General features: G+C 45.7%; 54 protein-coding genes and 1 tRNA gene. 26 read left to right on the top strand and 29 right to left on the bottom strand.

Annotated elements, in window-relative coordinates:
* Window positions 1-247 precede the first annotated feature (247 nt).
* The gene (locus K7R10_RS11265) at window positions 248-838 is read right to left on the bottom strand and encodes a carboxymuconolactone decarboxylase family protein (RefSeq protein ID WP_224484820.1); all 591 of its coding nucleotides are present in this window, start codon (window positions 836-838) and stop codon (window positions 248-250) included.
* 118 nt (window positions 839-956) lie between these two features.
* Here K7R10_RS11265 and K7R10_RS11270 point away from each other — a divergent pair, with 118 nt between their 5' ends.
* Genes K7R10_RS11270 through K7R10_RS11280 form a run of 3 tightly spaced genes read left to right on the top strand, consistent with a single transcriptional unit; the run spans window position 957 to window position 5,216 of the window.
* Window positions 957-1,379, top strand: a complete 423-nt coding sequence (locus K7R10_RS11270) for an OsmC family protein (protein ID WP_224485273.1) — start codon at window positions 957-959, stop codon at window positions 1,377-1,379.
* Between the two features lie 11 nt (window positions 1,380-1,390).
* The gene (gene recJ / locus K7R10_RS11275; RefSeq protein WP_224484821.1) at window positions 1,391-3,082 is read left to right on the top strand and encodes a single-stranded-DNA-specific exonuclease RecJ; all 1,692 of its coding nucleotides are present in this window, start codon (window positions 1,391-1,393) and stop codon (window positions 3,080-3,082) included.
* A 7-nt stretch (window positions 3,083-3,089) separates the two neighbouring features.
* Window positions 3,090-5,216 carry a glycoside hydrolase family 97 protein gene (locus K7R10_RS11280; RefSeq protein ID WP_224484822.1) on the top strand — a complete coding sequence of 709 codons (2,127 nt, stop codon included), beginning with the start codon at window positions 3,090-3,092 and terminating at the stop codon, window positions 5,214-5,216.
* An 11-nt stretch (window positions 5,217-5,227) separates the two neighbouring features.
* Here K7R10_RS11280 and K7R10_RS11285 read toward each other — a convergent pair whose 3' ends face one another.
* Genes K7R10_RS11285 through K7R10_RS11295 form a run of 3 tightly spaced genes read right to left on the bottom strand, consistent with a single transcriptional unit; the run spans window position 5,228 to window position 7,311 of the window.
* On the bottom strand, window positions 5,228-6,004 hold the full coding sequence (locus K7R10_RS11285; RefSeq protein WP_224484823.1) for an alpha/beta fold hydrolase: 777 nt from the start codon (window positions 6,002-6,004) through the stop codon (window positions 5,228-5,230).
* A gap of 47 nt (window positions 6,005-6,051) precedes the next feature.
* Window positions 6,052-6,819, bottom strand: a complete 768-nt coding sequence (locus tag K7R10_RS11290) for a UDP-2,3-diacylglucosamine diphosphatase (RefSeq protein ID WP_224484824.1) — start codon at window positions 6,817-6,819, stop codon at window positions 6,052-6,054.
* A gap of 39 nt (window positions 6,820-6,858) precedes the next feature.
* Entirely contained in the window at window positions 6,859-7,311 is a 453-nt protein-coding gene (locus K7R10_RS11295; protein ID WP_224484825.1) for a 6-pyruvoyl trahydropterin synthase family protein, read from the bottom strand.
* A gap of 108 nt (window positions 7,312-7,419) precedes the next feature.
* Between K7R10_RS11295 and K7R10_RS11300 the strand changes: the two genes are divergently transcribed.
* On the top strand, window positions 7,420-8,067 hold the full coding sequence (locus K7R10_RS11300) for a 2OG-Fe(II) oxygenase (RefSeq protein WP_224484826.1): 648 nt from the start codon (window positions 7,420-7,422) through the stop codon (window positions 8,065-8,067).
* On the opposite strand, the gene K7R10_RS11305 is transcribed toward K7R10_RS11300, so the two are convergent.
* From K7R10_RS11305 to K7R10_RS11315, 3 genes are read right to left on the bottom strand one after another with little or no spacing between them, the layout of a single operon-like run.
* Window positions 8,064-8,834, bottom strand: a complete 771-nt coding sequence (locus tag K7R10_RS11305; RefSeq protein WP_224484827.1) for an enoyl-CoA hydratase/isomerase family protein — start codon at window positions 8,832-8,834, stop codon at window positions 8,064-8,066. The genes K7R10_RS11300 and K7R10_RS11305 overlap by 4 nt on opposite strands.
* A 28-nt stretch (window positions 8,835-8,862) precedes the next feature.
* Window positions 8,863-10,224, bottom strand: coding sequence for an MATE family efflux transporter (locus K7R10_RS11310; RefSeq protein ID WP_224484828.1), 1,362 nt, complete (start codon window positions 10,222-10,224; stop codon window positions 8,863-8,865).
* Complete coding sequence (locus tag K7R10_RS11315; RefSeq protein ID WP_224484829.1) at window positions 10,221-10,655, bottom strand: GNAT family N-acetyltransferase; 435 nt, start codon at window positions 10,653-10,655, stop codon at window positions 10,221-10,223. Before K7R10_RS11315 ends, K7R10_RS11310 begins: the two co-directional genes overlap by 4 nt.
* Before the next feature lie 126 nt (window positions 10,656-10,781).
* On the opposite strand from K7R10_RS11315, the gene K7R10_RS11320 reads away from it, so the two are divergent.
* The 3 genes from K7R10_RS11320 to K7R10_RS11330 all read left to right on the top strand — a co-directional run bounded on the left by K7R10_RS11320 (window position 10,782) and on the right by K7R10_RS11330 (window position 13,649).
* Window positions 10,782-11,576, top strand: coding sequence for a universal stress protein (locus K7R10_RS11320; RefSeq protein WP_224484830.1), 795 nt, complete (start codon window positions 10,782-10,784; stop codon window positions 11,574-11,576).
* 19 nt (window positions 11,577-11,595) lie between these two features.
* Window positions 11,596-11,672, top strand: a tRNA-Ala gene (locus K7R10_RS11325).
* Between the two features lie 483 nt (window positions 11,673-12,155).
* Window positions 12,156-13,649, top strand: coding sequence for a carboxypeptidase-like regulatory domain-containing protein (locus K7R10_RS11330; protein WP_224484831.1), 1,494 nt, complete (start codon window positions 12,156-12,158; stop codon window positions 13,647-13,649).
* A 199-nt stretch (window positions 13,650-13,848) separates the two neighbouring features.
* On the opposite strand, the gene K7R10_RS11335 is transcribed toward K7R10_RS11330, so the two are convergent.
* Together K7R10_RS11335 and K7R10_RS11340 are read right to left on the bottom strand one after the other, a co-directional pair.
* Window positions 13,849-15,102 (bottom strand): M56 family metallopeptidase, encoded by a 1,254-nt coding sequence (locus K7R10_RS11335; protein WP_224484832.1) that lies wholly within the window; start codon window positions 15,100-15,102, stop codon window positions 13,849-13,851.
* Between the two features lies 1 nt (window position 15,103).
* Window positions 15,104-15,484, bottom strand: coding sequence for a BlaI/MecI/CopY family transcriptional regulator (locus K7R10_RS11340; protein ID WP_224484833.1), 381 nt, complete (start codon window positions 15,482-15,484; stop codon window positions 15,104-15,106).
* Between the two features lie 176 nt (window positions 15,485-15,660).
* On the opposite strand from K7R10_RS11340, the gene K7R10_RS11345 reads away from it, so the two are divergent.
* Window positions 15,661-16,683, top strand: a complete 1,023-nt coding sequence (locus K7R10_RS11345; protein WP_224484834.1) for a methyltransferase — start codon at window positions 15,661-15,663, stop codon at window positions 16,681-16,683.
* Window positions 16,684-17,099: 416 nt separating this feature from the next.
* Window positions 17,100-18,104 carry a hypothetical protein gene (locus K7R10_RS11350; RefSeq protein WP_224484835.1) on the top strand — a complete coding sequence of 335 codons (1,005 nt, stop codon included), beginning with the start codon at window positions 17,100-17,102 and terminating at the stop codon, window positions 18,102-18,104.
* Between the two features lie 167 nt (window positions 18,105-18,271).
* Here the strand turns inward: K7R10_RS11350 and K7R10_RS11355 are convergent, their stop codons facing one another.
* Together K7R10_RS11355 and K7R10_RS11360 are read right to left on the bottom strand one after the other, a co-directional pair.
* Complete coding sequence (locus K7R10_RS11355; RefSeq protein ID WP_224484836.1) at window positions 18,272-18,940, bottom strand: fasciclin domain-containing protein; 669 nt, start codon at window positions 18,938-18,940, stop codon at window positions 18,272-18,274.
* 205 nt (window positions 18,941-19,145) lie between these two features.
* Window positions 19,146-19,886 carry a sulfite exporter TauE/SafE family protein gene (locus K7R10_RS11360; protein ID WP_224484837.1) on the bottom strand — a complete coding sequence of 247 codons (741 nt, stop codon included), beginning with the start codon at window positions 19,884-19,886 and terminating at the stop codon, window positions 19,146-19,148.
* Window positions 19,887-19,980: 94 nt separating this feature from the next.
* On the opposite strand from K7R10_RS11360, the gene K7R10_RS11365 reads away from it, so the two are divergent.
* Window positions 19,981-21,069 carry a serine hydrolase domain-containing protein gene (locus K7R10_RS11365; RefSeq protein WP_224484838.1) on the top strand — a complete coding sequence of 363 codons (1,089 nt, stop codon included), beginning with the start codon at window positions 19,981-19,983 and terminating at the stop codon, window positions 21,067-21,069.
* Window positions 21,070-21,086: 17 nt separating this feature from the next.
* Here the strand turns inward: K7R10_RS11365 and K7R10_RS11370 are convergent, their stop codons facing one another.
* Window positions 21,087-21,287 (bottom strand): hypothetical protein, encoded by a 201-nt coding sequence (locus tag K7R10_RS11370; RefSeq protein ID WP_224484839.1) that lies wholly within the window; start codon window positions 21,285-21,287, stop codon window positions 21,087-21,089.
* Window positions 21,288-21,505: 218 nt separating this feature from the next.
* Between K7R10_RS11370 and K7R10_RS11375 the strand changes: the two genes are divergently transcribed.
* Genes K7R10_RS11375 through K7R10_RS11390 form a run of 4 tightly spaced genes read left to right on the top strand, consistent with a single transcriptional unit; the run spans window position 21,506 to window position 23,520 of the window.
* On the top strand, window positions 21,506-21,847 hold the full coding sequence (locus K7R10_RS11375) for a TM2 domain-containing protein (protein WP_224484840.1): 342 nt from the start codon (window positions 21,506-21,508) through the stop codon (window positions 21,845-21,847).
* Window positions 21,847-22,260 carry a DUF2752 domain-containing protein gene (locus tag K7R10_RS15355; RefSeq protein ID WP_224484841.1) on the top strand — a complete coding sequence of 138 codons (414 nt, stop codon included), beginning with the start codon at window positions 21,847-21,849 and terminating at the stop codon, window positions 22,258-22,260. Before K7R10_RS11375 ends, K7R10_RS15355 begins: the two co-directional genes overlap by 1 nt.
* The gene (locus K7R10_RS11385; protein WP_224484842.1) at window positions 22,257-22,688 is read left to right on the top strand and encodes a magnetosome magnetite crystal formation protein family; all 432 of its coding nucleotides are present in this window, start codon (window positions 22,257-22,259) and stop codon (window positions 22,686-22,688) included. The genes K7R10_RS15355 and K7R10_RS11385 overlap by 4 nt, the downstream gene beginning before the upstream one ends.
* A 1-nt stretch (window position 22,689) precedes the next feature.
* The gene (locus K7R10_RS11390; RefSeq protein ID WP_224484843.1) at window positions 22,690-23,520 is read left to right on the top strand and encodes a M48 family metallopeptidase; all 831 of its coding nucleotides are present in this window, start codon (window positions 22,690-22,692) and stop codon (window positions 23,518-23,520) included.
* A gap of 12 nt (window positions 23,521-23,532) precedes the next feature.
* Here the strand turns inward: K7R10_RS11390 and K7R10_RS11395 are convergent, their stop codons facing one another.
* Complete coding sequence (locus tag K7R10_RS11395; RefSeq protein WP_224484844.1) at window positions 23,533-23,859, bottom strand: hypothetical protein; 327 nt, start codon at window positions 23,857-23,859, stop codon at window positions 23,533-23,535.
* Between the two features lie 219 nt (window positions 23,860-24,078).
* Here K7R10_RS11395 and K7R10_RS11400 point away from each other — a divergent pair, with 219 nt between their 5' ends.
* Entirely contained in the window at window positions 24,079-24,792 is a 714-nt protein-coding gene (locus K7R10_RS11400; RefSeq protein ID WP_224484845.1) for an SDR family oxidoreductase, read from the top strand.
* Window positions 24,793-24,804: 12 nt separating this feature from the next.
* Here the strand turns inward: K7R10_RS11400 and K7R10_RS11405 are convergent, their stop codons facing one another.
* The 5 genes from K7R10_RS11405 to K7R10_RS11425 all read right to left on the bottom strand — a co-directional run bounded on the left by K7R10_RS11405 (window position 24,805) and on the right by K7R10_RS11425 (window position 34,325).
* The gene (locus tag K7R10_RS11405) at window positions 24,805-25,644 is read right to left on the bottom strand and encodes an alpha/beta hydrolase family protein (protein ID WP_224484846.1); all 840 of its coding nucleotides are present in this window, start codon (window positions 25,642-25,644) and stop codon (window positions 24,805-24,807) included.
* Window positions 25,645-25,646: 2 nt separating this feature from the next.
* Complete coding sequence (locus K7R10_RS11410; protein WP_224484847.1) at window positions 25,647-28,421, bottom strand: PD-(D/E)XK nuclease family protein; 2,775 nt, start codon at window positions 28,419-28,421, stop codon at window positions 25,647-25,649.
* A gap of 80 nt (window positions 28,422-28,501) precedes the next feature.
* Window positions 28,502-29,857: an OmpA family protein gene (locus K7R10_RS11415; RefSeq protein WP_224484848.1), complete on the bottom strand. Its 1,356-nt coding sequence runs from the start codon at window positions 29,855-29,857 to the stop codon at window positions 28,502-28,504.
* 109 nt (window positions 29,858-29,966) lie between these two features.
* The gene (gene kbl / locus K7R10_RS11420) at window positions 29,967-31,160 is read right to left on the bottom strand and encodes a glycine C-acetyltransferase (RefSeq protein ID WP_224484849.1); all 1,194 of its coding nucleotides are present in this window, start codon (window positions 31,158-31,160) and stop codon (window positions 29,967-29,969) included.
* 36 nt (window positions 31,161-31,196) lie between these two features.
* A complete protein-coding gene (locus K7R10_RS11425) occupies window positions 31,197-34,325 on the bottom strand; it encodes a UvrD-helicase domain-containing protein (protein ID WP_224484850.1) in 3,129 nt (1,042 codons plus the stop codon).
* Window positions 34,326-34,446: 121 nt separating this feature from the next.
* Between K7R10_RS11425 and K7R10_RS11430 the strand changes: the two genes are divergently transcribed.
* Window positions 34,447-35,055, top strand: coding sequence for a superoxide dismutase (locus tag K7R10_RS11430; protein WP_224484851.1), 609 nt, complete (start codon window positions 34,447-34,449; stop codon window positions 35,053-35,055).
* Window positions 35,056-35,156: 101 nt separating this feature from the next.
* Complete coding sequence (locus K7R10_RS11435) at window positions 35,157-36,584, top strand: amidohydrolase (RefSeq protein ID WP_224484852.1); 1,428 nt, start codon at window positions 35,157-35,159, stop codon at window positions 36,582-36,584.
* 16 nt (window positions 36,585-36,600) lie between these two features.
* On the opposite strand, the gene K7R10_RS11440 is transcribed toward K7R10_RS11435, so the two are convergent.
* The 8 genes from K7R10_RS11440 to K7R10_RS11475 form a co-directional block, all read right to left on the bottom strand.
* Window positions 36,601-37,182 (bottom strand): YceI family protein, encoded by a 582-nt coding sequence (locus tag K7R10_RS11440; protein WP_224484853.1) that lies wholly within the window; start codon window positions 37,180-37,182, stop codon window positions 36,601-36,603.
* A gap of 110 nt (window positions 37,183-37,292) precedes the next feature.
* On the bottom strand, window positions 37,293-38,567 hold the full coding sequence (locus tag K7R10_RS11445) for a hypothetical protein (protein ID WP_224484854.1): 1,275 nt from the start codon (window positions 38,565-38,567) through the stop codon (window positions 37,293-37,295).
* A 48-nt stretch (window positions 38,568-38,615) separates the two neighbouring features.
* Window positions 38,616-39,203, bottom strand: coding sequence for a YceI family protein (locus K7R10_RS11450; protein ID WP_224484855.1), 588 nt, complete (start codon window positions 39,201-39,203; stop codon window positions 38,616-38,618).
* Window positions 39,204-39,455: 252 nt separating this feature from the next.
* Entirely contained in the window at window positions 39,456-40,352 is an 897-nt protein-coding gene (locus K7R10_RS11455) for a bestrophin family protein (protein WP_224484856.1), read from the bottom strand.
* Between the two features lie 104 nt (window positions 40,353-40,456).
* Window positions 40,457-41,398, bottom strand: a complete 942-nt coding sequence (locus K7R10_RS11460) for a hypothetical protein (protein ID WP_224484857.1) — start codon at window positions 41,396-41,398, stop codon at window positions 40,457-40,459.
* Window positions 41,399-41,527: 129 nt separating this feature from the next.
* Window positions 41,528-42,817, bottom strand: a complete 1,290-nt coding sequence (locus K7R10_RS11465) for a serine hydrolase domain-containing protein (protein WP_224484858.1) — start codon at window positions 42,815-42,817, stop codon at window positions 41,528-41,530.
* A 66-nt stretch (window positions 42,818-42,883) separates the two neighbouring features.
* The gene (locus tag K7R10_RS11470) at window positions 42,884-43,420 is read right to left on the bottom strand and encodes a GNAT family N-acetyltransferase (protein ID WP_224484859.1); all 537 of its coding nucleotides are present in this window, start codon (window positions 43,418-43,420) and stop codon (window positions 42,884-42,886) included.
* A 13-nt stretch (window positions 43,421-43,433) separates the two neighbouring features.
* Window positions 43,434-44,120, bottom strand: a complete 687-nt coding sequence (locus K7R10_RS11475; RefSeq protein ID WP_224484860.1) for a Crp/Fnr family transcriptional regulator — start codon at window positions 44,118-44,120, stop codon at window positions 43,434-43,436.
* Between the two features lie 105 nt (window positions 44,121-44,225).
* Between K7R10_RS11475 and K7R10_RS11480 the strand changes: the two genes are divergently transcribed.
* The 8 genes from K7R10_RS11480 to K7R10_RS11515 all read left to right on the top strand — a co-directional run bounded on the left by K7R10_RS11480 (window position 44,226) and on the right by K7R10_RS11515 (window position 53,086).
* Window positions 44,226-46,598 carry a heavy metal translocating P-type ATPase gene (locus K7R10_RS11480; protein ID WP_224484861.1) on the top strand — a complete coding sequence of 791 codons (2,373 nt, stop codon included), beginning with the start codon at window positions 44,226-44,228 and terminating at the stop codon, window positions 46,596-46,598.
* A 71-nt stretch (window positions 46,599-46,669) separates the two neighbouring features.
* On the top strand, window positions 46,670-46,858 hold the full coding sequence (gene ccoS, locus K7R10_RS11485; protein WP_224484862.1) for a cbb3-type cytochrome oxidase assembly protein CcoS: 189 nt from the start codon (window positions 46,670-46,672) through the stop codon (window positions 46,856-46,858).
* A gap of 5 nt (window positions 46,859-46,863) precedes the next feature.
* Window positions 46,864-49,071, top strand: coding sequence for a cytochrome-c oxidase, cbb3-type subunit I (gene ccoN, locus K7R10_RS11490; RefSeq protein ID WP_224484863.1), 2,208 nt, complete (start codon window positions 46,864-46,866; stop codon window positions 49,069-49,071).
* A gap of 2 nt (window positions 49,072-49,073) precedes the next feature.
* Window positions 49,074-49,250 (top strand): CcoQ/FixQ family Cbb3-type cytochrome c oxidase assembly chaperone, encoded by a 177-nt coding sequence (locus tag K7R10_RS11495; protein ID WP_224484864.1) that lies wholly within the window; start codon window positions 49,074-49,076, stop codon window positions 49,248-49,250.
* A gap of 4 nt (window positions 49,251-49,254) precedes the next feature.
* Window positions 49,255-50,196, top strand: coding sequence for a cbb3-type cytochrome c oxidase N-terminal domain-containing protein (locus tag K7R10_RS11500; protein WP_224484865.1), 942 nt, complete (start codon window positions 49,255-49,257; stop codon window positions 50,194-50,196).
* 55 nt (window positions 50,197-50,251) lie between these two features.
* Window positions 50,252-51,673 (top strand): cytochrome c oxidase accessory protein CcoG, encoded by a 1,422-nt coding sequence (gene ccoG, locus K7R10_RS11505; protein WP_224484866.1) that lies wholly within the window; start codon window positions 50,252-50,254, stop codon window positions 51,671-51,673.
* A gap of 247 nt (window positions 51,674-51,920) precedes the next feature.
* A complete protein-coding gene (locus K7R10_RS11510; protein WP_224484867.1) occupies window positions 51,921-52,367 on the top strand; it encodes a FixH family protein in 447 nt (148 codons plus the stop codon).
* 11 nt (window positions 52,368-52,378) lie between these two features.
* Entirely contained in the window at window positions 52,379-53,086 is a 708-nt protein-coding gene (locus K7R10_RS11515; RefSeq protein ID WP_224484868.1) for a sulfite exporter TauE/SafE family protein, read from the top strand.
* Between the two features lie 551 nt (window positions 53,087-53,637).
* On the opposite strand, the gene hemN is transcribed toward K7R10_RS11515, so the two are convergent.
* Together hemN and K7R10_RS11525 are read right to left on the bottom strand one after the other, a co-directional pair.
* Window positions 53,638-55,002 carry an oxygen-independent coproporphyrinogen III oxidase gene (hemN, locus tag K7R10_RS11520; protein WP_224484869.1) on the bottom strand — a complete coding sequence of 455 codons (1,365 nt, stop codon included), beginning with the start codon at window positions 55,000-55,002 and terminating at the stop codon, window positions 53,638-53,640.
* Between the two features lie 173 nt (window positions 55,003-55,175).
* Window positions 55,176-55,337: a DUF1328 domain-containing protein gene (locus K7R10_RS11525; RefSeq protein WP_224484870.1), complete on the bottom strand. Its 162-nt coding sequence runs from the start codon at window positions 55,335-55,337 to the stop codon at window positions 55,176-55,178.
* Window positions 55,338-55,449: 112 nt separating this feature from the next.
* On the opposite strand from K7R10_RS11525, the gene K7R10_RS11530 reads away from it, so the two are divergent.
* The gene (locus K7R10_RS11530; RefSeq protein ID WP_224484871.1) at window positions 55,450-56,490 is read left to right on the top strand and encodes a flavin monoamine oxidase family protein; all 1,041 of its coding nucleotides are present in this window, start codon (window positions 55,450-55,452) and stop codon (window positions 56,488-56,490) included.
* On the opposite strand, the gene K7R10_RS11535 is transcribed toward K7R10_RS11530, so the two are convergent.
* Window positions 56,483-57,286, bottom strand: coding sequence for a helix-turn-helix transcriptional regulator (locus tag K7R10_RS11535; protein WP_224484872.1), 804 nt, complete (start codon window positions 57,284-57,286; stop codon window positions 56,483-56,485). The genes K7R10_RS11530 and K7R10_RS11535 overlap by 8 nt on opposite strands.
* Window positions 57,287-57,671 lie beyond the last annotated feature (385 nt).

Raw genomic sequence — 57,671 nt, forward strand, 5'->3', positions numbered from 1 at the left:
GAACCACTAAGAAATGGTCAAGACCAGTAAGTTGGACAAAGGTCATTAGTATATTATCAATGACTCACAAGGAAAGATTAGGCCTACCCTAAAAATAAAGAATGACACACTTAACTGAACACAACCTGGAAATACGGCACCTCTAATCCCTTATCCCTTATCCCTGCTTCGACATCCTCATTGACAAAGTCCGTATTCTTGCATAACTGCATAACTGCATAACTGCATAACTGCATAACTGCATAAACTACTCATGCTTCCCGATTTCCCAGCCACCTTTTTCCAGGTATTTTTCTCCGCTTTCGATAGCACCCTGTTCAAGAGTTGTGCCCATGGAATCGTTCCATCGGTTCAGGTATCCGAAAAGCGATATCACCCCCAGCATTTCAACGATCTCTCCTTCATCCCAATATTGGTGAAGTCGTTCCTTTATAGTTTCATCGACGGCATTGGGTACCTGCGAGGCTGCCAGTGAAAAATCAAGAGCAGCTCTTTCAGCTTCGCTAAAGGCTTCGTGAGTTTGGTATTCCCAGATATGATCCAGTTTTTCCTGTTCGGCGCCGTATCGTTCGGCGGCCCTGATGGCATGTGCCTGGCAGTAGCGGCAGCCCGTGGCATTGCTGCTCACCCATGCGATCATGCGTTTTAAGGCAGAGGTCACCCGCCCGTGATTGGCCATAACCGCCTTGTTCAGCTGAATGAACGACCTTGCGATCTCCGGCCTTATTTGCATGGTCAGAACAGAATTCGGGCAAAATCCCAGGGTCTCACTGAAGAATTCAGCGAGTTCTTTCGTTTTTGCATCGTGCTCGGGGGAAAGGGGGTTTATTAAAGGCATATCATTTTTTTTATGCAAAATAGCATTTTTTTAATTCTGGCCAGACAGGAGCATTTAACGACAAAAGGTTCTTCATTTTATGCGTATTTTTATTTTCGCATCTTAAAACTGAAGAATGATGACCAATAAAGTAGTGACCAGCTGGCAACAGAAGATGAGGTTTCATACCACCAATCCTGCAGGTGAATTTTTTATCGATGCAGGGCCCGAAGACGGTGGTGAAGGAAAGGGGCTGAGGCCTAAGGCGCTGATGCTTTCTTCCCTGGCGGGATGCTCCGGACTTGATATCGCCCACCTGATCGAAAAGATGAAACTGGAGGTAGACGATTTTCGCATTGATATAGAAGCAGAGCTTACCGATGAACACCCGAAATATTATCACAAGGTGAAGGTTGAATACCATTTTTATGGCGATAATCTTCATGAAAAGAAACTCAAAAGAGCGGTAGACCTTTCGGTAGATACCTATTGCGGGGTGATGGAAATGTTTCGCAGGTTCGCTGAAGTCGAGATAGGGGTCTTTTACCACCCTGCAGCCTAAACCCACTTTTTATGCGCTGGACCCTGAAGCCAAAACCTGAGCCTGAGAAAGTGAAAGCCCTGAGCGAGGCTCTGAGCGTCGACGAACTTACGGCATCGCTCCTCGTTCAAAGGGATATAACCACTTTTTCAGAGGCAAGGGCTTTTTTCAGACCTTCCCTTGATGCCATTCATGATCCGTTTTTAATGAGAGACATGGATAAGGCCGTCGACCGCATCGAAGAGGCGATATCGGCAGGAGAAAACATCCTGATCTATGGCGATTACGATGTAGACGGCACCACTGCCGTCTCATTGGTCTACAGCTACCTGCGGGGAAGATATGAACAGGTAGCCACCTATATTCCTGACCGTTACGAGGAGGGATATGGGGTTTCTTACCAGGGAATAGATTTCGCCTGTGATAATGACATCAGCCTGATCATAGCACTCGACTGTGGTATCAAAGCCATCGATAAGGTGAAATATGCCAAGGAAAAAGGTGTTGATTTTATCATTTGTGATCACCATCGTCCGGGTAAGGAAATCCCTCAGGCTGTTGCCGTGCTCGATCCGAAAAGAGACGATTGTGACTATCCCTATGATGAGCTTTGTGGCTGCGGGGTTGGTTTCAAACTGATCCAGGCACTGCATTACAGGCAGGGAAAAGGCCTTGATGAACTATTGCCTTATCTCGACCTGGTAGCTACGGCTATTGCTGCCGACATCGTTCCCATAACGAGCGAGAACCGCGTGCTGACCTACTATGGGCTGCAGGTCATCAATGAGAACCCTCGACCCGGGTTAAAGGCACTTATGGGCGAAGTGAATAAAAAGATGACGGTCACCGACCTGGTCTTTATCATAGCCCCAAGGATCAATGCGGCAGGGCGAATGAAGCACGGGCAGCATGCCGTAAACCTGCTTACCGAGACCGATATAAATATGGCTGTGGCCTTTGCCGGGGAGATCGAAAATTTTAATCAGGATCGCAGGGATCTTGATCAGCAGATCACCCTTGAGGCCCTTGATCAGATCAAAGGAAACCGGGAAGAAGAACGGTTCACAACCGTTGTCTATAACGAATTGTGGCATAAAGGGGTGATAGGTATTGTGGCCTCACGTCTTACCGAAACCTATTACCGTCCGACCCTTGTATTTACCAAAAGCGGTAATAAGCTGGCTGCCTCGGCACGCTCGGTAAAAGGGTTTGATGTATATGACGCCCTTGAAGCATGCCAGGAGTGTATCGAACAGTTTGGCGGCCATAAGTACGCTGCCGGGCTGACCTTGCTGGAAGAGCAGTACCAGGCTTTTAAAGACCGTTTCGAGCAAGTGGTTTCCTCGACCATCGACAAGCGCCTTCTTACCCCGGAACTCACCATTGACTGTGAACTTCCCCTGGCGGCAATAACGCCGAAATTTTATCGTATCTTAAAACAGTTCGCTCCATTCGGGCCCGGGAATGCCATGCCGGTATTTATGGCTCATGATCTAACCGACAGCGGCTACGCAAAGCAGGTTGGAAAAGAAGGGGATCACCTGAAGGCACAGGTGTCGCAATATGGATCTGCGTCTTTTGGAGCGATCGGATTCGGTCTGGGTGATCGCCTGGAACAGGTGGCCGGTCGCAGACCGTTCTCAGCCGTGTTTACTATCGATGAAAACGAATGGAACGGTAGCGTTAACCTGCAGCTTAAATTAAAAGATGTCAGAACCAAATAAACGTTTTATGAAACCTTTTATTAAATTCTTCATGCTGACCCTTCTTGGGTTGAGCGCCTGCAATGAATCGGTACAGGAAGCAACGGTGAATTCACCATCGGGTAACAACCTGCTTCATTTTTTTCTCGATACGGAAGGTACCCCCCATTATTTTGTGGAACATAACGGAACCCGGGTGATCGATACCTCCTCGCTGGGATTTGAATTTAAAGAATGGCCGGCCCTCAGGTCAGGCCTGACAATCACAAATGTTCAGGCAACAGGTACAGATGAAACCTGGGAAATGCCATGGGGAGAACAGCAGGAAGTGCGCAATCACTACAATGAGATGCGTGTCAGCCTGAAAGAAGAAAATGATGAGGAGCGCAGCCTTCATCTGGTTTTCAGAATGTACGACGACGGCTTGGGATTCAGGTATGAAATTCCGGAGCATGAGGGAAAAGAGGAAGTGATCATTACCGACGAATATACCGAATTCATGCTTACCGGCGATCACACTGCTTGGTGGATACCCGGAGACTGGGATATCTATGAGCACCTCTACAACACCAGCAGGGTGAGTGAGATCGACGCCATCAGCAAAAGAGATCACCCGAACCTGGCCTCCACCTATATTCCTGAGAATGCGGTAAACACCCCAATAACTTTAAGAGCGGAGGGAAAACAGCGATATTATCTGAGTCTTCATGAAGCTGCATTGATCGATTATGCCGGGATGACGTTGAAGGTTAATGAAAACCGCCCCGGTTTTGTAAGCGAACTGGTGGGCAGCGATATTAGCGGATATAAGGTTAAAAGAAGCCTGCCGTTCCACACCCCGTGGCGCACCATTCAGATAGCCGATGAGGCTCCTGAACTGATAGAATCCAAGCTGATCGTCAATCTTAATGAACCGAATAAGATAGGCGATGTTTCCTGGTTCACCCCTATGAAATATACCGGTATTTGGTGGGAGATGCACATGGGAAAATCAACCTGGGATTTTGCCAATACTCAGAAAGGAGGGGAAACCCTTTCGATGGAAGATGCCAAAGGCACACACGGAGCAACCACTGAAAATGCCAAGGCCTTTATCGATTTTTCAGCAGCCAATAATATTGGAGGCGTTTTGATCGAAGGGTGGAATACCGGCTGGGAACACTGGATCGGCTTTGAAGACCGTGAGGGAGTTTTTGACTTCGTTACCCCCTATCCCGACTACGACCTGCAGGAAGTGGTATCTTATGCCGACGAAAAAGGCGTGGAGATCATTATGCATCACGAAACCTCTGCTGCGCCAAGAACCTATGAAAAACAAATGGATACCGCCTACGCTCTTATGCAAAAACTGGGTATTCATTCGGTCAAATCAGGCTATGTCGGAAAGATCATTCCCAAAGGTGAGTATCACCACGGACAGTGGATGGTTAATCATTATAACAACGCGGTAATTAAGGCGGCCGAATACCAGGTGGCCGTAAATGCTCATGAACCCATTAAGGCTACCGGATTGCGAAGAACCTATCCGAATATGATCGCCAGGGAAGGGTTACGGGGGCAGGAGTTCAATGCCTGGGCCTCTGACGGAGGGAACCCGCCTGAACATTTACCGATCGTTGCTTTCACCAGGATGCTGGGAGGCCCCATAGACTTTACCCCGGGAATATTTGATATCAAAATGGAAAAGTGGAAACCGGAAAACCAGGTCAACACCACTCTGGCTCATCAACTGGCCCTCTATGTGGTGATCTATAGTCCCATTCAAATGGCAGCCGATCTGATTGAGAATTATGAGGGGCATCCTGCCTTTCAGTTTATTCGTGATGTCGGGGTGAACTGGAGCCAGACCGATGTGATCAATGGTGAACCGGGAGATTATGTGACCATCGCGCGAAAGGAACGAAACACAGGGAATTGGTTTTTGGGAGCTATCACCGATGAGGAAGCCCGAAATATGGAATTGTCTCTCGATTTTCTGGATCCGGGTAAGACCTATACAGCTACTGTCTATGCAGACGGTGAGGATGCGCATTGGAATGAGAATCCCACCTCATACAGTATCAGCAACCGGGAGGTGACGCGACAGGATACCATGACCATCAGCATGGCGCCCGGGGGAGGGGTTGCGGTAAGCTTTATTGAGAAAACAGAATAAGAGGGGGTTGCTTATAGCATGGAGGCGATATGCCGGGAAATAAGTTTGCGGTGTGTCCACGGAAGAAAATGGTTTCCCCAGGTCACCGGAATGGCTTCCACCAGGTCTGCCGGGAAGGCTTCTTTGACGTATCTCAGATTTCCGAAAGGAACGATCAGGTCGCCTCTTCCATGAATGACCTTTGCGGGGATACTGAGATTATTCCATCGGGATGCGGCTTTCTGCAGCTCTTTTTTGTGGTGTTTTTTTTCAAAGGCGGCTACCTGGAAGGGCAGCGGCACCAGGTTTCGGGTTAACGACCACTCTGTGAGCTTGCCCAAGAGAAAGTAGCGTTCTTTGTGAGGAGCGATCGCCGGGGCGATCATAACGATACCCTTTACCGCATTGTTCAGCAAAGCGGTGTAAGCGGCTATAGGCCCTCCGTAAGAATGCCCTGCCAGGATCACCGACTTCAGTTGTAATATATCGATCAGCTGATGCAGTATACGGGCCTGTTGCGAAATGTTTTCAACAGGATTCCCCAAACCTGAATAGCCATATCCGGGCCGGTCGTAGGTGATTAATCTGCCTTTACTGATAAGTTCTTTTTTTCTTAAATAACCGTAGAAATCAGAAGATGATCCGGGAGCACCATGAATGAATATTACGGCACGGTCGTCATTCTCACCCATGGAGATCACCCGTACGGGTGGTCTTTGATGATCGACGGTTATATAGTCGATCTGTGGTTCGAGGGAGTATTTCCTGAATTTACGTCTCGTTTGGGTGTCATCGATACGAAATTTCATGTCTGCGCCATTTCTGTTTAAGATACGGCAATTCGCAGAATTAACCTTTAATTTTCAGGCTCTTCAAACCGCTTTAATTCGAAGGTATCACCGTCAAATACGCCATAGGTGAAATAGGTGATCCAGTCGCCGAGATTGTAATAAGTAGCATCATCTCCCAGGTCTATTTCCAGCGGCAGATGGCGATGGCCAAAAACAAAATAATCGCGGTGTTTTTCCTCCAGTTTTCTTTTGGCATATTGCACCAGCCACTCGTTCTCTTCTCCCAGGAATTTGATGTCTTCATCACCGGAGATGATCTTATTCTTGACCGAGAGATATTGGGCCAGCTTCACACCGAGATCGGGGTGCAGCCATCTGAAGAACCATTTGGCAACGGGATTGGTAAATACTTTTTTCATGCGCTTATATCCCTTGTCACCGGGTCCGAGTCCGTCGCCATGCCCGATAAAAAACAGGCTGTCGTTGAATGTGAATTCACGGGGCTGGTGATATACGGGTATACCCAGTTCTTCTTCAAAATAACCATTCATCCACAGATCATGATTCCCGACAAAGTAATATACCGGGATTCCGGAGTCGGTGATCTCAGCCAGTTTACCCAGAGTGCGGGTGAACCCCTTAGGGATCACAGTTCGGTATTCGAACCAGAAATCGAAAAGGTCGCCCAAAAGAAAAATAGCAGCTGCATCCTGTTTGACTTCGTCAAGCCAGCGTACGAAACGGGCTTCACGCGGGGCGCTGTCTGCAGGGGTAGGAGCTCCCAGGTGATTGTCTGAGGCAAAATATACCTTTTTGTCAGGAGGCAATTGCATAGTGGCGGTTTAGGCTGTAAAGATAGAAATTAATGCTTGTTAGCTGTTGTCGGAGGCGTACCACTCTGCGAATGATGACTCTGTCTCCTGTAGTTTTAAAGAATGCAGGCTGATGTTATCAGGCAATCTGTTTTTGATCTTTTCGGCAAAATCGAGTATCATCTCTTCACTGGTCGGCTGGTAGTCAACCAGGATGATGTTGTGACCGCGGCTTTCAAGTTCTCTTGCCAGTTCGACATGGGGAGTATTCTTGTTGAAGACGGTGGCATGGTCGAACACATCGACGATCTCTTCTTTAACGATCTTTTTCAGATCTCCGAAATCGATAACCATGCCCAGTTTTACATGACTGGTATCTGAAATAGGGGTGCCGATCACCGTGACTGACAGCTTATAGCTGTGTCCGTGTACATTACGACACTTTCCGTCGTAACCGTAAAGGGCGTGACCTGTCTCGAAATTGAACTGTTTGGTAATGCGAATCCTGGACATGAAATGATGATTTGGATGCAAAGATACGCGAAAATGGCAGCATCGCATTTTTTTGATAATCGAATTGAAACTTGACGTACATTAGCGCACTTTTTACTTGAACCAAAGTTGACTACAGTTGTAAGAGAACAAACATTCTTCGGGGAAGAACTGTTGTTCGAGCAGATCATCACAGACTTGTTGCAAAAACATTACTGTGTTACAGATCAGTTTTTTGACTACCCTACTGTATTGCGTTTACGCAGGTACCTGGAAGAGAAATACGAGGCCGAGGAATTCAGAAAATCGGCTGTGGGTAACCAGTTTAATGAGCAGGTTGTACGCAGTATACGGGGTGATTTTATTCACTGGATCGATGAGAACGAAGATGATGAAGGCATACGTGGTTTTTTTGATCGCGTCGATGCGATGACCGCTTACCTGAACAGGCATTGCTTCCTGGGCCTGAGAGACCGTGAATTCCATTTTGCAGTATACCCTGAAGGTACATTCTATAAGCGTCATCTGGATACATTTCAGAATGACGACCGGCGCAGGCTTTCGATGGTGTGTTACCTGAACGACAGGGAATGGCAGGAGGCAGACGGAGGGGCCCTCGCTATTTATACCGACTCACCCGAGGGAGAGCAGGAAACAGTGATCTACCCGGCTCCCGGCCGCGTAGTGATCTTTGAAAGCCAGGTACTGGAGCATGAAGTGCGTAGCGTGGGAGCTGAAAAGAGATTGAGTATTACCGGTTGGTTAAAGACCCTTTAGGCTTTCCGAAACTTTTCCAGCGCCTTTTTGGTGAAATCTGATAACACGAGTTCACCCGAAATGGCAGCACGCTCATTTAAGAGTTCATCCCAGTGGTCGGTCCCTTCCCAAAGGGCCTGTTTCATTGCCAGGAGAGCTTGAGGATTATAGGAAGCAAGCTGAGTCGAGAGGTGGGTTACCTCCCGGTCCAGCTCTTTCAGGCTGTCAAAAACCTTGGCATAGAGCCCTTTTTCTTTTGCCCACCAGGCGGTTTTCCATTCGGTTGGATTCAGCGACAGTTCGGCGAGAGCTCCCACTCCTGTCTTTCGTTCGATTGCAGGAGCGATCACGAAGGGACCGATACCTATTGAGATCTCAGATAATTTAATTGAGGCTGCTTCGGTAGCCATCACATAATCACAGGCAGCTATGAGTCCAACACCTCCCCCTACTGTTTTACCCTGAATCCGGCCAATAATGGGTTTTTTGCAGCGGCGCATGGCATTGATCACCCCGGCAAAACCGCTGAAAAACGCTTTTCCTTCTTCCAGGTTGTTGATGGCCAGTAACTCATCGAATGATGCCCCGGCACAAAAAGCCTTTTCGCCTTCACTTTTGAGTACGATGACGTTGGCATTTTCGTCTGCCGATAACTTATCAAAAGCGGCCGACAGGCGTTCGAGCAGTACGGTGGGAAATGCATTACTGGAGGGGTGCCCGAACTCGATATGGGCAACTCCGTTTTCTATGTGAGTATACAGGCTTCCTTGGCTACGGTCGGTGGTCATTTTTGATTTTTACATCAAAAATAAGGAATTAAAGGTTGTCGACCTTCAGGTATTTCTTTCTGAATTTAAGCACCAGGGCTCCTGAGCGGATCAGCATCCACACGAAAAAGGCGATCCAGATGGCATGAAGCCGGAGACCCAGATGGTCAAAGAGCAACAGGGTGGGAGTAAAACCGAGAAAAGTAGCGATGAGCAAAACGTTTCTCAGGTATTTTGCCTCTCCCAGACCCTTAAAGATACCGTCGAACATAAAGGCTACAGCATTGACAGGCTGCATGAGCAGCACCATCCAGAAGACCGAACTGAAAAGTGCCAGAACAGTGGCTTCCTTGTTGAAGATCATACCTATTTCATCGTAGAATATGCCGCATACCGCGATCAGGATCACCGCTATGGTCATGGCGTATTTGCTGATATCAACACTGAGCAGCCATAATCTTCGGTAATCTTTGGCTCCGAGCAACCGACCGGAGATGGCATTTCCTGCATTGGCATAGCCATCGATGAAAAAGGAAAAGAAGAGCCAGATATTCATCAGGATACTTTGTGCGGCGATATAATTCTTTCCGTAGTCAGTGGCATAGGCATTGGCCAGGTAGATGGCGAAGTTAAGGGCAGCGGTTCTGATGAAGAGATTAAAGCTCATCAACAGCAGGTCTTTCATTCGCGGATTGATCTGTTTGCGTATGGTTAGCCCGAAAGGGGTGCGGGTAAAGAAAAAATAGAAGGCCATGATCAGCATGGTGAACTGGGCGATCACACTGGCGATACCTGCACCTTTCAGATGCATGGCGGGAATATAACCATCAACCCCGTATACCAGCAGGTAGTCCAGTATGATATTGACAATGGCGCCGGTAAGGCTGCACTTCATGGCCCACAAGGTATTTTGCAGTCCGCGGAAAACGCCGAAAATCGCGAAGGTGACCAGGGTAAGCGGGTACCCCAGCGCCCTGATGCGGTAATAGTCTTCTGTGTATTCCAGTATAAGTCCTTCAGCGTTGTAGAGGCTGAAAATCTCCCGTGCTGCCAGGGCTGTGGTTCCGTAGATCACCAGGCTGAAAAGGAAGTTAAAAGCGATGGCCTGTGGAACCAGGGTTTTAACGGCATGAATACGTTGCGCCCCCAGGTGTTGGGAAACGATGGCCGAGATGGCCGTCTTGGTCTGGGCTACGATCCAGATGATGGCTGAGAGGAACGATCCTACTATACCTGCGGCGGCAAGCGCCTCGACCGGATTGGTTTCGACGTTCCCGATAATGGCAATGTCGGTCAGAGATATCAATGGTTCTGCGATCCCGGCTACGATGGCCGGAATAGCAAGCTGGTTGATCTCTTTAAAGGTGACCTTTGGATAGTTTATTTCAGATTCTTCACTTTTTCTGTTCATCTGAGATCGAGTTCATAACAATAAAAAGGAGCGTCGCTTTGTTTGGGGAAATAGACCTCACCGTTTCTCTGATAGCCACGGGCTTCATAAAACCGTTGATTTCTGCTGTTCAGGCTAAAGGTGTCCAGGCGTACGGAAAGGGCGCCACCTTCCCTAGCTGTTTTCTCTGCATAGGACATCATTTGCTGTGCGTATCCCTGTGACTGAAAGTCGGGATGAACAGCCAGCCGGTGAATATAAAAATTGAGTCCGGTGGGTACCTTCCAGGGAATGGTCTTGTAAATATCATCCATCAGGGTGGAGATAACGATGCAACCAATAACTCGCTTATCTGTTGTGAGCAGATATAGCTCTTCTCTTTTGATGTCTTCTCTGAAAGCTTCTTCTGAAGGGTAGTATTCGTTCCATTGAAAAATACCCCGTGATTGCATCTCCTGTGCACAGGCACGGGTGAGCTCAAGGATTTTTGGGATGTCTTCCCCGAAAGCTTGACGGATTTTTACTCTGAGCTGTTCTATTTTTTATACTTTTAAGGCACAAAAATAGCAAAAGACTTTATGAAGCATATTCTTGTTCCAATAGGGAATTCTGATAACGCCATTAATACCTTACAATACGCCGTAGATCTGGCCGAATATTTTAACAGTGAACTGTACCTTATGCAGGCTTTTACGCTTGTACCCAGGGCGGGTGCCATTTCGAACCTGCAGGAAAAAGTCGAAAAGAGCAGTGCTGAGCACCTGGAAGAATTGATCTCAAAAGTAGACAATAAAGGAGTGCATATTCAGATCGCCACCTACAAAGGTGATGTTGTTTCAGGAGTAAAGGCCATCGACAAGGAGCTCGGAATTGACTTGCTGGTGCTCGAACCCCGTTCGAACGATATCAGGGAAGAGGTGTTTTTAGGCAGTACTTCCGGGAGTATCATTAAACAAACCGACATTCCGGCCATCATTGTACCTGAAGGGAATACGTTCAGGGCTTACAAACACGGACTGGTAGCCTTTAAATCAGGGATCGTTAAAAATTCACAGCTTTTAAAGCCTTTAAGGGAGATCAAGAAGAAGATGGGAATGGAGCTGGACCTGTTATTGGTGAAGACACCGGATTATCGGGAAGAAGATCTGAATATCGATAAGGCTCTGCAGGAACTGTCTAAAGGTGTTAAAACTACAGAAAATACCACCACTTTTGAGGGTGTGCTGGAACACTTCGTAGAACACGATCCGGAAATTTTAATTGTTTTCAGAAGAAATCGCGGATTCTTTGCGAAACTTTGGGAAAAAAATATAATTTTGAAGCGCGAATTCAGATGCAGTATTCCGCTACTCGTTTTAAGCGTGAAGAAATAGCAGAATTCGATGAGGTTTTGGGGATGTAGCTCAGTTGGCTAGAGCGCTTGACTGGCAGTCAAGAGGTCGTCGGTTCGAATCCGATCTTCTCCACCAATAAGCACAGCACCCTTCCGGCAGCGCCGGAAAGTGGCAAACAAATAAAAGCCCGCAAGTTCGCTTGCAGGGCTTTTTTGTTTTCCATTACTCTAAGGAGTTCCGGGTGTCAATAAGTAAACTTTGATACGCTCCCCTTTTAAGGAGGGCCAAGCGGTCTGTGGTATTATTAGAATTACCTTCCGCTCCCCCTTCGAGGGGGAGCTGTCTGCCCCCTCTGGGGTGCAGACGGAGGGGGTAATCATCGTTTCATACAGAGGTTAAAACAGGAACAATCCACAGGAAGAAACTCTGTAGTATTACACAAATCCAATAGTAGACCTTTACATTCAGATGTAACACGGTTCTACTTCGCTCGTCTTATTCCTGAAGCATAGAGATTGTTCCTGTGAGCAAGCGGATCAGAGATCGGAGAGCATTGTATTCCGATTTTCGCTACTCTGCTAAATCAGGACTATCTTTAATAAATCAAACAAAATTCAAATGTTAAAAAAGCCGGTACTCTCTCTTTTACTATTTCTGTTAGCCGTTGTTTCGGCTTCCGCCCAATCCATTTCGGGGAAGGTTGTAAACGAACAAAACGAACCCATAGCCTATGCGACGATTCAGTTGAAAGATGACTACGGGGTAATTTCGAATTCAGAGGGAGAATTCACCCTCGTGCTCCCGAAAGAGCCCGGTGGAAAAGTGACCATTTCATTTCTGGGTTTCGAATCTCTGGAGATCCCGGTTTCTGAATTTTCAGAGAAGACATATGTACTTCAGGAAAAGGTGACAGAACTCGATCAGGTGGTTGTGAGCAACAGGCAGCTGAATGCTGATGAGATCGTCGAAAAGATGATCACGACTGCTCCCGAATTGCATAGTACTTCTAACCACGAACAACTGTTTTTTATGCGTGATCAAAACGATCAGCAATTGCTTGATTTTGTCTTTGAGATCGATAAGGCTTCCCAGTCTTCAAGAAAGGATCTCAGGGAGATCAATGCCGGGATAGAACAGCTCACCAGATCCATTAAAGATAGCAGGTTCAAGTTCTTTACAGAGTATTACGGCCAGCATCTTCAATGGGAGGATTCTTCAAAATTAAGGGTGCAAAAAGCGGTAATTCTCAAAGACAGAGACAGGGATATCTCAGCCGAGGAGATCACCAAGAAACTGGTCAATACCGTCAGGCCTTATTTGGAGAAGGAAGCTACCTACAAGGTGAAAACCGGGATCATTAAAATTGAAGATTCGTTAAAAACAGATGAGATTTTTGATCAGGATATCGACTCGCTTAAAGGAAAGACCAAATATGTAAAGGGCAATCTCAGATGGAGGTTGAAAGAACACAATGAATTCTTTAAAAACGAGGAACTGGATTTTTTGCAGAAAATGAATCGTTATAATTACGTGCTTGAAGGCTATGCCGATATAGGCGGGGAACCGGTCTACATTATCCGCTTTGATCCTGAACGTAGTAGTGCCGCCTTCGCCGGAAAGATGTATATCCATATGTTCGACTATGGAATGATGCGTTTGGAATATGAGATGCTTGAAGGAGAGAAAATGCAGAACGTTAACCTGAAATTTTTGCTGGGTATCAAATACCGGGAAGACCGGATTCGTGTGATTTCTGAATTTCGCAAGAATGAAGCTGGTAAGTATTACCTGAAGTTCGGAAGAAGAAGCTCTGGAGAGTATGCTTATATCAGCCGTCCGCTTAAGTTCATAAAGAACAGAACAAATCGATCAGATGACAGACAGGTTTTTAAAATGGACTTTACCTTTGAGCTTGATAATTATTCCACGTCGGAAATCTATATAGCCGGTAATAATGATATGAACGAGTCGGATTTCCGTGCCTTTGAAACACAGGAGAATTTCGAACCCATAGAAACAGAGGTGTACGATGCAACTTTGTGGGAAGGATACAATATCATAGCTCCGATAGAAGATATTAAAAACTACGGTAGAAATGCCGATTTGCAGTGATTTACGGCAGGATCTCCCCCAGCCGGGAAGACGAAAGGAGTACAGGAGGCTAACAGGATAGTCCCTATTTTCGCTGAAGTAGTTGTTTGGGATGTGAACTTCTGACTGAGAGGGTGTTCCTGGTCTCAGCCATAGATAAAATAAGAACAGTCCGGCTTAGTAGTGCCGGACTGATAAAACCATGTCATCTGGAGCAGGGTTACCTTGTTGTAATGATCACTACCCGGTCATAATCTTTATCGGTATATTTTTTGATCTCATCTTCGACTCCGATAATATTCACTGACCTTATATTCTCTTCGCCAATAGCAGACATATCGAAAGTATCGTCCTGAACTTCCCCATCTACCACATAAAGTTTTCTCGCATTTTCAAAGGAGAACTTTTCCGGTGTTTTTATCTCTGATTTGGTAACGATTGCTACCACATCACCCTTTTCCCCGCCGCTGATAGTCACGGTAGCGATTTCCTCATCGTTCATTTTGTCGACATAATCTTTAGAAACGGTTTTCCCGTTTACCACGAAAGTGGCGTTCTTGGTTTCCAGACCTTTGAAATCTGTCACCTTCTGATCGTTATCAGTGGTGTTGCAGGCAATGGCTATTAATAGCGTTAGCACTACAGGGATCAATGCCAGTATTTTAATACCGGACTTGGCATTTACATTTGAATTACTCATCATAATGATACGTTTTTTGATTAATGAATGATTGAAGTTGGAAGAAAGGCCAATAAGCCTGCCTTCCGCGATTTGATTAATAAGAAGTGCCTGGTAAGCAGCTTTATTTGCGCCCGTTTTTAATACGCCCTGGTCTGCCAGATATTCATGTATCAGGGTGATCTTTCCCTTGATAAACCAGGCAAGAGGGTGAAACCAGAAAAGAGCGATGAAAATTTCGGTCAACAGTATGTCTGCAGAGTGATATTGTACGGCATGAACGCGCTCATGAGCAATGATCTGATCCCGTTCTGTCCCTTCGTTTAGTTTTTCCGGGATGAAGACATAATGAAAAAACGAAAATGGAGCCTTTATTTCAGGATGAACTAAAAGCGTAAGTTCACCATGGCTTTGCATTTCAGATCTTTTACGGAGGATAAACAGGCTGTTAAGTCGCCAAAAGATACGTACGATCAAAAAGGCAGATATGATCACATACAGGGTTAGGAAGATCGTTTCAGCACTTAATGTGCCGGACGCAGAGGTGTTGACTGATTCCCGGGCCAGAGGTGTCATCTCCGGAAGCGAAGTTATTCCTGTCGGAACAGGCATACTCTCCAGAATCGTTCCAAAGCGAAATGGCTGAAATGGTAAGAGTACAGAGGCGATTAAAGTTACTAAAAGATAGCCCCGGTGCGCCCACGGTGGAGTTTGATCAGTAAAGATCAGTTTATAGGCTGCATAGAAAAGGCAAAGGCTGACTGAGGTCCATATGAGATAATATAAAGGCTCCATCTTATTTCTTTTGATTGTTAATCTCTTCTTCCAGCATCTTCTTCATGGCCTCGAGTTCATGTATATCCAGATCCTTATCTTTTATAAAATGTGAGACCAATTGATTGACTGAGCCGTTGAAAAGTCCTTTGAGTGTTGAGTGCATGATATTGCCTGCATAATCTTTTTTCGAGACCAAAGGATAATAAACATTGGTCTTTCCGTAGGTTTTATGGGTCAGATATCCTTTCTTTTCAAGAACCTTGATAACCGTTGCTACTGTGGTATAGGCCGGTTTTGGTTCAGGCAGCTCGTTTAAGACATCGCTGATGGCACCTTCTCTGAGATCCCATATTATTTTTAGAATATCTTCCTGTGCCCGTGTTAGCTCAGCTAATTTCATGGTTTTTTGACTTGTGTGAATCAAATATACTATAAATATATGTTATATACTATAATTGTAGTAGTTATTTTTATTCATTAATCTTCGATGATTGGCAGACCTTTTAGATGTTTAAAAGCTAAAGCAGTCAAAAATTATCGTAACTTCCTGAAATACAATGACCTGACAATATTATTATGGAAACTAAAATGGAATTGGCCCCGCACGAAGAGCTCACCCGATTAATTACCGGTTACAGCATTACGCAGGCCTTGTATGTGGCTGCAAAACTCGATATAGCCGAATTACTGGTGAAGAGCGATACCAATCATGTTGATGACCTGGCCCAAAAGGCCGGTGCCGACAGCGATGCCTTATATCGTATAATGAGGGCCCTGGCTACCGTTGGAGTGTTTAAGGAAAGAGAAAAGAAGGTTTTCATTATGACACCGAAGTCAGAATGCCTTCGTTACGGGCATCCGCACAGTGTAAAGGCTATGGTGCTGAGCATGGGAGAGGTGTTCTATCCGGTCTATCAGAAACTGATCTACAGTGCAAAGCACGGAGCCAACGGGTTTGAGGCCTTTTTTGGTATGCCTGTCTTTGAATATTTCGATCAGCATCAGGAACAGGCCAGGGTTTTTGACCGTATGATGACCGAATTTCACGGCGGCGAGACACTTCCGATGGTGAGCAATTATGATTTCTCACAATTCGAAACAGTGGTCGATGTGGGAGGTGGAAACGGAGAAGTGCTCTACCAGGTCTTAAAGAAGAATCCCGAAGTAAAGGGGATTTTGTACGATCTTCCGCATGTGATCAAAAGGTCTGCTGAAAACATGAAGAACTGGGGTGTATCTGCAAGGGTGGAATGTACTGGAGGAAACTTTTTTCATCAGGTTCCTGAAGGGGGAGACGCCTATATACTCAGGCATATTATTCATGACTGGAACGATCGGGACGCTGTGAAGATCCTCGGTAACTGCTGCCGGGCAATGAAACCCGACGGAAAAGTTCTTATCGTGGAGGCGGTGATACCGGAAGATAATTCTCCGCACCCATACAAATGGCTGGACCTGACCATGCTGCTTATCGGGGGGAAGGAACGAACCAGAAAGCAATACGAGGTCTTGCTTGAAAAGTCCTGTCTGCAACTGGATCAGGTGATTAGGGTTACCGATGCGGTCAGCCTGATCGAAGCCACCCGGAAACCTTCCTGACGCTGTTGTGGTATGAATCTTTAATCCGGGAGGTTATTTTTGATCAGCATATTTTCGTTTGCTAAATTCCTGATGGTGGTTACATCACAGTTCAGCCTGTAATGTTATATCCTGCTTTGAGTTCAGAGCCCATTAGATATCTCCGGATATATTCTTTTCATTAATAGAGCTTAACATCTTGTTAAGCGCTTTAACTTGTCTTTAATTCTGTTTCTCTTTTATTAATCTTTTTCGCACCCTGCTTGTCATAGTTTCGTGCTCATCAACCTGATTTTTTGAGTATGAGCAGATATTTTTTTCAGGGCGGAGTCTTATGTGTCTTTCTTTTTTTAATCCATTCCACAACTTTAAATGCCCAGGGATGTGTTGCGATCAGGCATTTTTCAACTTGTGCGGGGAATAATCTGGAATCTAACATGATTGGACCGGGAGATCTGATTTTGGGCACCAACTACCGGTATTTTAAATCGTTCCGCCACTTCAGAGGTACAGAGGAAGAACCTGACAGGGTTGCCAATGAAACCGAGGTGATCAACCACTCGCATTCGTGGGACATGTTCATTACCTATGGTATCAGCAACAGATGGTATGCCAACCTGGTAATACCCATGGTTATCAATACGCGATCATCTCTTTATGAGCATGGCAGGGAGGAGCGAAATATGACTTTTTCCCGCGGAATAGCAGATATAAGGGCAGGAGTTGGCTTTTGGCTGCTTGATCCGGTTGAACATGCTCATAATAATGTGGCGATCGGTGCAGGAATAAAAATTCCGACAGGAAATTTCAATGCAACAGACATTTTCTACAATGTTGGTCCGAGCGGTGAACCTCAGGTCAGACCCGTTGATCAATCTATTCAGCCGGGAGACGGAGGATGGGGTTTTACACTCGACCTGCAGTTTTACACCCGATTAACTGAAAGACTGTATGGTTACGGTGGCGGATTTTATCTATTTAACCCCAGAGAGATGAACGGAATACGAACGTTCAGGGAAACTCTTAGCCCCATTCTTGAGAATGAATCGGTTATGTCGGTGCCAGACCAGTTCGCTATAAGGGCAGGTTTGAGCTATAGCATCTCAACTTCGGTTGCAGGCTCCCTGGGATTACGGTTCGAAGGAGTTCCGGTGGAAGATCTGATAGGCGGCAGTGAGGGGTTCAGAAGGCCGGGAAATGTTTTGTCGATAGATCCGGGGTTCTCGTTTATGAAGAATAACTTTACCTTTAATCTGAATGTGCCAGTAGCTCTCAGACGGGAAAGACCACAGAGTGTGACCGATAAGGAAACAGAAATGCAGACGGGAATACCGCGTAATGGTGATGCAGCTTTTGCAGATTATCTCATAAATGTAGGTCTCGCCTGGAGGATACCATCGAAATCAAAAACCTTAGAAGATCCAATGGATGCCTTTAACTAACCGGGTCTTGCGGTTTCAGAAATATTAACAGGGGTTTCTTTGCTATTGATAATTCATTACTATTCGGTATTTCGAATGAAAGTGGAACAGCTAATAATTTCAGATAAAAAACAGGAGCCAACCCGGTAAGGAATGGCTCCTGTTAACTATACAAATTTAAACTAATACTATTCCTGATCTAACAGGGCTAAAACGGCTTCAGGAAGAATAACTGCATTAATGGAATGAATTATTCCGTTCGAAGCGGAAATATCGACAGCTGAAAAAGTCGATGTATTCAGGTCTGCTTCGATAACAGGAGCGCCTGTTACCATAAAGCTGGAACCCTCGAGTAAGGTTTGAATTTTCTTGTTTTTCTTTCCATTTGGTACTACGCTGTTTGATGCTCTGCGACCTTCCGTCACATGATACAGTAAAACGGTGGTCAATACATCGTCGGGGATGTCTGCCAATCCATTCCATCCCTGTTCTTTAGCCAGGTCAGATCCCAAAAGATCCAAAAATGCCTGGTCGGTAGGAGCGAAGACGGTTAACTGAACATCTTCATTTGCAAATACCTCTGCCAGTCCGACCTGTTCCAAAGCGGCAACTAAAATAGATGTGTTCGCCAACTCGGCTATGGTCTGATCTCCGGGAGCGTTGGCAGGCTTTTCTGCACTTGACTTATCTGAATCAGAAGCTGCGTAGAGTACCTCCATGATAGATGCATCCTGGTTGAAGTCGAGCTCCATATCGTCCTGTTCTGTGGTACATGAAGCAAAGCCGGTTACTAGTAATAAAGCCAAAAACAGGGAAGATATTGGGGAGCGTGATTTAAAAAGTCGTAATGGTTTCATAATGATGAATTTATTATTTTGTTTAATAAAATTACATAAATAGTTAAACAAAATAGATTATTTACTAAAAGTTTAACACTCTTATTCGCCCAAGGGCTACAAAACCGGTTTCCTGAATAGAGGATGTTTGATGTTTCTGATAAAAGTGTCGGTGGTAAAGAGAATAATAAGCTGATTCTGCCGTAAAAAAGGGAGAACGAAGTTATCAGAGTTGTTTCCAGATCAGAAGTATTCCGCTGATCACCATCAGCGCGATTACGAGCCTTCTGAATGTTTTGCTGCTCATTTGTGAAAGCATTTTTTTGCCGATGATATTACCTGCCGTAGCACCCAGTCCCAATGCAAGACCGTATGCCCAGAGCTCCCCGTGCAACAGTCCGAAAAATGCATAGGAGCCCAGCTGTGACAGCCCCATCAGAAACGAATTGGCGGTTTTCGTCGCGATCATATCTTCCTTATCAAGCCCAAGGTTGAGGTAGAACGGATTTAATACCGGACCCAGCGCCCCGACAATGGTTCCGAGCACAGATACCAAAAGGCCCAGGGGAATAAAATACCAGAGTTTCATTTCAAATGAGCGTTCCTTTTTACCAAAGCGGTACTGAAACACCGTACTGATCAGGAACAGCCCTACAAAGATCTGCAACCATTCTGCCCTGATACTTTCAAAAAGCCAGCCGCCGATCCATGCTCCTGCTATAGCAGCAGGTGCATACCACAAACAAACCTTCCAGTCGATATGTTTCCAGAAAATAATGAGTCGTGCCGGCCGCCCCAGAAAAGTACCCAGGTTTAAGACAGGAGCTGTCTTGCTTACTCCGATAAGCCAGTTAAGTACCGGTACCATGATCAGGGCTCCGCCTCCACCTGAAATGGTGGAAACGATAAATGCCAGCGCCCCAAGCACAAACAGCAGGATAGTGATACCAAAATCGATTGATTCCATTCAGACTGAAAAGTACGAAAATTACTGTTTATTCTCTGTCTGATCTTCTTGTAACAAATCGGTATTTGCTTCGTCCTACTTGTAAACCACCTTTATGCACAGAGCCTTTTTTCTTAGCTTTTTCATCTTTTCACTTTCTTTTTATACCTCCCCATTTTATGCTCAATCTGCTTTTCCGTTAGAGTCAGTGGAACCCCAAACCAAGGGATTCTCCCGGGAAAAACTGGATTCCCTCAGCTTGTTTCTGAATGAAGCAGGTTCATCGGCCCTGATGATCCTGGTAGACGGAAAGGTGGTCTATGAATGGGGTGCGACCGATGAGAAGCTTCTTGTGCATTCTATAAGAAAGGCTTTAATCAATTCCCTCTATGGCATATATGTAGATAAGGGAGTAATCGATACCACAGCGACCCTGAAAGACTTGAAGATTGACAGCCTGGAACAGGGTCTTACAGAGAAAGAGCTCTCTGCCACGGTAGCCGATCTGTTGAAATCCCGTTCAGGGGTCTATCGGTCAGCAGCTGCAGTGAATGCGGCTATGCTCCGAAACATGCCTGAAAAAGGCAGCCATGAGCCGGGAACATATTATTACTACAATAACTGGGACTTCAATACTCTGGGCCATATACTCGAATCACGAACAGGAAAAAGCCTGTATGATCTCTTTTATGAGCATATCGCCAAGCCATTGGGAATGGACTATGCCAATGAGCATATCAAAATATACGATCCGGAGGATGATATGAGGATCCCCGATGTCGATGGATTTTATCAATATGAGTCTGAGAAGTCTGTTTTTCCCGCTTACCATTTCAGATTGTCGGCCCGGGATCTCGCCCTGTACGGACAACTGTGGCTCAATAAGGGTAAATGGCAGGGTGAACAATTGATCCCTGAGTCCTGGATCGAAGTTTCAACCAAGGCCTATTCCATGATCAATCCGTCTTATGGCATTGGATATGGTATGCTGTGGAATGTGCTGGTTCCTAACGAGGATCGAAAAAGCAAATCATTCTTTCATACCGGAGTGGGCATTCATATGCTCGGTGTATATCCCGAGTCCAATCTTGTACTGGTGCATCGTGTTGATACAGAGAAAGACTATGATTTTCAGGAACGCCATTTCTACCAGATGATCTCTAAGGTATGGGGTTCGAAAATTACTTCAGGTACCTCAGAATAATTTAGACGGCATTCTTATCATTTTTTTCTTCTGAAAATCTGTAAGAGCGAGAGCAACACCAGCAGAAACAGGACCGGAAGAAAGAAAATGCGGTCTGCATATGCCACCGGATTGTCACCGGGGTAATCCTGCAGTTCCCTGTCTGCATAGAACTCCCAAAAGAGGTAGGCCATTATCGCTACTACCGTTAGGAACTGTAAAAAGGTAGGTCGTCGCATATATAAAAATACAAAAAATATCACCCCATCTCACTGTGATTCAATGGGGTATTTCTTTTTTGGGTTGTGCTCAGGACATCTCACGGTATAATAATACTTGTTGTAAAGTTGAAATTTTGAAAGAAAAAACTGTATAAAAATCTTTTATAAATTAAATCTTAGATATAAATTCGGCGTTCTATTAAATTTTATCAACCAATAAATCAATTAAGAAGAACATGGATGCTCAGAAAGTCGATATGTTTATCATGTCAAACAACAAGTATTTTGAAAGTCATCAGGTCGGAGCTATAAGAGACCGTTTGCTCGAGATGGACGAGTCAAGTTGGCCAGTGGTGCAAACATTGCAATTTAAAGATCCCACTACTGCACTGATCGTTTCACTTTTCGCCGGCCAACTGGGTATTGACCGTTTTTTGATCGGTGATACCGGACTGGGCATCGGGAAGCTTCTTACCTGTGGTGGTCTTGGAATCTGGGCGATAATTGATTGGTTCATGATCATGGGTGCTACCCGTGAACGAAATATGGAAAAACTGCAGCAATCAATATCTGCGTAGTGAATAAGCCGGTTCGATTTTATCGGGTCGTAACTGTTTTGCTTTCAGGAGGGTATGGGTGGTTGTTCCTGAACAAATGGGTATTGCATTCCAGCCAGGATGATCTTATCGTTTGTCCGACCCGACTCGTTTGGGGTGTTCCGTGTCCTTCCTGTGGGCTAACCCGGTCACTATTAGCCTTTTTCAGAGCAGAGATATCAGAGGCAATGCATTGGAATCCGATAGGGTTTCCAATGTTGCTGCTATTACTCCTCCTTCCTTTATGGCTCATAAAAGACCTAATTATGAAACGGAATTCTCTCTATGAGTTTTACCTGTTGTTTATGAATCACATGAGAAGGCCTTATTATGCGTTTGCCTTCGGATTAATAATCTTCCTCACCTGGGGTTGGAATATTTCGAAAGACTTATGATACATTTGAAAACCTTTGATTACAATCCCGGAGAGCACGAAAGAGAAAAGGCCTCTAATAGCTACCTGATGTCATTGATTGCGGTAATAGCCGGTCTCCCACTGCCGATCATCAATTTGTTAGCCACATTTATCTTTTACATGGGAAATAGAAAAGGCACGTATTTCGTGAGGTGGCATTGTACCCAGGCATTACTGTCACAGTTCTCGCTGCTGTTATGCAATAGTATAGCATTCTGGTGGACACTTTCCGTTTTCTTCGCACAGAGAGAGATTTCAGATTATTATATAGCTTATATGACCACCGTCTTTATTTTTAACCTTTTTGAATTTATGGCTACCATTTACACAGCCGTAAAAACGCGAAAGGGAGAACACGTAGAATGGTGGTTCTACGGCCCTTTGACACAAATCCTGGTAAAGCAGTAGAATGATGAGAAAAGTACTATTTCAGGGCACTATATCGCTTTTAATTTTTTTTGGTTCATGGTTGATCATGGCACAGGTAGAATGGACAGAAATTCTGCGTGTTGACAAGCAAAAGGATGAAACCGAATCTGCCCTGGCCGAGATCCTGCTAAAAGATCTTGAAAACAACTATGAGCGAATTAACGACTCGATCGTTATTTCAACCCTGGACACTCTGCTGAAAAAACTGGAGAAGAAGAATATTTTCGACCGGGAAGATATCAACCTGCATATCTTTAACAACAGCGAGATAAATGCGTATGCACTACCCGATGGCCATATCGTGATAAACAGTGGTTTGATCCACGAGACGGAAAGACCTGAGGAGCTGGCCGGAGTAATGGCTCACGAGATAGCACACATACAGGCCAACCACGCCATGAAAAAATTGGTGCGAGAGTTCGGACTCAATATGTTGATCAGCATGATCTCTGGAGGAGCCGGTTCAGATGTTCTCAAGCAATCAGGCCGCTTATTGTCTTCCAGGGCTTTTAACCGTGAAATGGAGCAGGAAGCAGATCGTTTGGGAGTGCAAATTCTGAATCGTTCCGGGATCAGTGCAGAACCCCTGGCCGATTTTCTTTACTTGCTGGCTAATTATAATGGTCTTGGTTCTGAGGCACTGGTATGGCTTAGCACTCATCCTGAACTTAAAAGTCGGGCAGCCTACATTCTTGAATTTGATGAGCCGCAACAAACCCACACTGAAGCCCTGATTGAAGAATCGGTCTGGGCCGAAATGAAATCCCGCATTCATCGGGAAGTCGGGGCGCCAGAAGATATCGGTTTATAAGACACTTATCTATTACGAAATTTCTGAATCTTCCAATGATACATTCAATGCCTCGATTCTTTCCTTCGTGCGCTCCACTCTTTTTTTGAAGATGCGTTCGGCCCAAAGGATCTGGGCCAGGTGAAATATAGCCAGCGGAATGGTCAAAAACAGGGTGTAGCGCCACCAGGTCACTTCCCAGAACCAAACATAAAGGGCGACCAGAAATGCCTGCCTGATTCCCCAGGTAATGAGTTTGATCTTCCTTTCTCGCGGACTCATCAGGTACCTGTGCTCCAATGCCTGTAATTCGCTTTGCATATCCTGTCTCAGTTTTTCAATTTCCGGGTCGTTACTCATCTGCTGTTTTTAGGTATATCGATTCCCGAAAATACAAATTTATACTAAGGGAAGGGTTGTTTGGCATGCGTACACATAGATCTGAATACCTTGGTATCACAGTTAACACCCATGCAAAAAAGGTCGAGGTAAAACCCGGATTTTAAGAAAAGAATAACGCTGCTGTTTTCATGTTGCTTCCCGATGGTTTTATCTTTAAGGATAAACTAAACGATCAATATGGAACTTAAAGATAAAGTAGCTTACATCACCGGTGGTACCAAAGGTATCGGCCATGGTGTTGCAAAAGTATTATTGGAACATGGAATGCGGGTCGCCATCAGTGGCCGCCGGCATGAAGATGCTGAAAAAGCAGCAGCAGAACTGAGCGATGATCCCGAAAGAGTACTCGGAATTGGCTCCGACGTAACCGAACTCAAAAACGAAAGGCAGGCGGTAACCCAGATTCTCAATAAATGGGGGCAGCTGGACCTGGTTCTTGCAAATGCCGGTCTGGGCGTCTTTGCAGCTGTTGACGAATTAGATGATATGGCTTGGCATGATATGATCAATACCAATCTGAACGGGGTCTATCATACCTTGAAAGCCTCGGTAGATTCCCTTAAGAAAAGCAAAGGATATTATATGACCCTGGCCAGTCTGGCAGGGACGAATTTCTTTGCTAAGGGAGCAGGTTATAATGCCTCCAAATTTGGAGTGGTCGGCTTTACCCAGGCGGTCATGCTTGATCTGAGGCCTTATGATATCAAAGTAACGACTATTATGCCGGGTTCAGTCGCTTCCCAGTTTAATGACAATGAGCCTGATGAGAGTGATGCCTGGAAAATTCAACCGGAAGATATCGGGCAATTGGTGGTTGACCTGATGAAGATGCATCCACGAACACTTCCGAGCAAAATAGAGGTCAGACCAACCCGCCCTGACAAGAAGTAAGGATAGCAATCATCATTTGTCGATGAATTCCAAGGTGGCTTTCACCGCTTTTTCCAGGGCGGATGGAAGCCTTTCTTTTTGCCATGGGTGGGCTCCGCCAAAAACATGATCTGCACCTTCGATCACGGTGAGTTCAGCTTTCTCATTCCAGTTGTTGAGGTTTCTGGCTTCCGACACGTCCACCGTCGGATCCTGGTCTCCATGAACGATCAAATAGGGTTTTTCCAGGTTTTTAACCGCCCTGCTGATAGTCAGTCTGGATTCGTTCTGTACGAAATCTTCATAGAATTGAATATAGTGAGGCAGCTTTTGTTTGGTACGGCTGTTCTCGATATAGATCACCCCGTGCTGCTTCCATTGTGACAGGGCTTCTTCATTAGCGAATCTCGATTTGAAATCGCTCACTCCGGCCCATGACACCACCTTATCGATCTTTTGGTTTTCTTCAGCCTGTATAACAGCAATGCCTCCTCCCCTTGAGTGACCGATCACGGTGAGGGATTCTGGAAGATACCGGTACCTGCTTTCAAAATCGTCTGAAAAGATCCAGTCGGTCACCCTTTCCAGGTCATCGAGTTCTATACTGAAATTATTCCGTCCGAACGCCTCCGGGTCCGGGCATTCAAGAGGTTGTTCAACCGTACCTCCGTTGTGTGAAAAGTTGAATTTGATGAAGTGATGACCCTCATCAGCAAATCTCCTGGCTGCAAGATCCCAGCACCCCCAGTCTTTAAAGCCTTTATAGCCGTGACAAAACACTACTACCGAATGGTTTTTGTCTTTCAGATAGCTGTCTGCCAGGATGGGTTTAATGTGGGGACCGTCGATAATGATGTTTCGCTGAATATCCATGTTTAAATTTCTTTTTCTGTTAATGCGGTTTTGCTGTCAACAATTTCAGATATGAGGTTGCTAAGGGTGGCTTTAAAATGGTCCAGAACCTCTTTGTTGATCTGTTCCGGTTTTTCATTCAAACGGAGATTTGTATCCGACAATTTAAATGAAAGCAGTCCGGAATTCAGGTTTTTAAATGAGATAATGCCTGCGGTGAAATCCCGGTATTCGGGAAAGTTCTCTGCCAGCATAAGGCTGTAACACAAAACCTGAAAAGCCTTACTGTATTTATATTCCTGAGACAACAGTTCCCAGTTTTTAATAGTGAGGTCAGCCCGGGTAACGTTTCCGGTCTTATAGTCGATGACCTGCACCTGTCCGTCACACGATTCCACCCTGTCAACCTTTCCTTTAATTCTTGCCGGTCTGTCCAGACCGGGCACTGAGAGTTCCATTTCGAGGGAGGTTTCTACCTGTAATATGACGATCGTATGGCCTTTATCAAGTCTCGATTGCTCCCAATTTATGAAATTCTCTATATATCGTCCGGCTACATGAAAACTGAGAAGGTTTTTGCCCTCCAGGTTTTTCGTGGCAGGAAAGGCTTTTCTGTATTGTTCTGCAACTACTTCTGCCTGTCGGTTTTTCATCTCGCTGAGTGATTGACTGGTCAGGGTTTTTCCGGTATATGGTTTGTACAGCTCTTCCAAGCTGTCATGAATAATGGTTCCGAAAGTGTTGGCTGCGATCGATTCTTCGACGGTATCTTCATCCTGAATGCCAAGCACGTATTGTTTATAGAAATCTATGGGATTTCTGATATATGCAGTCAGGGAGGAGGGTGATAGTCCTCTGGAAGCCAGTTCGTGCAATTGGTTGGTTAATACAGGATCTTTTTCCATTTCCTTCAGTCCGGCAGCTTCCACATTTACCCTGGCAGATACCAGTTTGTGCTCAATAACATGCTCAGGAGCGGTTTCCATCAGTAATTGTTTGATAAATCGGCTCGGCTCACCACCCTCAAGGCTGTCGGTCTCTGTACTGTAGAGCAGGTGAATATTCTCTGCCCGCTGCAGTAAACGGTAGAAATGGTAGGTGTAGATGGCATCTTTTTCCTTATAGGTGGGTAGCCCATACGCTCTTTTTATATCAAAAGGCAGAAAGCTGTTCTGACTTTTCCCGGCCGGAAGTATACCTTCATTAACAGAGGTCACAATGATGTTTTGGAAGTCCAGATTACGACTCTCAAGCATTCCCATAACCTGGAGCCCCTGCAAAGGCTCCCCTTTAAAATCAATTGTTTCCCTGCTCATCACTTCCTTAAACAGTTTTCTAAGGATCTCAAGGTTGGCAAAGGCCTGGTAGGTCTCATCGTAATATTTGAGTTGATTGAACAATTGATGGAAACGATAGAGGTATTCTCTGAGCAGCAGGTTGTCATCCTGTTTCTTTTCCAGTTGGTCTTTAGCCAGTTGAATTAGCAGCAGGATTCTGTCTGTAAGTTCGTTTGATCCGGCGGTTTCCACGCCTGAAAAAATGGGCGAACTCCATGACATGTCTGCTTCATCTGTTATATCTTTTAAGAGAAACCGATCGTCTATGTATATGAGATTTTGTTTGTGTATGGTTTTGATGATCCCTTTCCAATGGGTGTCGTGAGAATTTATTGTTTTGAAAAACGGATGATTCAGCACATTTAATACATCTTTATAATACCATCTGCCGTCTTTTCCACGGGTCCAGAGATCGAATAGTGTGTCAAAGAACGAGGTTACCGGACTTAGTTTAAGTGGCATTCCTCCTGTTATGTTTATAGCCGGAATCTGTTCGGGAATGGCCGTAAGCAGAGGGATCAGCATTTCTTCATTACCCATTACGATGGCTGTATTTTCCCAGTTTAGTCCGGTCTCAGGAGTTTGCAGAAGCCGCCCTGCATAGCGCGCCATGGTTATGCTGTCGGATGCTCCGGTAATGGAAATATTTTTCTTTTTGCTGAAGTGATCTCCGATGACACGTGGCTTGCGGTTGTGGTACAGTCTCCATTTCTTAAAGTAGCGTCTCATAAAAAAGCCGGCGTCATGCTCGGGGTGTTCAAGAAAATAGGTGTCGGCATCCCAGTAAATATCGCCTCGGTTGTGTTCCAGTATCTCCTGAATGATGTGTTGTTCTGCGTTGTTCAGAGCATTAAAGCCTATGAAGTAGACGATCTTTTCAGCGTTGTGATGGAGAAAGTGTTCAAGTTTCTCGGTAGCTTCCCGGTAAAGCAGGCCCTGGTAACCAATGCCCTTTTCCTTCAGTGCTTCTTTAAAAATGCCGTAGTACCTGTGCAGTTTTTTCCAGAAACTCAGATAGTTCTTCTGTAATTCCGTTCTCTCGGTGTCGGCGGTCCAGTGCCACTGGTCGATCTCTTTGATATCGAATAAATGATTGAGAATCTTTTCCGGCGGAATAAGGTATCGGTCAATCTCGTTAAAATCCTGTAGCATAACCTGTGCCCATCCCATAAAGGCATTGAAGTCATCCTGTTCTTTTTCCGGGGTTATCTCTTTATAAGCGGCATAGAATTCAAACAACAGGGCCAGGGAGGTGGCAGAGCGTAAGCCTGAGAGAGACTCAACAAACTCTTCAATACTGATGATTTCCGGGGCCAGGGTGGCGTGGGTGATATGCTTTTTTAAAGCTTCCTTCAGAAAGGTTCCAGATCGTTTCCCCGGAACTATAAGCAGGAGTGACCCAAGTTCATCTTTGTGATTTTCATGAATTTCACGGGCTACTTCTGTCAGAAATGGTTGCATAGAGGCTTATTGATCGTTACCCCTAAAAATAAAAAACGCTCCGGAAACCGGAGCGTTTTATTTATGATTTATAGAGTGATTTACTCTTTGATCAGGTTGATCTCAACTCTTCTGTTCTGCTGTCTACCGGCTGCGGTAGCGTTAGAAGCCAGAGGCTTAGACTCTCCGAATCCTTCAGAGATCAGTCTGTCGGCAGCGATACCAGCATCTTCCAGGTATTTCTCAACTGCTGCAGCACGCTCTTCAGACAAACGCTGATTCAGCGATTCGCTTCCTGTACTGTCAGTGTGACCTTCGATACGGAATCTTGAGTTAGGATATTGCTTCAGAATATCGATGATATCGTTAAGTACCTGCTCAGAACGATCCTGGATGGTAGACTTACCTGTATCGAAAAGGATAGTTTTAGCGTACTCATTAAGAGCTTTCTGAACCTCCTCAGTTACTTCAGGACATCCGTTGTTAGCAACAGTACCTACTTTATCCGGACAAAGATCATCTTTGTCTGGAACTCCGTCGCCATCTGAATCAGGCCAAGGACAACCATTGTTCTCCGCAGGACCAGCTTCGTTAGGACACTCATCTTCGTTGTCAGCAATACCGTCTCCGTCTGCATCAGGACATCCATTCAGTTCAGGAAGACCTGCCGTCTGAGGACAAGCATCATCTTTATCAGCGATACCGTCTCCATCTGAATCTGGACATCCGTTCATATCCATTGAACCGGCTTCGTTCGGACAAGCATCCTTAGAGTCGATGATACCATCACCGTCTGAATCAGGACATCCGTCAAACTCTTCAAGTCCTGCTACTTCAGGACATGCATCATCCTTGTCATAAATACCGTCACCATCGGTGTCAGTTCCTCCGAACTTGATAGCCAGACCGGCTACATGCTGGAAGTGAGACACTCCATAATCTTCAAAGGCATGCTTATAGGTAGACGATACGTTCAGACCGATATGGTCAGTGAACCAATAGTTGAAACCAAGTCCTCCGTTAAGAGTACCAGCTCCGATATCGTCGATCCAGGTATAACCACCACCCACTTCGATGAAGGGAGTGAAGCTGTGACCTTCAGAAAGGTTGTATTTAATAATACCATCTACAGCATAGTGAGATAAATCATCAGCTGAGGTGTCACCTAATTTGTCGATTCTGTTAAGGGTACCGCGAGCACCAACAGAGAATCCGTCTCCCACGTAACGTGAAAGGGTTACCTCAGAGATAGAAGGAAGGATATTCCAGTGATCGCTCACGTTGAAGTACTCATCGAACCATGCTCCAGAGTAAGGCTTATCTGAATTAGTCGGATAAACATCAATTGCATTTATTCCGAAACTGATCTGCCATGGATTATTGGCGTCCTGAGCACTCATGCTGCTAAGCCCCACAAACAGGAGCATAGCAACCATTAATTTGCTAAGATGTTTCATGTTCTTTTTATTTAATTTTAAGTGTTAATTTATTAACAAATGTAAGTGGTTACAACGTATAAACAAAACCAAATATATAATTTTTTGATTAATCGGTACTTACGTCTGATCAGATAACATTTAATTCTTTTCCTACATCTGTAAAGGCCTGAAGGGCTTTGTCGAGATGTTCCCTCGTATGAGCAGCCGATAATTGTACTCGTATTCTTGCTTTGTCTTTAGGTACAACCGGATAGAAAAATCCTATAACATAGATACCTTTTTCCAGCAGTTTGTCCGCCATAATTTGTGATAATTTGGCGTCGTAAAGCATGACAGGGACAATAGCAGAATCGCCATCGATTATGTCAAATCCTGCGTCGAGCAGTCCTTTTTTAAAGTATTTGGTATTCTCCTCAAGGGTGTCTCTGAGCTCCGTGTTTTCGGTTAACATGTCGAAAACCTTGATAGAGGCTCCCACAATGGCCGGAGCCAGTGAGTTGGAGAACAGATAAGGTCTTGAACGTTGGCGTAATATTTCGATGATTTCTTTTTTTCCGGTGGTATATCCCCCCATGGCGCCTCCCAGGGCTTTGCCGAGCGTACCGGTGATAATATCGATGCGATCCATCACGCCTTTCTTTTCAAGAGTACCTCTCCCGGTTTCACCTATAAATCCTGTAGCATGGCATTCATCGATCATGACCATGGCGTCATATTTTTCTGCCAGGTCGCATATTTTATCCAGCGGTGCGAGCAGTCCGTCCATTGAAAAGACCCCGTCGGTTACGATGACCTTAAAACGGGCCCCGTCGTCATTGGCCTTTTTCAGCTGAGATTCCAGATCGGCCATGTCGTTATTCTGATAACGGTACCGCATAGCCTTACACAGTCGTACGCCATCGATGATCGAAGCGTGATTCAGGGAATCTGAAATGATGGCGTCTTCTTTGGTAAGCAGGGGTTCAAATACTCCGCCGTTGGCATCGAAGGCCGCAGCATAAAGTATGGTGTCTTCCGTTCCGTAGAAAGAAGCGATCTTCTCTTCCAGTTCCTTGTGAATGTCCTGGGTACCACAAATAAAGCGTACAGATGACATTCCGAAACCATGCGAATCGAGTGTATCTTTGGCGGCTTTAACTACTTCCCGGTGATTGGAAAGCCCCAGATAATTGTTAGCACAAAAATTGATGACCGTTTCTCCCGTTGAGATCGTGATCTCTGCTCCCTGGGGGGAGGTAATGATTCGTTCTCTTTTATATAAGCCGGCTTCTTTGATCTCCTCCAGCTCCTTTTGGAGATGTTCTTGTATTTTTCCGTACATAATTTCTTTTTTACAAAAATAAGCATCCTGAATAGATCAGAGATGCAGTACCTCTATTTCTTCACCGAGATAAACCAGGATCTTGCCGTTAATTCGATATCCCATCTCAGAAAGCACCGAAGCATAACGGTCAACCTGTACCTGGTGTTCGAGCTGACGGGAACCGGTCTTATAATCCAGAACCACAATCCCTTTTTCTTTTACCATGAACCGGTCAGGCCTTAGTGATTCGCCGTTTTTAGTAAAGATTTCTTTCTCCCGGTAAATCTCATAGCTGTCTGAGAAGTATTCGGTGAGCTCCGGATGGGTGGTGACAGCTGTGAGGACTTTCTTCGTCTGCTCTTTTTCTTCCGGAGGCAGCAATCCTTCCGCCAGGCCATTGTTGATCACCTCATCGATATCCCATGCATACTGCAGGCCGAAAAGCAATTCATGATAGAGATTTCCCCGTTCCAGTGCTTCTTCCTGCCGTGTCTCCCACAATGAGCCGGTGGTGGTGACCAGTTTGTCTGTAAAAGCCAGGTTCCCGGGCCGGAGTTTGGATGAAAACTCATGACCGTCTCTTCCGGTTTTGGCGGCAGAGCGCTTTTCCCCGGGGTTGCCGAATGAGAATGTGGTTTGTTCCCCGTTCCATAAGCCCTTATGATCCAGGTATGCGTAGAGCAACTCAGCATAATTTTTTGGAGAACCGGCATTCTTAAAATTTTTAAGCGGACTCCAGACATACAGTTGTTCAACCGTACGGGTGAATGCCACATATAGCAGGTTTACCTGGTCGAGTTCCTGTTCTGCTTCAAAATCGGTGACCAGTTCATTCAGGGTTTCATTCACCTCTTTCAGAGACTTGTTTTTATTTACCAATACATTAGGGAGTCCGAAAACCTCCTCATCTGCTTTGACCCATAATTTTTCTCCGCGATTGGGGTAGATGGGCGAGTCGGCAAAGGGATACATCACTACGGGAAACTCCAGGCCTTTCGATTTATGAATGGTCATGATGCGCACGGCGGTTCCGCTTTCCGGGTTTTGAACGCTGAGTTTGTCTTTATGCAACTCCCACCATGCCAGGAAATTGATCATGCTGTTATTCTCTTTCTGAGAGAACTTAAGCAGTTCGCTTAATAAATGTTCCAGGTAGCCTGAACTCAATTCGCCGAGATCGAAGCGATCGATGGCGTATTCAGCAGCCTCGTAAAGCGGCAAGGAGAGAAATTGATTGCTTTCAAACCGGAATGACCCGAGATAAACCGGCAAATCGTGCAGATGTTCGTTCATGATCCGGCTTCTTTCAGCCTCATTATCGTTGATTTCGGTAAGAAACCAGATGATTTCCCAGGCGCTCTGAAGATCTTCAGGATTTACATGATATGCCATAAGGCTTATCAGGAACTGTATGCCCGGATCATTCTTAAGTAGCAGTGAGTCTGATGAAATAACCGGAATCCCGGCCTCACTGAGACAGGAAGCCATAAAAGACCCTTCGTTGTTGGTACGTGTTAAGATGGCAATATCTCCATAACCGTAACCCTGATCAACCAGTATCCTGATACGATCCCTTACGGCTGTGCCATGAGCTTCATACCTGCTTTCGCTTTCCTTTTCATCTAAAAAATTAAGAGTGACAGCTCCACCGGGCTTGTCGTTTGGCTCCTGCCGGCTGTAGTTCAGGAACAGATCCCGGTAATGTTCTTTCTGAAAGCAGGTGGAACTGAAAGCAAAAAAGTCATTATTGAAATTAACGATCGTATCATAACTGCGGTAGTTGCGGGGAAGATTGATCACTTCTTTTCCGACCTGAAACGGATTGGTATCTGTGTAGAGTGCCATGAACTGTTCTGCTTCTCCACCCCGCCACCGGTAGATGGCCTGCTTGGCGTCGCCTACGAGCATAAGGCTTCCCCTTTGTCGATTCTGATCTTCAGATTCCAGGGCATGAGCCACCAGGGGTTGGATATTCTGCCATTGCATAAATGAAGTGTCCTGAAACTCATCGATAAAGTAATGCCGGTAACGCTCCCCCATGCGTTCGTAAATGAAGGGTGCGGGTTGACCGGCTATCGCCTCTGAAATGGTCTGGTTGAAGTCTGATATAAGCAACTGGTCTCTTTCGGCCTTTATCACCTGCAACTCCTTGTTGATCTCATTCAGCAGTGATAGAGGCATCAGGTTCTGATATACGTTTGAAAGAAAATAATGTTGTTTAAGCAGCTCTTTTGTCTTTTCAAAATGCTGTGCGATCTGTGGTTGAAGCTGATCGAGAATGGCGGCTTTTTCCGGCTCGGTCTTTAGCAGTTTTTGCGCATACAGGGGTTTGTCGCTAATATCATTCATCCATTGAAGACTGAAGTCGTCGCGGAAATCACCATGGGCGGTCCTGCTGAAAAAATCAAAGGCATAACCCCTGCTGAAGCAACTGCGATCCAGATTATTTGTTTCAAAGAGCTGCAGCGTGCGTTCAGCTTCTTCCCTGATTTCCGTTCCTATGTCGCTGATACCCGTTTTCATCTCACGGGTGATCTGCTGAAAGTCTTCCAGGCTTTTAGATTCAAGTGCTTTGACAAAAGGCGTGTGGTTTTCATTGAGCAGTAAGCTGCCGATACTGTTCAGGCCATAAGAAATATCCCAGCTCTTATCGGCGTCTGCCTGTTCCAGGGCATAGGAAATAAGGGTCTTACTTAACAATTCGTCGTTTCCTGCCTTGTAAATTATACGGTCTGTGGCTTCACTCAGCAATAGCTTGCTTTCGAGAAATACCTCAAAATTCATCGGTATTTTCAGGTCGTGGGCAAAAGTTCTTATCAGGCGATGATTGAACTTGTCTATGGTTGAAACATCAAAGAAAGCATAATTGTGCAGGATGCGGGAAAGCACTTTTTTGGAGCGCAGATAGAGTTCCTCTGAGCCGATATCCAGGTCTTCACAGATGTATCGAAAGAGGTCTGAGGGGTTTTCAAGATTCTCTTCCTTTGAAAACTGGTGCAGGTTCTCAAGTATGCGGGATTTCATTTCGTTCACCGCCTTATTGGTGAAAGTGATGGCCAGAATTCGTTTAAAAGTATCGGGATGCGGTGAGCTCAGCAGAATACCGAGATACCTTCTTACCAGGGTGAATGTTTTGCCCGAACCGGCCGAGGCGTTATAGATCAGAAATTTTTCGTTGTTCAATGCACCTTGATTTCCCGCAAAATAAAGAAATGAATCGACTTCTTAACAAAGAATTATCATGTATGTTTAGCGTAATTCGTAAATTTGATCAACAAAAATTATTAACCAAAAAAACATATATATGGCTTTTGATTTACCGAAGTTACCTTATGCATACGATGCATTAGAACCAAAGATAGATGCCCGCACTATGGAGATACACCATACCAAGCACCACAACGGGTATACCACCAAGCTGAACAATGCGATCGAAGGAACCGACCTGGCCGGGAAGTCTATAGAAGACATCCTGGAGAACCTTGATATGAAAAATACCGCTGTAAGAAATAACGGAGGTGGATTTTACAATCACCGCTTGTTCTGGGAGATCATGTCTCCCGATGGAGGCGGATCTCCTTCAGGAGAGCTGGGGAAAGCGATCGACAGTGCCTTTGGCTCATACGAAGGATTTAAAGATAAGTTTTCAAGTGCTGCTGCCGGTCAGTTTGGATCGGGTTGGGCATGGCTGTGTGTTCACAAAGGCGGAAAAGTGGAGATTTGCTCGACGCCTAACCAGGACAATCCTTTAATGCCCGGTGTGGGATGCGGAGGATTTCCAATACTCGGCATTGATGTCTGGGAACACGCTTATTACCTGAACTATCAGAACCGCCGCCCAGAATACATCGATGCATTTTTCGATGTGATCAACTGGGACAAGGTGACAGAACTATACAATGAGAATAAATAGTTTTTGAATACCATTTCTTTGAGAAGCCGGGTTAAGCCCGGCTTTTTTTATGCGTGCCATATGACTGATTTTAGTAAGTTTACAAGACAAAACCGCAAATTATGAAACCGATAAAGACCATTTTACTCACATTTTTAATGGCGGCCACTGCCGGTGCCCAGCAAACTCAGGATAAAGCCATCATCGAAGAGCTCGATGATCGGACTGAAAAATATGGAGAGATCGCTCAACAGATATGGGAATGGGCTGAAATGGGTTACCAGGAGGAAAAGAGTGCTGCCCTGCTTATGGAAACCCTGAAGTCTGAAGGGTTCGAGATACAATCAGGGGTGGCAGGAATACCAACAGCCTTTGTAGCGAGTTACACCAATGGTGAGGGTCCTGTGATAGGAATACTTGGTGAATATGATGCGCTTCCGGGTCTTTCCCAGGAAGCCGTTCCTTATGAGGCTGATAAGGGTGCAGCTGCAGGTCATGCCTGCGGACACCATCTTTTTGGGACGGGCTCAGCTGCCGCTGCGATAGCCATCAAAAATTACCTGCAAGCTTCAGGGGAGCAGGGAACCATACGCTTTTATGGATGCCCCGCCGAGGAAGGCGGTTCGGGAAAAGTCTATATGACCCGAGCCGGGCTCTTTGATGATCTCGACGTAGCCCTGCACTGGCATCCCGGTGATGCCAATGAAGCCAACCCGGGTGCTGCCCTGGCCAATAAATCGGCTAAGTTTCGTTTTAAAGGAATTTCTGCCCATGCTGCAGGATCTCCCGAACGCGGTCGCTCAGCTCTGGACGGGGTGGAAGCGATGAATATGATGATCAATATGATGCGTGAGCACGTGCCTTCTGATGCGCGCATACACTACGTGATCACCGACGGTGGTGATGCGCCGAATGTGGTACCTGATTTTGCCGAGGTATACTATTATGCCAGACACCCGAAACGTGATGTGGTGATCGACATTTTTGACCGTATGGTGAAGGCTGCAGAAGGGGCAGCGATGGGTACTGGAACAAGCGTTACCTATGAAATGATCGGAGGTACCCATGAATTGTTGCCGAACCTTACGCTTCAGGAACTCATGTATGATCGTTTGCAGGAAGTGGGCGGATTTGAATATGACACCGAAGAGCAGCAGTTCGCCAAAGAAATAGCAACAACCCTTGGGCGTGACCTCGAAATGCAGGCAGTAACAGGGGTGGCACCTTACAATACATCAGCCAGGGCCTACGGATCTACCGATGTGGGTGATGTAAGCTTTGCTGTTCCCACTGTAGGGATGGGTGCCGCTACATGGGTTCCCGGCACACCGGCTCACAGCTGGCAGGCCGTCGCCTGCGGGGGTACCGATATAGGGAAGAAAGGAATGATGGTGGCAGCCAAAACACTGGCTCTTACCGCCCGGTCTCTTTTTGAGAATCCGGAATTGATCGAAAAGGCACAAGAGGAATTTAAGGAGCGACGTGGCGCTGACTTTCAGTATATCCCGTTGATTGGTGACAGAGAGCCGGCCCTGAATTATCGAAACTGAGAAAGGGCAGGGCTCATTACTTCATCATGAGTGACAAATCAAAATTGATCTGGATCTGTTCCTTTACCGTGATGAGTCCCATAACACGGCTTGGAGCCTTAAGATCAAAGTCTCTTAATTTGAGGTTGAGAGTCCCCTGAACATTCATCATCTCGGTCTTTACCACTTTCAGAGGGATCTGATAGGTGTTGTTCTTTCCGGCTATGGTGATGGTTACTATGGCGATGTATTGTGTAGGAATGTGAGGTGAAGGTTTAATATTTTCCACCTCCAAAAGCACAAAGGGATATTCTTCGGTGCGTAATAATTTATTGAAATCATTATTGATTCCTTTACCGCCGCAATCAAAACCGGTATTGTTCAGCTGAAGAATAGCCTGGTCGAATACCAGCATATTATCATTGACCTGGTAGGTTACCTTCACCGGTTTGTTCAGGTTATCAATATTGTAATCGCAGCTGAAGCTATGCACATTGGTCTTCCCTAAAATGCTCAGATCGCTTTCAGAGGTAATGATTACCTCGGCCGATTCTTTGACCGGCGGGTTGATTACCATCAACAAAAAGGAGCTCAATATGAAGATTATCGTTGTTTTCATCGCTGCGATAAGATAAATTAAAAAAGGCAGAGAGACAGGCCTCAACAGGAACTTTTAAACCTTTTGAGACCTGTCTTCCGCCAGTAGCAGGTTAGATTAAGGTGTTATTATTAGAAGCTGATCGCTGCTTCAAGCATGATACCGTTAAAGCTTCCTTCGTTAAAGATGCTGGTATCAGCAAAACCGTCATAGTTCTGGTTTACATATTCGATCTTAGCCAGTACATTCTTGGTCAGGAAATATCCTGCAGACAGCTGGAATCTGTTGATCTCGATGTCACCGTTCGCAGGGTCAGCATCTTCTGCGTCTACCAGGTTGTAACGGGTTCCCACATAGAAATCTTCATTTTGTCCGAATCTGTAGATCAGCTCACCGGCATACTGGTTAGCAGTACGCTCTTCCAGTTCAGCATCGGCTTTACCTTTAGTTACTTCAAATGTTCCAAAGAACTCCAGACCTCCGACTTTCACGAACGGGTTGATCATTATGGCCGTGATGTTATTTCTCATACTTGGGTTGTAACGACCTGAACGGAAGTTTGAAGAGGCTCTGGCATCTTCCGGCTCCAGTACCAGGTAGTAACGAGATCCTGCACGGTCAGCACTGTAGAGGTATGAGTTTCTAACAGCTCCGGTGTTATAGATAGATCCTGTTAAACGGAATCTGAAATCATCCCATGTTTTGTCATATCCTAATTTGGCAAGGAATGAAGCACCACCGGTTCCGGGGTTGGCCACGTCCTGGTTCAATTTACCATTGGTGAAACCGATCATTCCGATCCATCCGGCTCTTCTGTAGTACAGCTCAGCACCTACCTCTGTGGTAAAGGCATCCATGATCAGGTTACCAACAAACGGGTTGTAAATAGTCTGAGAGTTGTCACTTCTTCTGAAGTGGGCATCCCCGTAGTTGTTCTCCATATGACCGATCTTCACGGTAGTGTACTTCATAAAGTTTTCCATGAAGCCTTCGCTGATGAAATCAAGCGCATCGATCTGGATGTACCCACCTTTCACGTAAGGCTCTGGGTGGTGACGAGAAGACAAATACGTTCTTAAGTGCATTCTCAGTCCTTTGTAAAGCACCACATCAAGATCAAGGTTGGCAGTAGCCAGGTTGAAATTGTCACCGATCTCGATCAGTGGAACGGCACCTGAGTTTTCATGGCTCAGTGCCTGAAACTGTAGGGTTGAAGATCCACCCACTCTTACATATACCGGCTCATCGTCCAGTACGGTGTCTTTGGGTGCTTCGAATACATTGATACCTCTTTTGTCGTAATGTCTGAAGTTATCAAGGTCTCTCTTGTTTTGTGCAAACAGGGTAACCCCTGATAGTAGCAGCACAAAAACTAACAAACTGCGCATAGTTAATGTTGTTCTCATAGTTCCTGTTGTTTACTTGTTGTTATAGTTAAAAAAATGATTAGGGTTCTATCGACTCATGGTCGACTTAAACTTTATTGTTACTTCGTCACCTGTGGTTATAGTCCCGAAAAGGGCTGTAGGTGGTTCGACATTGAATTCTGTCATTTTAAGCGATTTTTCCCCGGTTAAGATCACTTTGTTGCCGTCTACCTTCATCTCGAAAGGTACAGTGACCATTTTGGTTACTCCCGAGATAGTCATCTCTCCAGCGGTTTCGATGGCCCAGGTTCCGGCTCCTTTTTCAGAAATGGTTTTCACTTCTTTCATTTTATACCTGATGTTTTCATGGTCATCCGCATCAAGAGCCTTATAGGTATTCTTGTCCATACCGCCTTTTCCGCTTTTCAGGCCTTTTACTCCTACGATCACTTCCAGATCCTTAATGCTGTTATCACTTTCTCCCATCAGAAGCTTCACATCCTGGTCTTCGGCATCGATCTCCCAGTCATGCAGATTCGATGTTCCGTAAATGATCATCTCAGAGGAACTATCGTCTAGTTTATACTCTTGAGCTTTCAGGCTCATTCCGCATAGCAGCGTCACCAGGAAAAGGATGACCCATGCTTTACTGTTGAACTGTGTTGTATTCATCATACTTGGTTTTTACTTGTACAAATTTTCGCATTATTGGTTTCTTAAATCATGATAATTGTCAGGAGCAAAAAAAATTATGCGTGAATGGTATTTTTATGAGAAGGTCGTGAAGGGAAGCCTTAATTTTAAACGACTGAAAATAAGCATATTACCTATCAAATAAAATTATAGCATCGTATATTTATTTATGATGGTCATAAAGATTTTAAATAATTTCTTAAAATTTCCTTAATGTATGGAGTCGTAAATATCCTATAAAATAAAGTATTTCTCTTGTTTTTGACGGGAAATGACCGGGCTTTCCGGGTTGACCATCTTGTTCAGGTTGTTTTCGATGGTCTCTGAGATCTTAAATACCGGCACATCGGTCTGATAACCTTTGAAGGGATCCTGCAGGTGTATGGCAGATTTTTCCAGCAGGAAGAAAGGAATGGTAAAAAGAATGAGAAGCGTGCCAACCAGGTAACCAAGATATTCGATGAGCCCGAAAGGAAGTAATATAATAAAGATATAGAGTAGAAATTCAACCACCTTACTGTAGGTTTTTGGAAAAACCGTGTTGGCAATTCGCTCTGACCTTCCCATGGCATCACAGAGCCGGGTAATGGTTTGCTCGGTTAGCATATGTTGAAAATCGGTCAGGTGACCTTTTTTCCGGCAATTTTCCAGGATTTCGCTTTGCAGGTGTAACAGGGAGTTGGGAATATGGCCCGCAGAAGTAACCAGGGAAAGCTGCTCTTCATTTAAATATCTTTGAATGTCTTGCTGTTCCTGGCCTTTCAATGATCTGGCCAGGGCATAACACCAGGCTATTTGCAGGTTTTTTATCTCATTAACCGTTGTAGTTCTGAGGTCATCAGGTAAAAATGAAAGACTTTGTCGTAATAAGGTGCGACTGTCGTTTACAATACTTCCCCAGATCTTTCGGGCTTCCCACCAGCGGTCATATGCCTGGTTCAGCCGAAAACCAAGGATCAGCGATATCGTGGTACCCAATATAGCCGGGATGGCTACAGGAATAAAGATTCCCTTGACCTGGTATATTTCGTCGAGGATCTCAATAGCTATTACATACAAGCTTGTTAGTAACAGTTCTGTTTTGACCTTATTCAGAATAAAGCCTATCGGAATGGGTTTGTCCAATAGCATATCATCTGTCTTAAATACATTCGGGCATATCTTTTTTACCCTGTAAGGCTAAAAAAGGAAACCGAAGCAGCGGGGGGAACTGCTCCGGTTTTTATATTAAATGTTTATTGAAGAGGCCATTCCTCCCAGATGCCGCAATGACCTGCCTTATCGGTCTTTTCAATGTCTGTCTGTGTGCCGCTGTAGGAAGCGTTCATTACAGCCCGGGGTGCAAAGAAAATTTTTCCGGTTCGATTGGTAAAAGCTTCCCCAAAATGAGCCTGGCTCAGCCCATGCCCGGCCTCATGTAAAGCGACGGTTTCAACATCAAATACTCCGACACCGTCTACCCATGGAAAGTTATCATTATAATAAATCTCTCTAAACGCGACATCTGTTTTGCCGTCGTTATTGGTGTCAATCGTATTTCCCTGTGCATCGGTAAAGACAATGGTGAAGGCGACTCCGAGAATAAAATTGCTTCCACCAGGAGCCAACCGATTGAAGAAACCTCCCTCAAGCCATCCGGCATGTACCACATCACCGAAAAACCCGAATGATCCGCCATAACCAAAAATGGCGGCTACGAATCCGGTCTGGATGTTTTCGTTCGAAGGTATGCGGGTCATATCGAGATCAGAACAAATGACCTGGTCCCAGGTATTCATGGCGCGGGTGATGGCAGCGTCGGTTTGTGCCACCGGTAGTGACTGAGATGGTCTTGTATTGTCAATATAATACGAGACAGCAGGGCTTCCGTCTAAGGATTGAGCGGGAACGAAATCTGCCCCGAGTTGCCGGTTACCCCGGTCTGAAAAGAACACCGTTCTGCCCATAAGTCCGTTTTCCCCGGTGGTCAGGTATTCGGCACTGTACAACGTATAATTCAGGGAGGCCGTTTTGGCAAGCGTAGATTTTGGAATAATATCTTCCAGGTTGATGAAGACCGCTTCCGGTTCAGGGATTCGGGTCAGCTCAGCCTCGGGGGCGGTTTCCGTTAGATCGTCATGACAGGATGTCAATCCGAAAGTCAACAGTACTGCAAAACAGAATAATGCTTTTTTCATTGTGATTTAGTTTATTAGTGAGTGAATATTAGTAAGCTAAATCACAAGGTTGGAGGGATTTAAATCTACATATAGGCAAATAATAAACTGTAAATCAATCGATTAAAGGCTTATATATCCTTTGTGATATCAATCGTCTATGGCAGAAAAGGTAAGTTGCATGAATTTCCAGCCCGTATCATCGGTGTCTATGGCCTGGGTTTGTTTCATGATAATGCCAATGAGTTCTTCTTGCGGGTCAGCAAAATACTGGGTGTTGAAATAGCCACCCCAGTAGAAGGTTCCTTCACTACCCCACCCCCCTTTTAACGAGGTTTTACGGTCGGTTTGCCCGAAGGCGAGGCCGTAATTTCCGGCTACCCCATCGAAAAGTTCTGCGATCTGGTTGCTGAGTATGAAATCAACCGTTACCCGGCTAAGAAGTCTTTGACCGTTATAGGTGCCTTTATTCAGGTACATTTGCAGAAACCGGGCATAATCTTCGGCAGTGCTCGACAATCCCGCTCCACCTGAAAAAAACCGTTTAGCCCCTTTTACAGGATAGTCCGGATCATAAAATGTGGTGGGATAATTCTCCCATTGATCATTTGCCAGGGTTTGTATGCGTACCAGACGGTCTTGTTTTTCCTCCGGAAGATAGAACCAGGTGTCATCCATGCCCAGCGGATCGAAAATGCGCTCCCGGAAAAACCGGTCGAGCGGCATGCCGGAGATCACCTCTACAAAATACCCTAACACGTCCAGCCCTTCGCTATAAGTGAATTTTTCTCCGGGCTCATGATGCAGGGGGAGATCTGCCAGAGCGAGAACACTTTCTTCGATCGTTACATCTTCAGTGGTGAAGAGGTCTGTGACCCCAGCCTTATGATAAATCATTTTTATCCTTTCATCAGCATCGATCTGCCCGTATCCCAAACCCGAAGTGTGAGTGAGCAAATGTCTGATAGTGATCTTGTTTTTTGCCGGGACAGCCGTGTAAGTAGTATCGCTTGCCACCAGTGAGTCGAGCACCTCCATGTTTTCGAATTCAGTAATGTATTTTTCGATCGGGTCGTCAAGTCTGAACCGGCCTTCTTCCCACAACATCATCACGGCTGTGGCGGTTATCGCTTTTGTCTGGGAAGCAATGCGAAATATGGCATCCCGTTCCATGGGTTCACCCGTTTCAGGATTGGCTGTACCAAAGGCCTTATGATAGGCGATGACTCCATTCCTGGCAATAAAAGCTACTGCTCCGGGGATTTCATCTTCTTCTATGGCCTCCTCGATCATCCTGTCTACTCGTTCCAGTCGTTCTGCTGACAAACCGGCCTCAGCGGCATTTCCGTATCTCAGTTGAGAAACCACCTCAGCGCTTTGCTGGGCAGCAGCGGTAAAAATTGAAAATAAAATGATCGTAAAAAGTGGAAGGCGTTTCATATGTCAGACTTGTTTCCCATAAATATAGGAAAATATGCTACGGTTGCTAAAATAGCTCTGCGTTACCTAACACTTATATGTATAAAGTACACATCTTTCCAGGGAAGGGAAACCGGAAAGTTCGGGATGGAGAAATTCGGTCTTCTTTTGCATCCCGCTTTTTTCCATCACGCGTATTGATGGCTGATTAATCAGGGGGGCTATGGCAGCGATCTGTGGCACCTTCAGATTCGTGCAGGCCCAGTCGAGGCACCGGCGGGCTCCTTCACTGGCATATCCCTTGCCCCAATGATCAGGGTGCAGCCGCCACCCGACATCGGTCACAGGGGTGAATGCTGCATCAAAGGTCTGGTAACCGATTCCTATGAAACCTATAAAGGTGCGGGAGTCAAGTTTCTCCACAGCAAAATAACAATGTTGCCTGCTTTGATAAAGTCTGTTCATGCGGGAGATGAAGCCTGCTGTATCTTCAACGGTGAGGGTCGAAGGGAAATAGCGCATGGCTTTCTCATTACTATTAATGAGATGCATGGGTAACAGATCTTCAGCAAGTGACCAGGTTCTGAAGCCAAGTCGTTCCGAAGTAAAAAGAAAAGGTTTCAAACCTATGAAGGTTTCAGAAGCCTTCTGAAAGACGTTCCAGGGAGTTTTCGTCGGTGATCCTGATGCGTTTTCCCTTAGTCTCTATCAGACCTTTTTTACTGAAATCAGAAAGCATTCGAATCAGTGATTCTGTGGCAGTACCCACCATTCCGGCGATCTCTTCGCGAGATAGCTGCAGGCCGAGATACCCCTCGTCATCTTCTCCGAAATCTTCCTTGAATTCCAGCAGATAACTGGCCAGACGTTCTTTGACGGGCTTCTGAGCCATGTTTACGATATGGTTATCTGCTTCCTTCAGATCATCACATACCTCCCGAAGTACACTGTCTGTAAATTTCGGATTGGTATGAAAAGCGCTCATGATATCGGCCTTAGGTATAAAACAGACCTCCATGTCTTCAATCGCTATGGCTGAAAGATTCACGGTATCATTTCCTAACATGGTTCTCAGACCTAAAAGGTCGCCTCTTTTGATGAATTTGATGATCTGGCTGCGGCCGTTATTAGATAGTTTGGTCAGCTTACATATGCCCTCTTTAATACAATAGACTCCGTCAAGATGTTGACCTTCTTCAAAGATGGCTTCACCCTTTTTAACGGTGTAACCTTCCTTACAGGCTGAGATTCGGATCAGGTCTTCCTTGTTAAGTGTATTTAGAGAACTGAACTGTCTGACGATACAGTGTTCGCATTTGCTCATATGACGTTAGGTTGTCTGCTCGTTTCCAATTTACGAATTTGATGACAAATATCATACTTTTTTTGCTGACTACCCAGCATCTTTGTTTCAGGTAAATGAGTTAAAATGAGCATGAACTGCTTTCACTGCGGAACCAACTGTGGTACCGCACCCATTTGTTTTGATAACAAGGAGTTTTGCTGTACCGGATGTAAAACGGTATACGAGATCTTTTCTGCAAATCAGCTGGAAGGCTATTATGACCTGGATGAAAACCCGGGGATCAGACCCGGGGAGGTGGAAGGGAAGTTCGACTTTCTCGATAATCAACGCATCCTTGAAAAATTACTGGAATTCTCAGACGGAGATATATCGGTGGCAGAGTTTTATATTCCCTCCATTCACTGCAGCTCCTGTATCTGGATACTGGAGAACCTGCATAAACTCCACCGGTCGGTCAAGGCCTCTCAGGTGGATTTTCCGCGGAAGAAACTTCGGGTCACCTTCTCGCATTCCGATCTGACAGCTAAAGAACTGGTGCTCCTGCTGAGCCGGATAGGTTATGAACCCTACATCAGTTTGGAAGATGCCGGCCGTAAAGAGCAGGATATCGACAGAAGTCTGATCTATAAACTGGGCGTGGCCGGCTTTGCGTTTGGAAATGTGATGTTGCTTTCCTTTCCTGAATATTTCGAGATCGATGAATTCTGGCTGAATCAATACAAGCCTTTTTTCCGGTGGATCATGTTCGGGCTCTCATTACCCGTGGTTTTCTATGCCGCAGGCGATTATTTCAAAAGCGCCTTTAAAGGGATACGTGCCGGGTTGTTAAATATCGATATTCCCATCGCCCTGGGAATTGCGGTGCTTTTTCTGAGAAGTACCTGGGAAATAGCTACCAATACCGGACAGGGATTTTTTGACAGTCTAACCGGCCTGTTATTCTTTTTACTGCTGGGTAGATATTTCCAGGAGAAGACCTATTCTTTTCTTTCCTTCGAAAGAGACTATAAAAGTTATTTCCCTGTAGGGGTGACCCGTATGGATGAAGACGGGCAAGAGATAAGCACAGACATATATGATATAAAGGAACAGGATCGTTTGCTGATCAGAAACCAGGAGCTGATACCTGTAGACGGGATACTTCTTAACGGAAAAGCACGCATCGATTACAGCTTTGTGACCGGCGAGTCTGACCCGGTAACCCGGGAGAGTGGAGAGAAACTGTTTGCAGGCGGAAAGCAAACCGGAACAGCCATTGAAATGGTGGCCTTAAACAGTGTTTCCCAGTCATATCTCACTCAATTGTGGAGTAATGAGGTATTTTCGGGTGATAAACAAACCCGTTTTCAGAGCCTGACCGACCGTATCAGTAAGTATTTCACGGCGGTCATTTTACTGATCGCCTTTGGTGCAGGAACCTATTGGTATGTGACCGATCCGGCGCTGGCCGCTCCTGTCTTCACAGCCATACTGATCGTGGCTTGTCCTTGCGCCCTGGCGCTTTCAGCTCCCTTCACCCTGGGAAATATGCTCAGAATATTCGGGAAGCAGAAGTTCTACCTGAAGAACGCCCAGGTGATCGAGCGCATGGCAGGCATCGATACGGTAATCTTCGATAAGACAGGCACCATTACCGCTAACGCCAATGCTGATATCGCCTATGAGGGGGTTGAACTTACCCGACAGGAGAGATCGTTACTTCGTACGGGGCTGCGAAATTCGAACCATCCGCTCAGCCGACAGCTCTACGAGTTTCTGCAGGATCAACAGATCGATACCCTTGATCATTATAAAGAATCGACCGGAAAGGGACTGGAAATGAGTGCCGGCGGTGTGCTTATCAGGGCAGGTTCGCGAAGCTTTGCCGGTAGTCCTGACCTCGAAGAAGTGCTGAACACCAGTGTGTATGTAAGCACAGGTGAGGCCTATCGCGGCAGGTTTACCTTTTACAACCGATACCGGAAAGGAGTGGCAGGGCTCTTCCGTTCGCTGGCTGCTAAGTACCGTCTGGGAATTTTATCAGGCGATAATGAAAGCGAACGTGAAAACCTGCAAAAACTACTGCCTGCCGGAACCAAGCTTTTCTTTAACCAAAAGCCCGAAGACAAACTTAATTATGTGCGCTTTCACCAGGAGGAAGGGGCAAGTATCATGATGGTAGGTGACGGACTTAACGACGCCGGTGCCTTACAGCAAAGCGATGTGGGAGTAGCCGTTTCTGAGAATATCAATGTGTTCTCGCCCGCCTGTGATGCCATACTGGATGCTGAAAAACTGCCTCAACTCGGTGCTTACCTGAAGGCTTCGGCCCATGCGGTGACGGTTATCAAGGCCAGTTTCGTGCTGTCATTCCTGTATAACCTGGTCGGCCTTTATTTCGCAGTAACCGGAGCTTTATCTCCTGTAATTGCGGCTATTTTAATGCCTCTCAGCTCGATCAGTGTGGTGTTGTTCACCACCGGACTGACCGGTTGGATCGGTAAAAAACTGAATTAAACCGTGGTCATGACAAATGTCATCTTTTTTACCCTGACCACAGAATACATTTGTTAACGCATTCTTAAGGTATGAGTGTTATCTACATTTTAATTACGGTAAGCCTGATTGTGGCTGTCATTTTCTTTGTCGCTTTCGTAACAGCGGTACGCAGCGGTCAATATGATGATAGCTATACCCCATCGGTACGTATGCTGTTTGAAGATGAACTCGTGGAACCTGAAGAAGATTCTGAACCTAGCAACAGTACTAAAAATTGATTACAATGGAAGTAGAACAGTTTCATTATGACAACAAAATCGTAAAGAAATTTCTTTACGCTACCATGCTCTGGGGCGCGGTAGGCATGCTGGTCGGCCTTTTGCTGGCTTTTATGTTTCTTTTTCCCAACCTCACTGACGGGATCTCATGGCTGAGTTTCGGAAGACTGAGACCCCTGCATACCAATGCAGTGATCTTTGCCTTTGTGGGGAATGCCATTTTCGCCGGGGTATATTATTCGCTGCAACGCCTTCTGAAGGCCCGTATGTACAGCGACTTTTTAAGCAATCTTAATTTCTGGGGATGGCAGGCCATTATTGTCGCAGCCGCTGTTTCACTTCCACTGGGATATACCACCTCAAAAGAATATGCCGAACTCGAATGGCCGATCGATATTGCGATCGCCCTTATCTGGGTGGCCTTTGGGGTGAACATGATCGGAACCATTTTCAAGCGCCGCCAACGGCACCTTTATGTGGCGGTTTGGTTCTATCTGGCTACGTTCGTGACCGTTGCGGTGCTGCACATCTTTAACAGCCTGGAACTCCCGGTCTCTGCCATGAAAAGTTATTCGGTGTATGCAGGAGTACAGGATGCCCTTGTGCAGTGGTGGTATGGTCATAATGCTGTGGCCTTCTTTTTAACCACGCCTTTCTTAGGACTCATGTATTACTTTGTGCCCAAGGCAGCGAATCGCCCGGTTTATTCATACCGGCTTTCGATCGTTCACTTCTGGTCACTCATCTTTATCTATATCTGGGCAGGTCCGCACCACCTTTTATATTCTGCACTGCCTGACTGGGCGCAGAACCTCGGAGTGGTGTTCTCTATCATGCTGATCGCCCCTTCATGGGGAGGTATGATCAACGGCTTGCTGACCCTGCGGGGCGCCTGGGATAAGGTACGGGTCGATCCTGTGCTGAAATTCATGGTGGTGGCAATAACCGGTTACGGTATGGCAACCTTCGAAGGACCCATGCTGTCTCTGAAAAATATCAATGCCATCGCTCACTTCAGTGACTGGGTGATCGCTCACGTGCATGTGGGAGCTCTTGCATGGAACGGGTTCCTCACCTTCGGAATGATGTATTACCTCGTTCCCAAGATGTTTAAGACCAAACTCTATTCACTGCCGCTGGCCAATTTCCATTTCTGGATCGGTACGCTGGGAATCATTCTCTATGCCCTTCCGATGTATGTGGCAGGATTCGCCCAGGCTTCGATGTGGAAGCAATTCAACCCTGACGGTACGCTGGTATATGGTAACTTCCTTGAAACCGTTACCCAGATCATCCCGATGTACTGGATGCGTGCCATCGGTGGAACCCTTTACCTGATCGGAGTGCTGATCGGTATCTATAACGCTGTAATGACCATCAGACGCGGAAGCGATGTGGAAGATGAGTTGGCTGAGGCTCCAGCCCTTACCCGGGTGCGAAAAGGCCGTATGGCAGGCGAAGGTTTCCATACCTGGCTTGAAAGACGTCCGGTACAGCTCACCATTCTGGCTACCATCGCCATACTGATAGGTGGTGTCATTCAGATCGTTCCAACCCTGCTGGTCAAGTCGAACATACCGACCATTACCTCTGTGAAACCGTATTCACCGCTGGAACTAGAAGGCCGTGATATCTATATCAGGGAGGGTTGTGTCTCCTGTCATTCACAGATGATCAGACCTTTCAGGAGTGAGACCGAGCGATACGGAGAGTATTCAAAAGCAGGGGAGTATGTTTACGACCATCCTTTCCTCTGGGGAAGCAAGCGAACCGGACCCGATCTTCTCAGGGTAGGTGGGAAATATTCCGATAACTGGCACCTGAACCATATGTATGATCCGCAGAGTACCTCGGCAGGAAGTATCATGCCTTCCTATAAGTGGCTCTTCCGAAGTGAACTCGACCGTTCAAATACCGAGGCAAAGATGGAGGCCATGGTACAGCTCGGAGTACCTTATACAGAAGATGATATTGCCAATGCACAGCAGCAAATGGATCAGCAGGCGTCGACCATCGAGCAGAACCTGTACCAGGATCCTGATTTCGCACGCACCTATGAGGAAGACAAACGGGCTGCCGCCAAGAGAGGAGAAGAATTTATAGAGATGAAAGACCGTGAGATCGTCGCACTTATCGCTTACCTGCAGCGCCTGGGAACCGATATCAAGGTCAAGGATAATACAGGAGAAGAAGTAACCTTACAAAACGATTAACCATGAAGTTTATAAAAGATCATATGGCAAGTATAGACGGGATAGCGATTTATCCTGTCATTTCCCTCAGCATTTTCTTTGTGTTCTTCGTGGCGCTTTTCTGGTGGGTATTGACGGCGCGTAAGGAATACATTAAAGAGGTAAGCGAGTTTCCATTAGACAACCAAGATAATATTTAAGACCATGAAGGATTTTGCATCATATTTACGTGTAATCGCGATCACCGGCCTGGTATTCCTGGCTGCAGAGTATTTTATCGATTCAGGTGCACAGCCTGCCTTTCTGACCTATCCGGAAGTAAGCCTTTTCATCGCCTTATTCGCCATCACCCTGATCGGAATTGAGATCATGGTGGCCGCAATGAATAATATCTCTGAGGCGATGATGAGTGAGGAGCAGAAGGTGGCATATGCCAAAAAGCAGGAGGAAGCCAAACAGAACGCCTGGTATAAGAAACTCTATAAAAAACTGACCAAGACCAAGCCTATCGAAGAGGAAGGGGAGATCATACTCGACCATAATTACGACGGTATCAGGGAGCTGGATAATTCCCTTCCGCCATGGTGGCTGTACGGATTCTATATATCGATCATCTTTGCAGCCATTTATCTGGTTCGATATCATGTTTTCGACGGACAAACACAGGCAGAAGAGTATCAGGAGGAAATGACCGAGGCGCGTATCGCCATAGAAGAGTATAAGAAAACAGCCAAAGACCTGGTCGATGTGAATACCGTTGAATTGCTTACCGATGCATCAGACCTGTCTGCCGGCGAACAGATCTTCCAGACCAATTGTGTGGCCTGTCATATGGCCGACGGAGGAGGAGGTATAGGTCCGAATTTAACCGACGAATACTGGATACTGGGGGGAGGCATCAAAAATGTGTTCCGTACCATTTCTGAGGGAGGTCGCGACGGTAAGGGGATGATCGCCTGGAAAGCTACCCTGAAACCGGCTGAAATGGCACAGGTCGCCAGTTATGTGATCAGCCTGCAGGGTAACACCCCTGCGAATCCGAAAGAAGCAGAGGGTGAAATCTGGATAGATGAAAACGCTCCTGCCGAAGCGGAAGAAAATACAGAAAAGGCTGCCGATACGGTTACTGTGGCAGCAAGCGAGTAACAGAAAAAATCAAATGAGGGCCGGTTATTCCGACCCGGTGATGAAGGGATAAAAAATGGAGAATCAGGAGAAAGAGGTTTTCAGAGATTCCATAGGTACGGTTACCGAAGAAGGTAAAAGAGCCTGGATATTTCCTAAAAAACCCAGCGGCCGGTATTACGAAGCCAGGAAAGTGGTGAGTTATGTACTGCTGGCTATATTGCTGATCTCTCCTTTTATAAAGATCAACGGAAACCAGTTCATGATGTTCAATGTGCTGGAACGCAGATTCAACATTTTCGCACTTCCCTTCTGGCCGCAGGACTTTCACCTGTTTGTGATCTCGATGATCATAGGAGTGGTTTTTGTTACCCTGTTTACCGTGGTTTTCGGGCGCATTTTCTGCGGATGGATTTGTCCGCAGACCATTTTCATGGAAATGGTCTTCAGGCGTATCGAATACTGGATCGATGGTGACCGCGGGGCCCAGATACGTCTGAGCAAGCAGGCCTGGAACGCAGAGAAGATTCGAAAGCGACTCACCAAATGGTTTGTATTTTTTGTGATCTCCTTTCTGATCGCCAATGTGTTTCTGGCATACCTGATCGGTAGTGACACCCTTATGAGATATATTACCGACGGACCACTGAATCATGTGAGCACTCTGATCTCTTTGCTCATTTTCACGGCGGTGTTCTTTTTCGTGTTCGCCTGGTTCAGGGAACAGGTATGTATCATAGCTTGTCCGTACGGAAGGTTACAGGGAGTACTGCTCGATAACAAATCGATAGTAGTGGCCTATGACCATAAAAGAGGAGAAAAGACCAAGGGACGTAAAAAATTCAGAAAGAACGAAAACCGTGATGAACTGGGTTACGGAGACTGTATCGATTGCAGCCAGTGTGTCAATGTTTGTCCGACAGGAATCGATATTCGTAATGGTACCCAGCTGGAATGTGTGAATTGTACCGCCTGTATCGACGCTTGCGATGAGATCATGGAAAAGGTGAATCTGCCCAAAGGACTGATTCGCTACGCCAGTGAAAACAATATTGAGAAAAAGGAACGATTCAGGTTCACCCCGAGAATGAAAGGCTATACCGCCGTACTGGGAATTCTTACGGCCGTACTTGTGGGGATGATGTTTTTAAGAAATGAAGTGGAAGCCACCATTCTACGATTGCCCGGGCAATTGTATGAGCATAAGGGGGAATCGATCATCAGCAATGTTTACACCTATAAGCTGATCAACAAGACGGTGACAGATATTGAAGATGTACATATTGAACTGATGGAGCCTGAAGGTTCGGTAAAACTTGTTTCCGGTGAAAATTTTGTGGTACCTCAGCAGGGAATGTCCCAGGGTTCACTGTTCATAGAGATCGACAAGGCCTTTCTCGATGATGATAAGACCCGGCTGAAGCTCGGGGTTTACAGCGGAGATGAACTGATAGAAACCACCACCACGAATTTCCTGGGGCCGAGAAATTACCGGTGATTGGGCGAGTAGAGAATCGAGAGTAGAGAATGGGAATGTTATTTTATTTGGAGTAAAGTCATTTCGAATCTCGCAGGGGTGAGAAAGCTGCCAAAAAGAGGAAAACAGATTTTGAAAGTACTGGTGTATACCATAAGACTATAATATACCCTTCCTCTTCCGGGGGGAAGGTGATTTTGCAAAGCAAAACCGGAAGGGATTGAAGCACATAACTGTATAACTGCTTAACCGCATAACTGAAGAAAAAATGAAAATAAATTGGGGAACCGGACTTGTGATAGCGATGGCACTGTTTATCAGTTTCATCATGTATTTTGTGATAAAAGCCAATACCGATGCCGGGATGGATCACGATCTGGTCACAGAGGAATATTATAAAAAAGAACTCGGCTACCAGGAGCAGCTGAATCGCGAACAGCGCAGCAAAGACCTGGGCCGGGATATTACCTATACTGTAAAAGACAACGGCATTGAACTGCATTTTCCGGAAGATATCAATCCGGAAAGCATCAAAGGCACAGTGTTCCTGTACAGGCCATCTGATAAACAGTTGGATTCTGAAATTACTGTTTCATTATCCGATGCTCATTTGCTCATACCTGACGATCGTTTATTGGATGGCCGCTGGAACATTGATGTTGCCTGGGAAGCGGAAGGGAGTTCATATCTCACACGCTTGTCACTCATCTATTAAAGAAATTAACCATGTTGTGGTCGGCTGTCATATTGGGGTTTTTGGGAAGTCTGCACTGCGTGGGTATGTGTGGTCCCATTGCCTTTGTGCTGCCTCTTGACCGGGATAAGCCTGTTCGTAAATTTATACAGATCATGCTGTACCACTTCGGAAGAATACTCACTTATGGTATGCTGGGGCTGCTGTTCGGTCTGGCGGGCCGAGGTCTCTTTGTAAGCGGATTACAGCAAAGACTGTCGGTCATCATTGGAATACTTATGATACTGGCCGTGCTTATCCCCCTGGGTAACCGCTATAAGAGCAAGATGCTGGGACCGCTTTACAGCCTTATCGGGCAGGTAAAACAGCAACTGGGTAAACGATTACACAAAAGATCGTTCACATCGTTGTTTACCCTGGGTCTGCTTAATGGCCTTTTACCCTGTGGACTGGTCTATATGGCGCTTTTCGGCGCGATCGGCCTCGGGCATGCCGCAGAGAGCAGCCTGTATATGGCACTGTTTGGCCTGGGAACAATTCCCCTGATGAGTGGGGCGGCATATATGGGCAATTTTGTTTCGGTGAAAACCCGACAGCGGTTTCAAAAAGCGATACCTGTTTTTGTGGTCATCATCGGCATATTCTTTATTCTCCGCGGAATGGGACTGGGAATTCCCTATGTCTCTCCCTCAGATATGCATCTGATGGTCAAGGCAGGCCCCGACTGTGTGGTGCCTTAGAGGTGAGGTAGTCAGGTAGTGAGGTAGTGAAATGGTGAGATGGTGAAGTAGTCAGGAAGTCAAAAGGTCATAAGTTAACTTTAGATATTTAAAACTCTTAGCACTTAACCCTTAACCCATAACCCATAACCCATAACCCATAACCCATAACCCAAAACGTCATCCAGAGCGAAGCGAAGGATCTGCCTTTTCTTAGTGAAGTGGTGAATTGGTGAGGTAGTGAGATGGTCAATCGGTTAAAAGGTCAAACCGTAAGACTGTTAAGCCGAAAAATGTGTTTGTGTTACACTGCCCCGAAGCATCGGGGGTCGAAGTAGACTTGTAAGAAGGCCCCAAAGTGATTCTTAATTCAGCTATAAATGGCTTTATGATAAGGTAGCGAGCAGTTCTAAGATATAGTCATCCCGGCCGTCTGCTCTTGTAGCTTGAGGGATCTTAAGATAGTTTTCCACTGCGGGCCATTAGAATTTTTTAATTTTTAGCCCTTAGCCCTTAGCCCTTAGCCCTTAGCCCTTAACCCTTAGCCCTTAGCCCTTAGCCCGTAACCCAACCTAAATCGTCATCGAAAACAGGCGGGTTTCAGGTTTGCTTTTCTGCAGCCGCATATCTAAGGCCATACAGACATTCCTGACAAAGGGTTTTCCGGCTTCCTTGATCTCAAGGTGATGTTCTCCGATCTCGATGAGGTCGTCCCGTTCCATCTCCCGCAGGCGATCCAGCACCTTTGGAAGATCATTGAACCAGGCGGTGTCGTCTTTCCAGGTAGTGATATACTGGCACATCAGGTTAAGTATGTGCTGTCTGATGATCAGATCTTCCTCTGTACAATGATGACCTCTGAAAACCGGAATGATACCACGGTCTACCAGATTCATATATTCTTCGATATTCTTGCTGTTCTGGGCGAATCCATACCAGCTGTCGCTGATGCTTGATGCTCCAAGACCCAGCAGCATTTTGGTTTTTGAGGCGGTGTAACCCATGAAATTGCGATGCAGTTTACCTTTTCGCATGGATTGATACAAATGGTCGGAAGAAAGCGCGAAATGGTCCATCCCGATTTCGTGGTAGCCCAGTTCTAGTAACAGGGATTTCCCGACCTCATACAGTCGCCGTTTCTCTTCCCCCTCCGGAATATCTTCGTCTTTAAAGCCCCGTTGTCCGTTTCCTTTGATCCATGGCACATGTGCATAACTGTAAAACGCTATACGATCAGGCATCAGGGGGATCGTATTGTTTACGGTTTCAATAACATCAGAGGTGGTTTGAAAGGGGAGTCCGAAGACCAGGTCATGGCTTACAGAAGTGTAACCTATTTCTCTTGCTGCCCTTGTCACATAGGCTACCTTTTCAAAAGGTTGTATGCGGTTGATCGCCTGCTGAACCACCGGGGAATAATCCTGCACCCCAAAGCTGACCCTTCTGAAGCCAACGTCGTAGAGCGCTTGCAGATGTTCATAGGTGGTGTTGTTAGGGTGTCCCTCGAAACTGAATTCATGATCAGGATCTTTTTCCGCATATCTGAAGATGCCGTTAATGAGTCTGCTGAGGTTTTCCGGACTAAAGAAAGTTGGTGTGCCGCCACCAAGGTGAATTTCCCTGATGATGGGCGTTCTTCCCAACAATTCGGCATAGAGTTTCCACTCTTTCAATATCGCAGCTATATACGGGTCTTCCACCTCGTGCCGCTTTGTAATGCGCTTGTGGCACCCGCAGAATGTACAAAGGCTTTCACAATAGGGAAGGTGAATATAGAGGCTGATTCCTTCCTCGGCGTTCGATTCACGAAATACCTTTTTACAGCTGTCGATCCATTTCTGCTGTGAGAATGAATCGGTATTCCAGTACGGTACAGTAGGATAGCTGGTATAGCGGGGCCCCGGCACATTGTACTTTTGGATAAGGTTACCACACATGATAATTGACTTTATGGGTCAAAGTTAATGGGTCACCTTTCTTTACAGAATGATAAATGTCAGCTGGCCGAAAATATTCAGAAAAAGCACTTTGGGTTACAGGCATGCGCATTTACCTGTGCTCGGCTTTTCATGCCTCGACAGGTTTCTATAGTCCGCATGCTTTTTTAATTTTAGCTTTTTCGGCGGCCGGTCACTAGAGAGACAATGAACAATACAATAAAAATGAAGAATAAGATTTTAGCGATAGACGCTGCTCCTTCAGCGATTCCACCAAAACCAAAAACGGCAGCTACAATTGCCAGAATGATAAAAATAACGGTCCAACGTAACATGTTTGTTTATTTTTAAGGTTGATATACAGTAAGTTACAAAATTTTATGAACTGATTATTGCATCCTGAATTAAGTTTTTGAAAAATCTAAAGATCTTTGAATTAAAAAGCAGATGAAGACAGATGTGATCATTATTGGAGCCGGACTTTCAGGACTCACCCTTTCCTACCGTTTAAAGAAGAGAGGAATTTCTTCATTGCTGTTGGAAGGCAGAGACCTGCCAGGAGGACGAATTCGCACTCTGTTGTCGGAAGGGGAGCCGCCTGTTGAGATGGGCGCCACCTGGTTCGGGGAGCAACATCAGCACCTGAAAGCGTTGATCGATGACCTGAATCTGTCTTATTTTCCGCAATATATGAAGGGAAAGGCGTTTTATCAGAGTTCTTCCATGGTTCCTGCGCAGGCAATTGACCTTCCGCCCCAGCAAAGCAGTTACCGGATTTCCGGAGGAAGTATATCGTTTATTGACCGTTTGTTAAAGGAAGCGGGACCTGTTTATTACAATAAGAGGGTTGATCGTATTGAGGTCAATTCTGAGGGGGTCACCTCCCATGCGGGAGAAGAAGGCTACGATGCTGAAAGAGTTGCCGTATGCCTGCCCCCTCAACTCGCCGTGAACAAGATACAGGTAGATGGGGTGGTCAACCGGGAGCTGGAAGCCGTGATGCGAAGCACTCATACCTGGATGCAGGAATCGGTGAAAGTGGCGGTGACTTTTAAAAGGCCTTTCTGGAGAGAAAAGGGCTGGTCGGGTACCCTCTTCAGCAATACCGGTCCTGTAACTGAATTATACGATCATTCAGATGTAAATGGAGAACATTTCGCCTTATGCGGATTCATGCAGCCGGCTTTCAGGAATTTGCCGGTTTCCGAACGGGAAAAAATAGTGATCGCTCAATTGCGATCGGTTTTCGGCGATGAGGTCAGTAAGTATATGAATTATTACGATACAGCCTGGGCCAGGGAATCAATGACTGCGACCGAACCCCTGCCTGATCTTTTTCCTCATCAGCATAACGGTCATGTGCTCTATGACCAATGGTGGGTAAAAGACCGCATTATTTTGGGTGGTTCAGAAACCTCTCCCGTTTTCGGAGGGTATATGGAAGGTGCGGTATATGCCGCCGGTCGCCTGGCACAGCAACTCAGTTGAGCCATCCGTGCATGAGCACATCTGCGATCAGCTCAGGGGTGTTTTTAAACCCTGATTTCTGAAGCATGTTCCGCCTGTGGGTTTTTACCGTGTGGGTTGACAGGAACAATCGTTCTGAGATCTGTTCGGTGGTATAGCCTTTAATCAGGTAGCCCAGTATTTCCTTCTCCCGTTTACTCATGTTATAAGGGGCCGGATCAGCTTCCTTATTTTCTTCCGGAGGTATAAATCGACCTTCGTTCACGGGGATGTTGTGGTATGATTTTCCGCCCTTCAGGTGTATAAAAGAGACGGTTTGCAGTTGGGGTATTTTAAGGTAGCTGATATCTGAGTGCACGCTGAGTGCATGTTCTACCAATCCCTCGTCGTTCAGGTTCAATATAGAAGCCTGATGCAGCATGGTGCGCCGGTGTCCCTGGGCATCTATAGCCTGGTAAACGTATACCAGCTTATAGTCCAGCCGGTGCTCCCTTCCTAAAAAGCGATGAAAAAAATCCTGGATAACCTGTTCTTTCAGGTGTACCATCTCCATTTCCTCTTCCGGACTGGTTTTGAGAATGTCTTTCATACTCACCTCTTCCGGATCCATGCCGGTGAATATTTTCACCTCAGGGGATACATAGTCCAGTTCGAGGTTGTGCAGGTTGAGTACGTAGAAATAGCAATTACCCGGTGCAAAAAGTGCAGAGAAGCGTTTCAGCTGATCAGAGATCTGAAAACGCTGGTACTGTGAAACATGTTGAGAATAATGCTCTTTCCAGAAGGAGAGCACTTCTTCCTTCTTCCTAAGGGCCATAGTGGTTCAGTCGGTTAGTTTTTTCCGGCCGGAATATAATGTTATCGAAAAAAATACCTACAAAGAGGTATATGAAATGGCGAATAAAATCGTCAACTTGCTAACCCTAAATGAACAAGGCATTTTTTTAGTTAATGGTGCCTTACCATTACAGGGAAACAGAAACACAGCTTTGTTCCTGAAACACATGAACTTAGAGCTCAACCATTTCTGAAAGACCTGTAAATACTGGGATAACGGCGAATTACTATCTGGGGGGAAGTGATTCGCCTTTCCTTTTGCATGAAAATTTTTCCCTGTATTTTCCTTATTGCTTAAAAAACAAATATTCTTACGGAAAACCGTAGTTACATCAATATTTGAAGTAAGAATTTTATCTATTATT

The organism is Robertkochia aurantiaca, assembly GCF_020166495.1.
GTDB lineage: Bacteria > Bacteroidota > Bacteroidia > Flavobacteriales > Flavobacteriaceae > Robertkochia > Robertkochia aurantiaca.

Bases quoted from the DNA above. Each gene is read 5' to 3' on its own strand.
- K7R10_RS11430 (WP_224484851.1), top strand. From the start codon at position 34,447: ATGGCTTTTGATTTACCGAAGTTACCTTATGCATACGATGCATTAGAA.
- K7R10_RS11495 (WP_224484864.1), top strand. From the start codon at position 49,074: ATGAAGTTTATAAAAGATCATATGGCAAGTATAGACGGGATAGCGATT.
- K7R10_RS11405 (WP_224484846.1), bottom strand. From the start codon at position 25,644: ATGGATATTCAGCGAAACATCATTATCGACGGTCCCCACATTAAACCC.
- hemN (WP_224484869.1), bottom strand. From the start codon at position 55,002: ATGTGTGGTAACCTTATCCAAAAGTACAATGTGCCGGGGCCCCGCTAT.
- K7R10_RS11435 (WP_224484852.1), top strand. From the start codon at position 35,157: ATGAAACCGATAAAGACCATTTTACTCACATTTTTAATGGCGGCCACT.
- K7R10_RS11270 (WP_224485273.1), top strand. From the start codon at position 957: ATGACCAATAAAGTAGTGACCAGCTGGCAACAGAAGATGAGGTTTCAT.
- K7R10_RS11365 (WP_224484838.1), top strand. From the start codon at position 19,981: ATGCACAGAGCCTTTTTTCTTAGCTTTTTCATCTTTTCACTTTCTTTT.
- K7R10_RS11375 (WP_224484840.1), top strand. From the start codon at position 21,506: ATGGATGCTCAGAAAGTCGATATGTTTATCATGTCAAACAACAAGTAT.
- K7R10_RS11515 (WP_224484868.1), top strand. From the start codon at position 52,379: ATGTTGTGGTCGGCTGTCATATTGGGGTTTTTGGGAAGTCTGCACTGC.
- K7R10_RS11315 (WP_224484829.1), bottom strand. From the start codon at position 10,655: ATGCAATCACGGGGTATTTTTCAATGGAACGAATACTACCCTTCAGAA.
- K7R10_RS11385 (WP_224484842.1), top strand. From the start codon at position 22,257: ATGATACATTTGAAAACCTTTGATTACAATCCCGGAGAGCACGAAAGA.
- K7R10_RS11335 (WP_224484832.1), bottom strand. From the start codon at position 15,102: ATGGAGCCTTTATATTATCTCATATGGACCTCAGTCAGCCTTTGCCTT.
- recJ (WP_224484821.1), top strand. From the start codon at position 1,391: ATGCGCTGGACCCTGAAGCCAAAACCTGAGCCTGAGAAAGTGAAAGCC.
- K7R10_RS11465 (WP_224484858.1), bottom strand. From the start codon at position 42,817: ATGAAACGCCTTCCACTTTTTACGATCATTTTATTTTCAATTTTTACC.
- K7R10_RS11305 (WP_224484827.1), bottom strand. From the start codon at position 8,834: ATGACCACCGACCGTAGCCAAGGAAGCCTGTATACTCACATAGAAAAC.
- ccoS (WP_224484862.1), top strand. From the start codon at position 46,670: ATGAGTGTTATCTACATTTTAATTACGGTAAGCCTGATTGTGGCTGTC.
- K7R10_RS11440 (WP_224484853.1), bottom strand. From the start codon at position 37,182: ATGAAAACAACGATAATCTTCATATTGAGCTCCTTTTTGTTGATGGTA.
- K7R10_RS11480 (WP_224484861.1), top strand. From the start codon at position 44,226: ATGAGCATGAACTGCTTTCACTGCGGAACCAACTGTGGTACCGCACCC.
- K7R10_RS11395 (WP_224484844.1), bottom strand. From the start codon at position 23,859: ATGAGTAACGACCCGGAAATTGAAAAACTGAGACAGGATATGCAAAGC.
- K7R10_RS11295 (WP_224484825.1), bottom strand. From the start codon at position 7,311: ATGTCCAGGATTCGCATTACCAAACAGTTCAATTTCGAGACAGGTCAC.
- K7R10_RS11310 (WP_224484828.1), bottom strand. From the start codon at position 10,224: ATGAACAGAAAAAGTGAAGAATCTGAAATAAACTATCCAAAGGTCACC.
- K7R10_RS11320 (WP_224484830.1), top strand. From the start codon at position 10,782: ATGAAGCATATTCTTGTTCCAATAGGGAATTCTGATAACGCCATTAAT.
- K7R10_RS11455 (WP_224484856.1), bottom strand. From the start codon at position 40,352: ATGCTATTGGACAAACCCATTCCGATAGGCTTTATTCTGAATAAGGTC.
- K7R10_RS11400 (WP_224484845.1), top strand. From the start codon at position 24,079: ATGGAACTTAAAGATAAAGTAGCTTACATCACCGGTGGTACCAAAGGT.
- K7R10_RS11460 (WP_224484857.1), bottom strand. From the start codon at position 41,398: ATGAAAAAAGCATTATTCTGTTTTGCAGTACTGTTGACTTTCGGATTG.
- K7R10_RS11530 (WP_224484871.1), top strand. From the start codon at position 55,450: ATGAAGACAGATGTGATCATTATTGGAGCCGGACTTTCAGGACTCACC.
- K7R10_RS11290 (WP_224484824.1), bottom strand. From the start codon at position 6,819: ATGCAATTGCCTCCTGACAAAAAGGTATATTTTGCCTCAGACAATCAC.
- K7R10_RS11410 (WP_224484847.1), bottom strand. From the start codon at position 28,421: ATGCAACCATTTCTGACAGAAGTAGCCCGTGAAATTCATGAAAATCAC.
- K7R10_RS11280 (WP_224484822.1), top strand. From the start codon at position 3,090: ATGAAACCTTTTATTAAATTCTTCATGCTGACCCTTCTTGGGTTGAGC.
- K7R10_RS11500 (WP_224484865.1), top strand. From the start codon at position 49,255: ATGAAGGATTTTGCATCATATTTACGTGTAATCGCGATCACCGGCCTG.
- K7R10_RS11525 (WP_224484870.1), bottom strand. From the start codon at position 55,337: ATGTTACGTTGGACCGTTATTTTTATCATTCTGGCAATTGTAGCTGCC.
- kbl (WP_224484849.1), bottom strand. From the start codon at position 31,160: ATGTACGGAAAAATACAAGAACATCTCCAAAAGGAGCTGGAGGAGATC.
- K7R10_RS11370 (WP_224484839.1), bottom strand. From the start codon at position 21,287: ATGCGACGACCTACCTTTTTACAGTTCCTAACGGTAGTAGCGATAATG.
- ccoG (WP_224484866.1), top strand. From the start codon at position 50,252: ATGGAGAATCAGGAGAAAGAGGTTTTCAGAGATTCCATAGGTACGGTT.
- K7R10_RS11345 (WP_224484834.1), top strand. From the start codon at position 15,661: ATGGAAACTAAAATGGAATTGGCCCCGCACGAAGAGCTCACCCGATTA.
- K7R10_RS11535 (WP_224484872.1), bottom strand. From the start codon at position 57,286: ATGGCCCTTAGGAAGAAGGAAGAAGTGCTCTCCTTCTGGAAAGAGCAT.
- K7R10_RS11355 (WP_224484836.1), bottom strand. From the start codon at position 18,940: ATGAAACCATTACGACTTTTTAAATCACGCTCCCCAATATCTTCCCTG.
- K7R10_RS11450 (WP_224484855.1), bottom strand. From the start codon at position 39,203: ATGATGAATACAACACAGTTCAACAGTAAAGCATGGGTCATCCTTTTC.
- K7R10_RS11510 (WP_224484867.1), top strand. From the start codon at position 51,921: ATGAAAATAAATTGGGGAACCGGACTTGTGATAGCGATGGCACTGTTT.
- K7R10_RS11285 (WP_224484823.1), bottom strand. From the start codon at position 6,004: ATGAAATTTCGTATCGATGACACCCAAACGAGACGTAAATTCAGGAAA.
- K7R10_RS11265 (WP_224484820.1), bottom strand. From the start codon at position 838: ATGCCTTTAATAAACCCCCTTTCCCCCGAGCACGATGCAAAAACGAAA.
- K7R10_RS11415 (WP_224484848.1), bottom strand. From the start codon at position 29,857: ATGAAACATCTTAGCAAATTAATGGTTGCTATGCTCCTGTTTGTGGGG.
- ccoN (WP_224484863.1), top strand. From the start codon at position 46,864: ATGGAAGTAGAACAGTTTCATTATGACAACAAAATCGTAAAGAAATTT.
- K7R10_RS11390 (WP_224484843.1), top strand. From the start codon at position 22,690: ATGATGAGAAAAGTACTATTTCAGGGCACTATATCGCTTTTAATTTTT.
- K7R10_RS11360 (WP_224484837.1), bottom strand. From the start codon at position 19,886: ATGGAATCAATCGATTTTGGTATCACTATCCTGCTGTTTGTGCTTGGG.
- K7R10_RS11340 (WP_224484833.1), bottom strand. From the start codon at position 15,484: ATGAAATTAGCTGAGCTAACACGGGCACAGGAAGATATTCTAAAAATA.
- K7R10_RS11445 (WP_224484854.1), bottom strand. From the start codon at position 38,567: ATGAGAACAACATTAACTATGCGCAGTTTGTTAGTTTTTGTGCTGCTA.
- K7R10_RS11350 (WP_224484835.1), top strand. From the start codon at position 17,100: ATGATTGGACCGGGAGATCTGATTTTGGGCACCAACTACCGGTATTTT.
- K7R10_RS11475 (WP_224484860.1), bottom strand. From the start codon at position 44,120: ATGAGCAAATGCGAACACTGTATCGTCAGACAGTTCAGTTCTCTAAAT.
- K7R10_RS11330 (WP_224484831.1), top strand. From the start codon at position 12,156: ATGTTAAAAAAGCCGGTACTCTCTCTTTTACTATTTCTGTTAGCCGTT.